This window comes from Gordonia sp. NPDC003585 (genome assembly GCF_040610755.1).
Taxonomy (GTDB): Bacteria; Actinomycetota; Actinomycetes; order Mycobacteriales; family Mycobacteriaceae; genus Gordonia.
In genome coordinates, this window is the sequence record NZ_JBEXMX010000021.1 from 1 (window position 1) to 57264 (window position 57264).

Annotated in this window: 55 protein-coding genes (1 of these 55 only partly in view); 23 read left to right on the top strand and 32 right to left on the bottom strand. The window is 66.1% G+C overall.

All coding sequences use genetic code 11. The features are described from left to right. The coding region (locus tag ABZW74_RS07750; protein ID WP_355275396.1) for an FUSC family protein at window positions 1–484 on the bottom strand (484 nt) is incomplete at its 3' end. Further along, a complete protein-coding gene (locus tag ABZW74_RS07755) occupies window positions 481–924 on the bottom strand; it encodes a DUF3151 domain-containing protein (RefSeq protein WP_240859359.1) in 444 nt (147 codons plus the stop codon). The genes ABZW74_RS07750 and ABZW74_RS07755, both read right to left, overlap by 4 nt. A gap of 490 nt (window positions 925–1414) precedes the next feature. Here ABZW74_RS07755 and ABZW74_RS07760 point away from each other — a divergent pair, with 490 nt between their 5' ends. Together ABZW74_RS07760 and ABZW74_RS07765 are read left to right on the top strand one after the other, a co-directional pair. Beyond that, entirely contained in the window at window positions 1415–3178 is a 1764-nt protein-coding gene (locus ABZW74_RS07760) for a hypothetical protein (RefSeq protein WP_355275398.1), read from the top strand. After that, window positions 3175–3495 (top strand): hypothetical protein, encoded by a 321-nt coding sequence (locus tag ABZW74_RS07765; protein WP_355275400.1) that lies wholly within the window; start codon window positions 3175–3177, stop codon window positions 3493–3495. The genes ABZW74_RS07760 and ABZW74_RS07765 overlap by 4 nt, the downstream gene beginning before the upstream one ends. Window positions 3496–3752: 257 nt before the next feature. On the opposite strand, the gene fbaA is transcribed toward ABZW74_RS07765, so the two are convergent. Further along, entirely contained in the window at window positions 3753–4787 is a 1035-nt protein-coding gene (gene fbaA / locus ABZW74_RS07770) for a class II fructose-bisphosphate aldolase (RefSeq protein WP_240859365.1), read from the bottom strand. A gap of 171 nt (window positions 4788–4958) precedes the next feature. On the opposite strand from fbaA, the gene ABZW74_RS07775 reads away from it, so the two are divergent. Both ABZW74_RS07775 and ABZW74_RS07780 read left to right on the top strand, forming a co-directional pair. Beyond that, complete coding sequence (locus tag ABZW74_RS07775; protein ID WP_240859367.1) at window positions 4959–5681, top strand: VTT domain-containing protein; 723 nt, start codon at window positions 4959–4961, stop codon at window positions 5679–5681. Window positions 5682–5728: 47 nt separating this feature from the next. Continuing rightward, entirely contained in the window at window positions 5729–6457 is a 729-nt protein-coding gene (locus ABZW74_RS07780; protein WP_240859370.1) for a VTT domain-containing protein, read from the top strand. Window positions 6458–6853: 396 nt separating this feature from the next. Here the strand turns inward: ABZW74_RS07780 and ABZW74_RS07785 are convergent, their stop codons facing one another. From ABZW74_RS07785 to ABZW74_RS07800, 4 genes are all read right to left on the bottom strand, one after another. Continuing rightward, window positions 6854–7525: an RNA methyltransferase gene (locus ABZW74_RS07785; protein WP_240859372.1), complete on the bottom strand. Its 672-nt coding sequence runs from the start codon at window positions 7523–7525 to the stop codon at window positions 6854–6856. Window positions 7526–7535: 10 nt separating this feature from the next. Continuing rightward, a complete protein-coding gene (pyrE, locus tag ABZW74_RS07790; RefSeq protein ID WP_355275403.1) occupies window positions 7536–8108 on the bottom strand; it encodes an orotate phosphoribosyltransferase in 573 nt (190 codons plus the stop codon). Window positions 8109–8141: 33 nt separating this feature from the next. Beyond that, window positions 8142–9071: a hypothetical protein gene (locus ABZW74_RS07795; RefSeq protein ID WP_240859377.1), complete on the bottom strand. Its 930-nt coding sequence runs from the start codon at window positions 9069–9071 to the stop codon at window positions 8142–8144. A 67-nt stretch (window positions 9072–9138) separates the two neighbouring features. Beyond that, on the bottom strand, window positions 9139–10137 hold the full coding sequence (locus ABZW74_RS07800; protein WP_240859379.1) for a D-2-hydroxyacid dehydrogenase: 999 nt from the start codon (window positions 10135–10137) through the stop codon (window positions 9139–9141). 91 nt (window positions 10138–10228) lie between these two features. On the opposite strand from ABZW74_RS07800, the gene ABZW74_RS07805 reads away from it, so the two are divergent. From ABZW74_RS07805 to ABZW74_RS07840, 8 genes are all read left to right on the top strand, one after another. Continuing rightward, on the top strand, window positions 10229–10831 hold the full coding sequence (locus ABZW74_RS07805; protein WP_355275406.1) for a DJ-1/PfpI family protein: 603 nt from the start codon (window positions 10229–10231) through the stop codon (window positions 10829–10831). A gap of 5 nt (window positions 10832–10836) precedes the next feature. Beyond that, window positions 10837–11271 (top strand): MarR family transcriptional regulator, encoded by a 435-nt coding sequence (locus ABZW74_RS07810; RefSeq protein ID WP_240859382.1) that lies wholly within the window; start codon window positions 10837–10839, stop codon window positions 11269–11271. A 66-nt stretch (window positions 11272–11337) separates the two neighbouring features. Further along, the gene (locus ABZW74_RS07815; RefSeq protein WP_240859385.1) at window positions 11338–12666 is read left to right on the top strand and encodes an aspartate aminotransferase family protein; all 1329 of its coding nucleotides are present in this window, start codon (window positions 11338–11340) and stop codon (window positions 12664–12666) included. Next, the gene (locus ABZW74_RS07820) at window positions 12663–15638 is read left to right on the top strand and encodes an FAD-binding and (Fe-S)-binding domain-containing protein (protein WP_355275409.1); all 2976 of its coding nucleotides are present in this window, start codon (window positions 12663–12665) and stop codon (window positions 15636–15638) included. Before ABZW74_RS07815 ends, ABZW74_RS07820 begins: the two co-directional genes overlap by 4 nt. Next, window positions 15635–17137, top strand: a complete 1503-nt coding sequence (locus ABZW74_RS07825) for an NAD-dependent succinate-semialdehyde dehydrogenase (protein ID WP_355275411.1) — start codon at window positions 15635–15637, stop codon at window positions 17135–17137. Before ABZW74_RS07820 ends, ABZW74_RS07825 begins: the two co-directional genes overlap by 4 nt. 38 nt (window positions 17138–17175) lie before the next feature. Next, entirely contained in the window at window positions 17176–18369 is a 1194-nt protein-coding gene (locus ABZW74_RS07830; protein ID WP_240859394.1) for a M24 family metallopeptidase, read from the top strand. 160 nt (window positions 18370–18529) lie between these two features. Beyond that, entirely contained in the window at window positions 18530–19744 is a 1215-nt protein-coding gene (locus ABZW74_RS07835) for a PLP-dependent aminotransferase family protein (RefSeq protein ID WP_240859395.1), read from the top strand. An 80-nt stretch (window positions 19745–19824) separates the two neighbouring features. Continuing rightward, window positions 19825–21027 carry a M20 family metallopeptidase gene (locus tag ABZW74_RS07840; protein WP_355275461.1) on the top strand — a complete coding sequence of 401 codons (1203 nt, stop codon included), beginning with the start codon at window positions 19825–19827 and terminating at the stop codon, window positions 21025–21027. Window positions 21028–21085: 58 nt separating this feature from the next. Here the strand turns inward: ABZW74_RS07840 and ABZW74_RS07845 are convergent, their stop codons facing one another. The 5 genes from ABZW74_RS07845 to ABZW74_RS07865 are packed head-to-tail and all read right to left on the bottom strand — an operon-like array spanning window position 21086 to window position 25960. Then, a complete protein-coding gene (locus tag ABZW74_RS07845; RefSeq protein ID WP_240859398.1) occupies window positions 21086–21571 on the bottom strand; it encodes an SRPBCC family protein in 486 nt (161 codons plus the stop codon). A gap of 4 nt (window positions 21572–21575) precedes the next feature. Then, window positions 21576–22433: a short-chain dehydrogenase/reductase gene (locus tag ABZW74_RS07850; RefSeq protein ID WP_240859400.1), complete on the bottom strand. Its 858-nt coding sequence runs from the start codon at window positions 22431–22433 to the stop codon at window positions 21576–21578. Further along, complete coding sequence (locus ABZW74_RS07855; RefSeq protein ID WP_240859402.1) at window positions 22430–23971, bottom strand: NAD(P)/FAD-dependent oxidoreductase; 1542 nt, start codon at window positions 23969–23971, stop codon at window positions 22430–22432. The genes ABZW74_RS07850 and ABZW74_RS07855 overlap by 4 nt, the downstream gene beginning before the upstream one ends. Before the next feature lie 10 nt (window positions 23972–23981). After that, complete coding sequence (locus ABZW74_RS07860) at window positions 23982–25046, bottom strand: PDR/VanB family oxidoreductase (protein WP_240859405.1); 1065 nt, start codon at window positions 25044–25046, stop codon at window positions 23982–23984. Further along, window positions 25043–25960 carry a metal-dependent hydrolase gene (locus tag ABZW74_RS07865; protein WP_240859408.1) on the bottom strand — a complete coding sequence of 306 codons (918 nt, stop codon included), beginning with the start codon at window positions 25958–25960 and terminating at the stop codon, window positions 25043–25045. The genes ABZW74_RS07860 and ABZW74_RS07865 overlap by 4 nt, the downstream gene beginning before the upstream one ends. 85 nt (window positions 25961–26045) lie before the next feature. Here ABZW74_RS07865 and ABZW74_RS07870 point away from each other — a divergent pair, with 85 nt between their 5' ends. Then, complete coding sequence (locus ABZW74_RS07870; RefSeq protein ID WP_240859410.1) at window positions 26046–26651, top strand: TetR/AcrR family transcriptional regulator; 606 nt, start codon at window positions 26046–26048, stop codon at window positions 26649–26651. 496 nt (window positions 26652–27147) lie between these two features. Here the strand turns inward: ABZW74_RS07870 and ABZW74_RS07875 are convergent, their stop codons facing one another. Further along, a complete protein-coding gene (locus ABZW74_RS07875) occupies window positions 27148–28893 on the bottom strand; it encodes an alpha/beta-hydrolase family protein (protein WP_355275415.1) in 1746 nt (581 codons plus the stop codon). Between the two features lie 112 nt (window positions 28894–29005). On the opposite strand from ABZW74_RS07875, the gene ABZW74_RS07880 reads away from it, so the two are divergent. Beyond that, entirely contained in the window at window positions 29006–29719 is a 714-nt protein-coding gene (locus ABZW74_RS07880; RefSeq protein ID WP_355275417.1) for a CPBP family intramembrane glutamic endopeptidase, read from the top strand. A gap of 19 nt (window positions 29720–29738) precedes the next feature. On the opposite strand, the gene ABZW74_RS07885 is transcribed toward ABZW74_RS07880, so the two are convergent. From ABZW74_RS07885 to ABZW74_RS07900, 4 genes are all read right to left on the bottom strand, one after another. Next, entirely contained in the window at window positions 29739–31127 is a 1389-nt protein-coding gene (locus ABZW74_RS07885) for an MFS transporter (RefSeq protein WP_355275419.1), read from the bottom strand. A 101-nt stretch (window positions 31128–31228) separates the two neighbouring features. Next, window positions 31229–31906: a GntR family transcriptional regulator gene (locus tag ABZW74_RS07890; RefSeq protein WP_355275462.1), complete on the bottom strand. Its 678-nt coding sequence runs from the start codon at window positions 31904–31906 to the stop codon at window positions 31229–31231. 82 nt (window positions 31907–31988) lie between these two features. After that, window positions 31989–32492: a DUF3830 family protein gene (locus tag ABZW74_RS07895; RefSeq protein WP_355275421.1), complete on the bottom strand. Its 504-nt coding sequence runs from the start codon at window positions 32490–32492 to the stop codon at window positions 31989–31991. Next, on the bottom strand, window positions 32489–33895 hold the full coding sequence (locus ABZW74_RS07900) for an amidase (RefSeq protein ID WP_355275423.1): 1407 nt from the start codon (window positions 33893–33895) through the stop codon (window positions 32489–32491). The genes ABZW74_RS07895 and ABZW74_RS07900 overlap by 4 nt, the downstream gene beginning before the upstream one ends. Before the next feature lie 56 nt (window positions 33896–33951). Here ABZW74_RS07900 and ABZW74_RS07905 point away from each other — a divergent pair, with 56 nt between their 5' ends. Then, a complete protein-coding gene (locus ABZW74_RS07905; protein WP_355275425.1) occupies window positions 33952–34674 on the top strand; it encodes a maleate cis-trans isomerase in 723 nt (240 codons plus the stop codon). Between the two features lie 17 nt (window positions 34675–34691). On the opposite strand, the gene ABZW74_RS07910 is transcribed toward ABZW74_RS07905, so the two are convergent. The 7 genes from ABZW74_RS07910 to ABZW74_RS07940 form a co-directional block, all read right to left on the bottom strand. Continuing rightward, complete coding sequence (locus ABZW74_RS07910; RefSeq protein ID WP_355275463.1) at window positions 34692–35441, bottom strand: Asp/Glu/hydantoin racemase; 750 nt, start codon at window positions 35439–35441, stop codon at window positions 34692–34694. A gap of 46 nt (window positions 35442–35487) precedes the next feature. Then, a complete protein-coding gene (locus tag ABZW74_RS07915; RefSeq protein ID WP_355275427.1) occupies window positions 35488–36183 on the bottom strand; it encodes a response regulator in 696 nt (231 codons plus the stop codon). Next, window positions 36180–38699 carry a sensor histidine kinase KdpD gene (locus ABZW74_RS07920; protein WP_355275429.1) on the bottom strand — a complete coding sequence of 840 codons (2520 nt, stop codon included), beginning with the start codon at window positions 38697–38699 and terminating at the stop codon, window positions 36180–36182. The genes ABZW74_RS07915 and ABZW74_RS07920 overlap by 4 nt, the downstream gene beginning before the upstream one ends. Before the next feature lie 291 nt (window positions 38700–38990). Next, entirely contained in the window at window positions 38991–39620 is a 630-nt protein-coding gene (locus ABZW74_RS07925) for a potassium-transporting ATPase subunit C (RefSeq protein ID WP_355275431.1), read from the bottom strand. A gap of 6 nt (window positions 39621–39626) precedes the next feature. Then, window positions 39627–41696 carry a potassium-transporting ATPase subunit KdpB gene (gene kdpB / locus ABZW74_RS07930; protein WP_355275464.1) on the bottom strand — a complete coding sequence of 690 codons (2070 nt, stop codon included), beginning with the start codon at window positions 41694–41696 and terminating at the stop codon, window positions 39627–39629. A 71-nt stretch (window positions 41697–41767) separates the two neighbouring features. Further along, window positions 41768–43552, bottom strand: coding sequence for a potassium-transporting ATPase subunit KdpA (gene kdpA / locus ABZW74_RS07935; RefSeq protein WP_355275433.1), 1785 nt, complete (start codon window positions 43550–43552; stop codon window positions 41768–41770). A 1-nt stretch (window position 43553) separates the two neighbouring features. Then, window positions 43554–43652, bottom strand: a complete 99-nt coding sequence (locus ABZW74_RS07940) for a potassium-transporting ATPase subunit F (RefSeq protein ID WP_240859433.1) — start codon at window positions 43650–43652, stop codon at window positions 43554–43556. 337 nt (window positions 43653–43989) lie between these two features. Here ABZW74_RS07940 and ABZW74_RS07945 point away from each other — a divergent pair, with 337 nt between their 5' ends. Next, window positions 43990–44529 (top strand): DUF6611 family protein, encoded by a 540-nt coding sequence (locus tag ABZW74_RS07945; protein ID WP_240859434.1) that lies wholly within the window; start codon window positions 43990–43992, stop codon window positions 44527–44529. Between the two features lie 223 nt (window positions 44530–44752). Here the strand turns inward: ABZW74_RS07945 and ABZW74_RS07950 are convergent, their stop codons facing one another. Genes ABZW74_RS07950 through ABZW74_RS07965 form a run of 4 tightly spaced genes read right to left on the bottom strand, consistent with a single transcriptional unit; the run spans window position 44753 to window position 46595 of the window. Beyond that, a complete protein-coding gene (locus tag ABZW74_RS07950) occupies window positions 44753–45142 on the bottom strand; it encodes a PPOX class F420-dependent oxidoreductase (RefSeq protein WP_355275436.1) in 390 nt (129 codons plus the stop codon). Between the two features lie 17 nt (window positions 45143–45159). Beyond that, window positions 45160–45549 carry a PPOX class F420-dependent oxidoreductase gene (locus tag ABZW74_RS07955; protein ID WP_355275438.1) on the bottom strand — a complete coding sequence of 130 codons (390 nt, stop codon included), beginning with the start codon at window positions 45547–45549 and terminating at the stop codon, window positions 45160–45162. Then, window positions 45546–45971, bottom strand: coding sequence for an SgcJ/EcaC family oxidoreductase (locus tag ABZW74_RS07960; protein WP_355275440.1), 426 nt, complete (start codon window positions 45969–45971; stop codon window positions 45546–45548). Before ABZW74_RS07960 ends, ABZW74_RS07955 begins: the two co-directional genes overlap by 4 nt. Before the next feature lie 33 nt (window positions 45972–46004). Next, window positions 46005–46595 carry a DNA-3-methyladenine glycosylase I gene (locus ABZW74_RS07965; protein WP_240859452.1) on the bottom strand — a complete coding sequence of 197 codons (591 nt, stop codon included), beginning with the start codon at window positions 46593–46595 and terminating at the stop codon, window positions 46005–46007. A 141-nt stretch (window positions 46596–46736) separates the two neighbouring features. Between ABZW74_RS07965 and ABZW74_RS07970 the strand changes: the two genes are divergently transcribed. Further along, on the top strand, window positions 46737–47999 hold the full coding sequence (locus tag ABZW74_RS07970; RefSeq protein WP_240859454.1) for a hypothetical protein: 1263 nt from the start codon (window positions 46737–46739) through the stop codon (window positions 47997–47999). A 13-nt stretch (window positions 48000–48012) separates the two neighbouring features. On the opposite strand, the gene ABZW74_RS07975 is transcribed toward ABZW74_RS07970, so the two are convergent. Further along, entirely contained in the window at window positions 48013–48825 is an 813-nt protein-coding gene (locus tag ABZW74_RS07975; RefSeq protein ID WP_240859456.1) for a MerR family transcriptional regulator, read from the bottom strand. 155 nt (window positions 48826–48980) lie between these two features. Here ABZW74_RS07975 and sigK point away from each other — a divergent pair, with 155 nt between their 5' ends. Continuing rightward, entirely contained in the window at window positions 48981–49559 is a 579-nt protein-coding gene (gene sigK / locus ABZW74_RS07980) for an ECF RNA polymerase sigma factor SigK (protein WP_240859458.1), read from the top strand. A 144-nt stretch (window positions 49560–49703) separates the two neighbouring features. On the opposite strand, the gene clpB is transcribed toward sigK, so the two are convergent. Next, window positions 49704–52256 (bottom strand): ATP-dependent chaperone ClpB, encoded by a 2553-nt coding sequence (gene clpB / locus ABZW74_RS07985; RefSeq protein ID WP_240859460.1) that lies wholly within the window; start codon window positions 52254–52256, stop codon window positions 49704–49706. Window positions 52257–52478: 222 nt separating this feature from the next. Between clpB and ABZW74_RS07990 the strand changes: the two genes are divergently transcribed. After that, a complete protein-coding gene (locus ABZW74_RS07990) occupies window positions 52479–53675 on the top strand; it encodes a DUF3089 domain-containing protein (RefSeq protein WP_240859462.1) in 1197 nt (398 codons plus the stop codon). On the opposite strand, the gene ABZW74_RS07995 is transcribed toward ABZW74_RS07990, so the two are convergent. Further along, complete coding sequence (locus tag ABZW74_RS07995; protein WP_355275444.1) at window positions 53669–54508, bottom strand: TetR/AcrR family transcriptional regulator; 840 nt, start codon at window positions 54506–54508, stop codon at window positions 53669–53671. The two genes, ABZW74_RS07990 and ABZW74_RS07995, sit on opposite strands and share 7 nt — an antisense overlap. On the opposite strand from ABZW74_RS07995, the gene ABZW74_RS08000 reads away from it, so the two are divergent. The 3 genes from ABZW74_RS08000 to ABZW74_RS08010 all read left to right on the top strand — a co-directional run bounded on the left by ABZW74_RS08000 (window position 54395) and on the right by ABZW74_RS08010 (window position 55570). Further along, on the top strand, window positions 54395–54847 hold the full coding sequence (locus ABZW74_RS08000) for an ester cyclase (RefSeq protein ID WP_240859468.1): 453 nt from the start codon (window positions 54395–54397) through the stop codon (window positions 54845–54847). The two genes, ABZW74_RS07995 and ABZW74_RS08000, sit on opposite strands and share 114 nt — an antisense overlap. Before the next feature lie 91 nt (window positions 54848–54938). Further along, complete coding sequence (locus ABZW74_RS08005) at window positions 54939–55178, top strand: hypothetical protein (protein ID WP_240859469.1); 240 nt, start codon at window positions 54939–54941, stop codon at window positions 55176–55178. Next, window positions 55175–55570 (top strand): type II toxin-antitoxin system VapC family toxin, encoded by a 396-nt coding sequence (locus tag ABZW74_RS08010; protein ID WP_276614999.1) that lies wholly within the window; start codon window positions 55175–55177, stop codon window positions 55568–55570. Before ABZW74_RS08005 ends, ABZW74_RS08010 begins: the two co-directional genes overlap by 4 nt. 46 nt (window positions 55571–55616) lie before the next feature. Here the strand turns inward: ABZW74_RS08010 and ABZW74_RS08015 are convergent, their stop codons facing one another. Then, window positions 55617–57176 carry an FUSC family protein gene (locus ABZW74_RS08015; protein ID WP_355275447.1) on the bottom strand — a complete coding sequence of 520 codons (1560 nt, stop codon included), beginning with the start codon at window positions 57174–57176 and terminating at the stop codon, window positions 55617–55619. A gap of 74 nt (window positions 57177–57250) precedes the next feature. Between ABZW74_RS08015 and ABZW74_RS08020 the strand changes: the two genes are divergently transcribed. Beyond that, a protein-coding gene (locus tag ABZW74_RS08020; protein WP_240859476.1) for an antibiotic biosynthesis monooxygenase crosses the window boundary here: on the top strand, window positions 57251–57264 show its beginning. It continues 265 nt past the right edge of the window; 14 of the gene's 279 nt are visible here — the first part of the coding sequence; the start codon lies at window positions 57251–57253; its stop codon lies beyond the right edge, outside the window.

Below are 57264 nucleotides of genomic sequence, written 5' to 3' on the forward strand. Positions count from 1 at the left end.
CCAGGATGCCGATCGCCCCGCCGATCAGGGCGTCGATCGCGCGATGGAATCCGGCGACCCCGCCCGGCGGCAGCAGCGTCGCCACCAGCACAGCCGACGACGCCGCCTGCATCGGGATCAGCGGTCCGTCGTCGAGGAACACCGCCACCGCCATCGCAAGCGCGACCACCACCACGATCTGCCATGTTCCCGACCCGACCTGGGAGATGAACACGTCGCCGACGAGGATGCCGATCGTCACGCCACCGACGAGTTCGACCGACCGCCGCCAACGCTGGCTCAGCGACAGTCCCAGCGAGATCACCGCCGCAATGGGCGCGAAGAACGGTTGCGGATGGCCGAAGACCTCGATCGCCACCCACCACGCGGCACCCGCGGCGAGCGAACACTGCGCGATCGGCACAAACGACAGCCACAACCGCCGAAGTCGCTGCCGCAGCGGGGCGGGCAGCGAGTTGAAATGCCTGCGCAGGCGTGCGATCACACCAAGCCGAGGTGCGCGGCGGCGCTCGGATCGCTGTCGTTGAGCAGGTCGAGGCAGCGCAGGTACTCGTCTTCTTCGCCGATGGCCTGGGCCGCACGGGCCAGCACGCCGACCGCACGCAGAAAGCCTTGATTCGGTTCGTGCTTCCACGGGACCGGGCCGAAGCCCTTCCAACCGTGGCGTCGGAGCTGGTCGAGCCCACGGTGGTATCCGGTCCGGGCGTAGGCGTATGCCTCGATCACCTTGCCGAGGTCCACGTCGTCGCCGGTTCCCGCGGCATCGATGGCGGCCTCGGCCAGGTACGCCCAGGCGATGGACGCAGTGGGATGCGCCGCCGCCACCTCGGCGGGTACCGCACCATTGAGTAGGTCAGATTCGGCCTCGTCGTCGCCGGTGAGCAGTACCGGCTGTGGGCCCAGAAGATCTCCGAATGACGTCACGTCTCCATTGAATCATCGCCTCAGGCGAGGATGGACGAGACCAGGACTAGCCGATATGTCCGGAATCGACCGAACGCCCGAGTGCTGTATCGGGGGTCCATTCGCTAGGGTGAATGGCGCAATCGCTCCCGGCCGGTCGGCCGAACTGTCAGCGATGGTCGACGACGAGTGTCTAATCAGAGACGCGTGAAAGCGGGGTGATGAGGTCATGTCCAGACCCGGCGAGCCAAAGACGGCTGTCACCAAGGCCTTTGCCGCGATCCGGCGTTACGGTGAAGATCGACGCGCGCGCCGCAGGAGCGGACCCCCCGACCCAGCCGGGCGGCGTACTCAGGCTAGCGCCACCCCCGGCACACCTGCTGCCGACACACCGGACGCCGGCGTGTCGACGTCGCCGTCGAACGGCCCGTCGGCGGCGGAGACCGTGCAATTTGTCACACCGGGCTCACTTGATCAGAGCACCGACCGCAGAGAGGGCAACGACCCAGCCGTGGAAGATCCCACCCAAACCGACTTCGCCCCGGACAACACCGCTGACACCGACACCGCGCACGAGGAAAGCGCGGCGCCGACCGAGCGCCGGGACTCCGGGAACAAGCAGGACTCGGGGAACAAGCAAGATCCGGCTCCGGCACCGCCGAAGCCGAAGGGTGGACGCGGCATCGATGGCGCGACCCAGGTCATCCGCCGTGAAGACATGCCCGACACCAGCGACCTCCAGGACCTCGACGACATCGACCCGGTCGCCGCGAGCACCGACGACACCGGCGACACCACCGACGACGAAGAGTCGGCGGCGCCGGCCCGTCTGGGACCGAGCGACTCGAAGACCACGGTGATCCGGCGTGAGGACATGCCGGATACGAGCGACCTCGAGGACCTCGACGACATCGACCCGATTGCCGAGAGCGCCGACGACGCCACCGACTCGGAGTCGGACTCGGACTCCGGCTCGGGCTCGAAGGTCGCGGGTGCTGCCGGCGTTGCTGCTGTTGCCGGAGCCGCCGGTGTTGCTGCCGCGGTCGCGTCGAAGGACGACGAAAGCGATTCGGCAGCAGCAGAATCCGACGTTCCCGAATCGGAATCGGAGGAGCCCGCCGCAACAGAGTCCGACGCAGTAGAGGCCGACGCAGCAGAGGCCGATGCAGCAGAGGCTGATGCCGAGCCGGTTGCCGACGAGCCCGTTGCCGAAGAATCGGTCGCCGATGAAACAGTGTCGGAGGAGCCTGCCGCCGAGGATTCCGTCGCGCACGACCCGGTCGCAGAAGATTCCGCCACCGAGGAATCCGCCACCGAGGAATCCGCCACCGAGGAATCCGCCGCCGAGGAATCTGCCGCCGAAGAACCCGCTGCCGAGGACGACGGTGCCGCCCAAGAATCGGCGGAGGACACCTCGGGAGCAGAGGCCGAGGCGGCCGAGCCCGAGGCAGAAACTGCGGCAGACCTCGACACTGCCGAACCCAAGGCAGACGACGCCGCAGCTGTCGACACAGAATCTGACGCCACCGAGACCGTCGACTCGGAAGACACAGACGCCACCGATGCCGATGCCGGCGCGGATGCGAAGACCGCGGTCATCGCACTCCCGGACACCGCAAAGGCGGATACCACCCCCGCGGACAGCGCAGCGACCGACACCACCGAGGCCGACGGTCCCGCCACGGAAGCGATCGCCGACCCGTCCGGTTCGGACGCCAAGACCGCGGTCATCGAGCGCCCGCAGCCTGCGCGCGTGGACACCAAATCCGACACCCCGGCGGTCGCCGAATGGTCGACCGTCGCACACGAACCGCAGGTCATCCAGGGCGCCAAGCCGGAAGAGAAGAAGGGTCGGGGCCGGCTGATCGCCGCGGCGGTGGCCGCCGTCGTGATTGTCGTGGCCGTGGTGGGCGGCATCTTTGCGTTCATCAGCCTCCGCGAGCCCGCCCCGGCGGACGAAGCGGCCGAGGTGGCGACCCAGTACACGACTGCGCTGTCGAACGGTGATCTCACCACTCTGGTCGAGATCACCTGCGGCACCGACCACGACTTCTTCGCAAGTCAGGATCCGGCGGCCTACCAGCAGACCTTCAACTCACAGAAGGCGCGCAACGAACTCGTTCAGTTCGGCGAGATCAGGGCGGTCCGCGTCGACGGCGACCAGGCCGTCGTCGAACTGCCCGCGGCTCCGGGCAACCGGCCGCAGGAGCAGGAGTTGGTCACCATCAACCTGCAGAAGTCGGGTGACGACTGGAAGGTCTGCGCGCCGCAGTGAACCGTGCCGCACCGAGTGGAGGCGACCATCGCTTCCCGGCGCAGCCCGGGCGGCCGGTGAACCCACACCCGGGCCCGGCACCAACATTCACGCCGCGGACGTTCACTCCGCCGGCGATCACGGCGCCACCCCCGCAGTCGACGTGGCAAACACCCGCGCCGGCCGCCCCACCGCGACCGCCCTCCCGCAACGCACGATCCGCCCGCGTCCGAGCATCGCGCCCCAAGAAGCGCAGGATCGAACCCGAGGTGATCATCGCCGGCTTGGTGATGATCGCCCTCGCGCTCGCCGTGATCGTCGGGCTCATCGCGCTCTGACTTCGTCGGCAAACGCGGAGTCGAGAAGAGCGGCCAAGAAAGTGGGGGAAGAAACTTCTTCCCCCACCCTTGGTGTCCTCCCCCAGAAATTTCTAGCGGAAGACTATGAACCCCGGGGAAGAAGTTCTTCCCCTAGATTTTGCGGTCGCCCCGCTGACGCATTTTCCCAGCTCAGCAAAGCGGCAACCGGACATCAGGTCCGTATGAAGTTGTGCCCGGAGACCGGGCACAACTTCATACAGATGAGATCGAGCGCGTCAGGCGCTGATCGACTTGCCGACCGACTTGAGGTCGGTGCAGGCCTCGACGACGCGCTCGCTCATGGCGGCCTCGGCCTTCTTGGACCAGACGCGCGGGTCGTAGGTCTTCTTGTTGCCGACGTCGCCGTCGACCTTCAGGACGCCGTCGTAGTTCTCGAACATGTGCCCGGCGATCGGTCGCGTGTAGGCGTACTGGGTGTCGGTGTCGACGTTCATCTTCACCACGCCGTAGCTCAGCGCCTCTTCGATCTCACTCTTGAGCGACCCGGAACCGCCATGGAAGACGAAGTCGAACGGCTTGGAGCCCTCGGCCAGGCCGAGCTTCTTCACCGCGACCTCCTGGCCGGCCTTGAGCACGTCGGGGCGCAGCTTCACGTTGCCGGGCTTGTACACGCCGTGCACGTTGCCGAAGGTCGCGGCGAGCAGGTACTTGCCCTTCTCGCCGGTACCCAGGGCGTCGAGGGTCTTCTCGAAGTCCTCGGGGGTGGTGAACAGTTTGTCGTTGATCTCGGCCTCGACACCGTCCTCTTCACCGCCGACGACGCCGATCTCGCATTCGAGGATGATCTTCGCGGCGGCCGCCTTGGCGAGCAGATCCTGCGCGATCTCCAGGTTCTCCTCCAGCGGCACCGCGCTGCCGTCCCACATGTGCGACTGGAACAGCGGGTCCTTGCCCGCGTCGACGCGCTCCTGGGAGATGGCCAACAGCGGACGGACGTAGGTGTCGAGCTTGTCCTTGGGACAGTGGTCGGTGTGCAGGGCGATCGTCACGTCGTACTTCGCGGCGATCACATGTGCGAACTCGGCGAGGGCAACCGCGCCGGTCACCATCTCCTTGATACCGAGGCCCGAACCGAATTCGGCGCCACCGGTCGAGAACTGGATGATGCCGTCACTACCGGCATCGGCGAATCCTTTGATCGCGGAATTGATGGTCGACGAGGAGGTGCAGTTGATCGCAGGAAATGCGTACCCACCCTCCTTGGCCTTCTTGAACATCTCGGCGTACTGATCGGGGGTGGCAATCGGCATTTCTCACGTCCTCCAACCGGGTGGGTTTTCACGCTTTGCGAGTCGGTTACTCCTGTTCAGTATGGCAAGGCCGCACCGGTCTCGTGCACCGGACGTCGTACCCGCCCGTAGTCACGTCCGGAAACTGTCATGTCAGGAAACACTCAGACGGTCTCGGTATCCTCGGGTTCCGTGACGAACTTCGCGATTGACGCAAACACGACAAACCTGGCATTGCTGCCCGGTTTCCTCGACCCCGTCAACCTGCTGAACTCGTTCGGCACCTGGATTCTGGCCGGCCTCCTGATCGTCGTCTTCGTCGAATCAGGACTGCTCTTTCCCCTGCTCCCCGGCGACTCACTGCTGTTCACCGCTGGTCTGATCGTGGCCGCGAAGTCCGCCGAGATCGAACCGTTCGCACCGCTGTGGGTGCTGCTCGTCACCATCCCGATCGCCGCCTTCCTCGGTGATCAGGTGGGGTATCTGATCGGCAACCGGGCCGGATACTCCCTGTTCAAGCCCGACGCGAAGGTGCTCAAAGAGAAATACATCATCGAGGCGCACGAGTTCTTCGAGAAGCACGGCCCCATCACCATCGTGTTGGCGCGGTTCGTCCCGATCGTGCGCACCTACGCCCCGCTCGTCGCGGGTGCGGCCAAGATGCGGTACCCCGTCTTCCTCACCTACAACGTGGTGGGCGCGATCGCCTGGGGTGCCGGGGTGACGCTGCTCGGCTACTTCCTAGGACAGATCGCGTTCATCCGCGACAACGTCGACTACATCTTCCTGCTCATCGTGTTCGTGTCGGTGCTGCCGATCATCTCCGAGGTCGGCAAGCGGGTGATCCGCAGGCGGCGGGCGGTCGTCAAGGAGCCACTCGACACCGACGACGCCGTGACCGTCGACTCACGATAGCCACCGTTGCGGCTCGCTCTCAGGCTGACCGCGTAGCCTGATGAGCCGTGACGTCCACAGCTCTAGCCGAGACCACGACAAACGTGGCTCTCATGCCCGGCTTTCTCGACCCGGTGACCCTCCTCGGATACTTCGGCGGTTTCGCACTCTGGGGTCTCCTCCTGGTGATCCTGATCGAGTCGGGCGTGTTGTTCCCGGTCCTACCAGGTGATTCGCTGCTCTTCGTGGCAGGCATGGTGGTCGCCGCCGGCGGCAAGGACGGGATCGAGAGTTTCGCCACACTGTGGCAGCTGCTGATCCTCATCCCGATCGCCGCGATCATCGGCGGCCAGATCGGCTACTGGATCGGCCGCTTCGTCGGCACCGAGATGTTCAAGCCCGACGCCCGATTCCTCAAGGAGCGCTACCTCACCGAGGCGCACGAATTCTTCGAGAAGCACGGCCCGATCACCATCTTCCTGGCCCGGTTCGTGCCGATCGTGCGCACGCTCGCCCCGATCGTCGCCGGCGCGGCCCGCATGAAGTACTCGATCTTCTTCATCTACAACGTGGTCGGCGCCATCGTCTGGGGCGCCGGCATCGTGCTGCTCGGCTACTGGCTCGGTCGCTTCGAGATCGTCCAGAAGCTCATCGAACCAATCTTCATCCTGATCGTCGTGCTGTCGGTCGCCCCGATGTTCTACGAGTGGTACCGACGACGTCGGGTGGCGAAGCGGGAAGCCGCAACGACAGTCGAGACGCCGGCACCGACCGAGGAACAGACCGACACCGTCTGATCCGAAGAGATCGGTGACCACCGCGCTGAACTGGGCAAATGGGGTAGTGCCGTGCCCCCAAAATCTAGGGGAAGAACTTCTTCCCCGGGGTTCGAAGTCGTCCGCGAGAATTTTCTGGGGGAGGACTCCAGGGGTAGGGGAAGAAACTTCCTCCCCTACTTTTGTGGGCGCATGTTCTTGGCGTCGCGTTCGGCGGAACGCGACGACGGTGACTCAGATCGGTGACTGAGATCGGGCCCGTCAGCGTCCGCTTCCGGGAAATACCCGGAGGACCACCCTCAGGGGCCCGATCCTGGCCACCGGTTCGTGTGAGCCGGCGGTCTCTCGTCATCGTGCCGTCGTCAACGCCTCAGGTTGGCTCCGTTTCCACGGTTCAGGCTCAGGCAGCGGCCGCGCTCACCACGCCTGCCCGAGATCGGCGTGTTGTCGAATCCAGGAGTGCATGGCGATCCCGGCGGCGACGCCGGCGTTGATGCTGCGCGTCGAGCCGAACTGGGCGATCGACACGGTGAGGTCGGCGGCGGCCTGGGCGTCGTCGCTGACACCCGGTCCTTCCTGCCCGAACAGCAGCACGCAATCACGCGGCAGTTCAACGGTTTCCAACGGCAGTGCACCCGGCGTGTTGTCCACCGCCACCACCGTCAACCCCGAATCACGAGCCCACGCAATCAGATCCGCCACCGTCTCGTGATGCATCAGATGCTGATAGCGGTCGGTGACCATGGCGCCGCGACGATTCCACCGGCGTCGTCCGACGATGTGGACGGCGGCTGCGGCGAACGCGTTCGCGGTGCGGACCACGGTCCCGATGTTGGCGTCGTGGGCGAAGTTCTCGATCGCGACGTGGAACGGGTGACGACGGGTGTCGAGGTCGGCGACGATCGCCTCACGGGTCCAATACCGGTACGCGTCAACCACATTGCGGGTGTCGCCCTCGTCGAGAAGCGTCGGGTCGTACCGGTCGTCGGTGGGTGGCGGCGAATCATGTTCGGCCGCCCAGGGACCCACGCCTACCGCGGGGCCGGCCTGCCACTCGGTCGGGCCTGGCTCCCCGGAAATGTCAGGCAAGACCCCAGAATCAGACAAGGCCGAGGTCGCCCAGGCCCAACAGCGACCGATACGGCACGCCGAGTCCGGTGATCACGGCGTCGGCTCCGGTGGCGCGGTCCACGACGGTGGCCACGCCGACGACGGTCGCCCCCGCCTCACGCGCCGCCTCGACCGCCGCCGACGGCGACGCGCCCGTGGTGGACGTGTCCTCGACCACCAGCACCCGACGACCGGCGATGTCCGGTCCCTCGATGCGGCGTTGCATGCCATGGGTTTTCGCGGCCTTGCGCACCACGAACGTGTCGATGGCCCGACCGTCGGCATGCATGATCGAGCTGGCCACCGGATCTGCCCCGAGCGTCAGACCGCCGACCGAGTCGTACTCCCAGTCCGCGGTCAGTTCCCGCATCAGCCGGCCGATGAGCGGCGCCGCCTCGTGATGCAGGGTCGCGCGTCGGAGGTCGACGTAGTAGTCGGCTTCCTTGCCCGAGGACAACGTCACCTTGCCGTGCACCACGGACAGTTCCTGGACGAGGGCGGCCAGCCGCTCACGCGCCGACTGATCCACAGCGGGAGAAGACGAACCGGGGACAGAAGACATGACAGGAACTCTCACTCTCGGCCGGATGGCGGGTCAGTCGCGACTGTGACGATTTGGCCGCTCGATCCCGGGGTCGCTGTCAGAGCCACGCTCCCGGCGGACCGGCATGGGACTCAGCCCGCGAGCGCCACGGGTCGGCGTCGTGCCCGTCGCAGGGCTGGGTGCCGGTGCGGGCGCAGGCTGCCGGGGCTGGGCGGGCCGCCGATCGGGGTTCGGCGCAGCAGCCGGGTTGGGTGCCGCTTCCCCCCGTCGTCGGCGTTCCTTGTCCCGCATCGACTCGGTCTTCTCGTCGGCGAGTTCGGCGCGCGTCGGGCCGTGCGGGTCCCGGGGATCGGGGGTGTCCTGGGGATCGCGGACCGGCGGCAGGACGCGCAGCAGGTCGGCGAAGCGGCGCACAACTTCCAGCCCCGCGTTGAGGTGAGCAGCGTCGTTGGTCAAGGGCATCGAGCCGAGCGCCCAATTGCCCTCGTTCCAGAGCACCTCGACATACGCCGGCGCCTTGTTCGCCAGGGCGACCATGCGCCGGTCACACACCCTTCGGGCGACGTCAAGGTTGTTGGAGAACATCACGCGCGGACCCATCGCACCGAGCAGTTCGACGTCCTCTTCCATCGGGGCGAGTACGTCCTCGTGGCGCAGGTCGATCACCACTGGCGACGGCCCGGACCTGCGGACGGCGACCACGGTGGACGTGTCGACCAGGTCGAACACCACCGCTTCCGCGCCCCCGTAATGCCCGTATGCAACATCGCGAACCGCGACATGGTCCGGAACGTTCATCGTTGCGCGGTGAAAGACCTTGCGCAGCTTGGTGTCCGACTCACGGAACTTGAACTCGTGCTCGTCGCCCCACACCGCGCGCTGGTGACGCGCGACGTTGGATCGCTGCCGGTCCAGCCACAGCAGGACGACCGCGCCGGCGAGCGCCACGGCGGCTATGACGAAGTAGACGATGGTGGTCATCGCGCTACAGCCTACTATCGGCAGGCCAGCCACCGTGCTGCGTGACCCGCCACCGGCGTCGAGCGGGTCAGCGGGTCACGTATCCGCGCGCCTTGTCGACCACGTTGACCAGCGTCGACGCGAGGTCCGATGCGTCGGAATCCCGATATTTGCGCAGGTTGACGAGGATCTGGTCGGCCAGTGAGTCACGCCACCCCGCCACGTCGCCGCTCATGTGCGCCGAGATCGAGACTCCGGGCATATCCCACAGCGGACTGTCCTCGGCCAGCGGTTCGTCGTCGAACACGTCCAGCGAGGCCGCTCCGAGCGCACCCGAGCGCACCGCATCCACCAGTGCGGATTCGTCGACGAGCTGCCCGCGCCCGACGTTGACGAGGTGGGCGCCGGATTTCATGGCCCCGAGTACCCGCGCGTCGACCATCCGTTCGGTCTGCGGTGTGAGCGGCGCGACGAGGATGACGTTGTCGAAGGCGCCGATGTGATCGGCGAGGTCGGATGTGGCGATCACCTCGCCGAAGTCGGGGTCGCCGGTCCGTGCGACGCGGCCGGCCCCGGTCACCGACACCCCCACCGCCCGCAACAACCGGGCGATGGCACGTCCGATACCGCCCGTTCCCACCACGAGCGCCGACGTCCGATGCGTCGCGACCGTCTCCCGATGCCGCCACACGTGGTCACGCTGAAATCCCATCGATTCGTGTAATCGCTTGTCCCGAGCCAGGATCGAGCCCAGGACGAACTCCGCAATCGGGCGGTCGAACACGCCGCTGGCGTTCGTGACCACCACCTCGGAGGTCACCAGATCGTCGAAGAGCAGCGAGTCGACACCGGCCGCACAGACGTGCACCCAGCGCAGCGAGTCTTTCGCCACGTCCCAGTTGTCGACGAGGCCGCGGGAGAAGAAGTCCCACAGGACAAGGATGTCGGCGCCGGACAGGGCGTCGGCCAGTCCATCGGCGGTGCAGTGCCGGATGTCGGCGAGTTGGTCCAGCTCGGCCAGGTTGTAGGGCGGCGGCACGTCGTCGGCGCCGAGGAAGACGAGAACGGGATATGCGTCGGAAGCCATCGGCATCCACCCTATGCGTCCAACATTGACAGCATTCTGTCAATTATGACAGAATGCTGTCATAATCAACCGAAACCTCAGGAGGCTCCCGATGCATACCGTCCATCTCGCGCTCTACGAAGGCCTGGCCGACTGGGAGTACGGATATGTCGCCGCGGGCATCAACAATCCGGAGTTCCAGCGCGCGCCGGGGACCTTCGAGATACGTACCGTCGGCGTCACTCGCGATTCCGTCACGACCATCGGCGGCGTGCAGATGACTCCCGGGCTGACGCTCGGCGAGGTCGATCCCACCCAGAGCACCATGCTCGTTCTCCCCGGCGCGCAGAGCTGGGATGGCAACGCCCCCTTCGTCGACGCCGCGTTGCGTTGGAATGCCGCAGGAGTGCCCGTCGCCGGGATCTGTGGTGCGACGCTGGGTCTCGCCCGCGCCGGACTGCTCGACCATCGACGCCACACCAGCAACGCACGGGAGCAACTCGCACCGACCGGATATCAGGGCGCCGAGCATTACGTCGACGCTCCCGCCGTCACCGACGACGGCATCATCACCGCCGCGGCTGTGGCACCGGTCGAGTTCGCACGCGAGGTGTTCGCCCTGCTCGGCATCTACGAGCCCGCGGTGCTCGACGCCTGGTGGCAGCTGTATGGCAAGAAGGATCCGGCCGGCTTCTACGCCCTGGCCGAGAACTGACGCGCGTGTCCGAACATCAACGACTGCTGTCCGACGCGGCGCTGACCGCGTTCCACCTGAACGGGCAGTTCCTCGCTCTCGCCGACGAGCTCGCACGTCCCGCCGGCCTGACGGCAACACGCTGGCAGGTTCTCGGCGCGGTCTTGGACACGCCTCGCACGGTGTCTGACATCGCCCGCGTCATGGGTATCACACGCCAGAGCGTGCAGCGCACGGCCGACATCCTGGTCGACGACGGACTGGTTGCCTACTCCGACAACCCCGCCCACCGCCGCGCGAAACTCGTTGTCGCCACCGACGTCGGACGCGCGTCGGTCGAGGCCATCACACCTGGTCATCGGGCTGCTGCCGACCGCCTTACCGCCATGCTCGGCGCGGAACAATGGGAGTCGATCATCGACGGAATGCATGCGCTGAGCCGGGCCCTCGACAGCCTCTGACCTGGCCCTGCGAGACGAACCTGTCTAATTGTTGACAATCCGACAAACTACCGTCACGGTGGAGCCATGACCGCCAGTGTTGACACCACTCCCCTGACCGTTCCGGCCGCGTCATCTCGCCAGAAGGCGTCGCTGAGTCCGTTGCTCAAACAGGCGACACCCGTGGTCGTCGACCACGCGTTCGGCTCCTGGATTCACGGCACCGACGGCAACGACTACCTCGACTTCACCACGGGGATCGGGGTCACCAGCACCGGGCACTGCCATCCACGCGTTGTCGCCGCCGCACAAGCACAGTGCGCCAAGGTGATTCACGCCCAGTACACCACCGTCATGCATCCACCGCTGCTCGAGTTGACCGAACGGCTCGGGGGCGTACTACCGCTCGGACTGGACTCCGTCTTCTACGCCAACTCCGGGTCGGAGGCCGTCGAGGCCGCGGTCCGCCTGGCGAGAATGGCCACCGCCAAGCCGAACATCATTGTCTTCCAAGGCGGATTCCATGGCCGGACGGTCGCAGCAGCAAGTCTGACCACGGCAGGCACCCGCTTCTCGGCGGGCTTCTCACCTCTGATGAGCGGCGTGCACATGGCGCCGTTCCCGTACGCCTTCCGGTACGGCTGGGACACCGACACCGCGGTCGACTTCGCCCTGAGCGAGCTCGACTACCTGCTGCAATCCCGCGTCGCACCCAATGACACCGCGGCCTTCCTGATCGAGCCGGTCCTCGGTGACGGAGGCTATCTGCCCACCCCGCCGCGCTTCCTGGCCGGCCTCCGTGAACGCGCCGACGCGCACGGCATCCTGCTGATCCTCGACGAGGTGCAGGCCGGGTTCGGACGCACCGGTCGCTTCTGGGGCCACCAGCACGCCGACGGGCTCGTGCCCGATATCCTCATCACCGCAAAGGGACTCGCCTCCGGATTCCCCATCTCCGCCATCGCAGCGCCGACCGCACTGATGAGCAAGGCCTGGCCCGGCTCGCAAGGCGGAACCTACGGCGGCAACGCGGTCGCCGCGGCCGCCGCCATTGCCACCCTCGACGTGATCGAAAGCGAGGGCCTGGTCGAGAACGCTCGCCTCCGGGGTGAGCAACTCCTCGACGGACTACGTTCTGTGGCAGCGCCTTACAACGGCATCGGGGATGTCCGCGGGATCGGCCTGATGGCCGGCGTGGAGTTCGTCACCGCCGATGCATCCGGCGCACGAGTGCCCGACGCGGCAGCGGCAACCGCGGTGCAGCAGGCCACCACCGCGCAGGGATTGCTGACACTGACCTGCGGACCGGCCGGCAACGTCGTCCGCATGATCCCCGCACTCGTGGTGACCGAGGACGAGATCAGGCTGGGCGTCGAGCGTTTCGGTGCCGCACTGGCAGCCACACTCGGCCAGTGAGCATCGTCACCGACCTCACCACACTCGGCATCGACGCCGACGAGTCGACCCGGCGCCTGGCCGAATACTCCTACGACGCCTCGAACTATCGCGTGCCGCCGATCGCCGTCTCGTTCCCGCGATCGGCCACCGAGGTCGCCACCATTGTCCGCCATTGTCACGAGCACGGAGTACCGGTGACCGCACGAGGCGGCGGAACATCCATGGGCGGCAACGCCATCGGCACGGGCATGGTCATCGACCTGTCACGCCATCTCGCCGATGTCCTCTCGATCGACGCCGACGGCGAAACCGCTGTGGCGGGCGCGGGCATCGTGTTGACCACCCTTGCCGCGCAGGCACGCAAGGCCACCGACGGACGGCTCACCTTCGCCCCCGACCCCTCGTCGGCCTCCCGTGCCACCCTCGGCGGCGCCATCGGCAACGACGCCTGCGGCAATCATTCGGTGCGCTACGGACGCACCAGCGATCACATCATCGAGCTCCATCTGGTGACCGCCGACGGGTATGCGCTCACCGCAACGCGTTCCGGCCTCAGCGCCTCCGAGCCCGACGATGGAGCTGCCGCTGCACGTGCAGCTCAGATCACCCGGGATCTACACGATCTGACATCGGCCAATCTCGGCATCTTCCGCACCGGGCTGGAGACCATTCCACGTCAGGTGTCGGGCTATCACCTGGCAAAGCTGCTCCCGGAGAACGGTTTCGACGTCGCCCGTGCACTGGTCGGCAGCGAGGGCACCTGTGCTGTCGTGGTGTCGGCCAAGGTCCGTCTCGTCCCGGCGCCCACGTCGGCATTGTTGTTGTGCGTCGGCTACCACTCCCCGTCCGACGCGGCTCGCGACGTGCCCGCGATCCTGCCGTTTGCGCCGTCGGCCATCGAGGGTATCGACCGCAAGATCGTGGCCACCATGGCGGCCCGACGCGGACCCGACACCGTCGCCGGTCTTCCGGACGGCTCGGCCTGGTTGTTCATCGACATCGACGAGAACAGCGCCGCAACACAATCCGAAGAGGATGTGCCGGCCACGGCCAAACTGCTGCTCGACCACCTGCGCGGTCAGGGCCGAATGATCGAGGCCACCGTCGTCGACGATCCGGTCCGACGAAAGGCGTTGTGGCGCGTCCGAGAAGACGGCGCCGGTTTGTCGTCGCGCCTCGCCGACCCCGACGACGAGAACGTCGGCAGCGGCTACGAATCCTGGCCCGGTTGGGAAGACGCCGCGGTCGCCCCCGAACGCCTCGCCGACTACCTCGACGACTTCTCCGCACTCCTCGACGAGCATGGACTCACCGGCGTGATGTACGGCCACTTCGGCGCGGGCTGTATGCACGTGCGGATCACCTTTGACCTGCGGACCGAATCCGGTCGCGCGACGATGGACCGATTCTGCACCGCGGCAGCCGAACTCGTGGTCCGCCACGGTGGTTCCCTGTCCGGCGAACACGGCGACGGACGTGCGCGGTCGGCGCTGCTACCCATCATGTACGCCCCGGATATGTTGCGCGCCTTTGCCGAGTTCAAGAGGATCTGGGACCCGGCCGGCACTCTCAACCCCGGCAGCATCGTCGACCCACTCCCGATCACCACCGACCTCGCACTCGCCGACGTCCCGGATCGGCACTGGCCGACCAGTTTCAACCTCTGCCACTCCGGCGACACGCCCCTACCGCTCCCTGAGGTGCGAGCGAAGCGAGCCTCGAAGGGCCCGGCGACCACCCCGCCCGACCCCTTCACCCACGCCGTCCAAGGCTGCATCGGCGTCGGCCGTTGTCGTGCGTCGTCGGGCGGTGTGATGTGTCCGAGCTTCCGCGCCACGCGCGACGAGAAGGACTCGACGCGGGGCCGGGCGCGCGTCTTGCAAGACATGGTCCGCACCGCACCCTCGGTCGAAGAGGGTTGGCGATCAACCGATGTCGCCGACGCCCTCGACCTGTGCCTGTCCTGCAAGGCGTGCTCCACCGACTGCCCGACCGGCGTCGACATGGCCACCTACAAGTCGGAGTTCCTCGACCACCATTACCGTCGCCGCCTTCGTCCGCTCTCCCACTACTCGCTCGGCTGGATGCCCGCATGGCTCCCGACCGCCACCCTTGCCGCGCCTGTCATCAACAGGGTTCTCGCGTCGAAACTGAACCGGCTCATGGCACGGGCGGGCGGTATCGATCCGCGACGTTCCATGCCGCGGTTCGCCACACGAGCCCAACGCCGCGAGCACCTCGGAGCGCTGCCCGCGGTGAACGCCACCTCCGACGTGGTACTCGTCGCCGATTCCTTCACCAAGGCCTTCCGACCGCACGTGGCGACAGCCACCGCCGAGGTGCTGGGCGCCGTCGGCGACGCGGTCGGCTGCACCAGCGACGTCTGCTGTGGGCTCACGTGGATCTCCACCGGCCAGCTGAAACGGGCCCGTAAGACGTTGCAGCGCACGGCGTCGATCCTCGACGATGGAACAGACCGGCCCATCGTCGTCGCCGAACCCAGTTGCGCCGCAGCCCTGCGCAAGGACCTACCTGAGCTCGTCGACACCCCGGCGGCCCATCGCGTCGCGTCGAGGGTGCGCAGTTTCGCGTCGCATCTGGCCACCCTGACCGACGACGGTTGGCAGCCAACAGGACTGCCCCAGGCGGTCACTTTGCAGACGCATTGCCACGAGTACGCGGTGTTCGGTGCTGCGACGGGCGCATCGGCATTGCGGTCACTGGGTGTCGAGGTGCACAACGCCGAGGGCTGCTGCGGCGTCGCCGGAAACTTCGGGTTCGAACGTGGCCACTACGAGGTCAGCATGGCGGTGGCCGAGAACTCGCTCGCTCCGGCGCTGCGTGAGCAACCCGACCGTCCCGTCGTCACCGACGGCTTCAGCTGCGCCATGGCCGTCGATCACCTCTCGTCGGTCGACGCCGCACTCGCCTCGACGCGCAGCGTCCACCTCGCCGAACTGTTGGCCGATCCAGGAGGAAATCCCACATGACCACCATCGAATCCCGCACCGCTCCCGCGATCGACCAGGTCCATCCGGATCTCTTCATCGACGGCCAGTGGGTCCCCGCTGCCTCCGACAAGCGTTTCGATGTCGTCAACCCCGCCACCGAGGAGACCCTTGCCCGCGTCGCCGACGCCGACGCCACCGATGCCCGCCGCGCGATCGAGTCCGCGGCCGCGCACCAGAAGTCCTGGGCCGCGACATCACCGCGATCGCGCAGCGAGATCCTCTACCGCGCATATCAACTCATCATCGACCGCGCCGACGAGATCGCCGCGGTGATGACCGCGGAAATGGGCAAACCACTCGCAGAGGCGAAGGGTGAAGTCGCCTACGGTGCCGAGTTCTTCCGTTGGTTCGCCGAGGAGGCAGTACGCATCGGCGGCGATCACACCACCACCGGCGACGGCGGCAACCGGATCATCGTCACCAAACAGCCTGTCGGACCGTGCATTCTGATCACACCCTGGAACTTTCCGCTCGCCATGGGCACTCGCAAGATCGGCCCCGCGATCGCGGCAGGTTGCACGATGGTGTTCAAACCGGCCGAGCTCACTCCGCTGACCACGCTGATGCTGGCCGACATCCTCACCGAGGCAGGACTTCCCGACGGTGTGCTGAACGTGGTCACCACCACCGACCCATCCGCCGTCGTCACCGAGTGGATGGAGAGCGGCCTCGCGCGCAAGGTCAGCTTCACCGGCTCCACCGAGGTCGGCAAAACCCTGCTACGACAAGCAGCGGGCACGGTGATGCGCACCTCCATGGAGCTCGGCGGCAACGCCCCGTTCATCGTGTGTGCCGACGCCGACATCCCACGTGCCGTCGACGGCCTGATGGTGGCGAAGATGCGCAACATGGGCCAGGCGTGCACGGCCGCCAATCGGGTGTTCGTGCACCGCAGCATCATCGACGACTTCTCCACGCAACTCACCGGACGCATGTCCGCGCTGCGAGTCGGTGACGGCGCAGCAGAGGGAACACAGGTCGGGCCCCTCGTCGAACCGAAAGCGGTCGGCAAGGTAGCCCACCTCGTCGATGACGCGACTCAGCGCGGTGCCACCGTGCGCTGCGGCGGAACAACTTCCGACGAGCCCGGGTACTTCTATCCGCCGACCGTCCTCGCCGACGTCGATCCCGAATCGGAGCTGATGTCCACCGAGATCTTCGGGCCGGTCGCGGCGCTCGTCGGCTTCGGCGATGCGTCCGCACCCGACGACCCGGCCGCCGACGACGAGGTGCTCGCCCTCGCCAACGACACGCCGTGGGGTCTGGTCGGATACCTGTTCAGCCAGGACGCCGACCGGCTCGAGCGGATGTCGTCGGCGATGGAAGTCGGTATGGTCGGCATCAACACGGGTCTGGTGTCCAATCCCGCGGCGCCCTTCGGCGGGATCAAGGAGTCGGGCCTGGGTCGCGAGGGCGGCCGGCTCGGCATCGAGGAGTTCCTCGACGTCAAGTACCTCGCCATTCCCGTCCGGCGCTGAATCACCGGCGCCGATCCGACCCACGATAAGGAGGCTGCATGTATCTCGGCGCTCAGCTGTTCACCGACAGCGAGTACGAGCAGCGCCTGGTCCGGGTGCGCGAACTCATGGATCGGCAGGGTTTGTCGGCGATCATCGTCACCGACCCCGCCAACATCTTCTACCTGATCGGCTACAACGCCTGGTCGTTCTACACCCCGCAGATGCTGTTCGTCCCGATCGAGGGCGAGATGGTGTTCTTCTCCCGCGAGATGGATGCCCATGGCGCGCATCGCACCACGTGGTTGTCCGAGGAACAGATCGTCGGTTACCCGGAGAGCTACGTGCATCGCCCCCACGTCCATCCCTTCGATTGGGTGGCGTGGGCGCTTCGTCAACGACACCTCATCGCACCGGCATCCAAGGCGGGTTCGGTTGGGCTGGAGATGGACTCGCACTTCTTCTCCCCCAAGGCCTATCGTGCGTTGTACAACGCCATCCCGGAGTGGAAGCTCGTCGATTCCTTCGAACTCGTGAACTGGGTGCGCTCGGTCAAGTCCGACGCCGAGATCCAGCTGATGCGTCAGGCCGGCATGGTGTGCTCGGAGGCGATGCGCGCGGCCATCGACACCATCGATGTCGGTGTGCGCCAATGTGATGCGGCGGCCGCCATCTCCCAGGCCCAGATCACCGGGACCGACCAGTTCGGCGGCGACTACCCCGCGATCGTGCCCCTTCTGCCCACCGGCGCGGCTGCCGACACCCCGCATCTCACCTGGCATCAAGGCACGTTCACCGAGAACGAGGCGGTGGTGGTCGAACTGACCGGTGCACACAACCGATATCACTGCCCCCTCGCGCGCACCGTCGCACTCGGCAAGCCGTCCAAGGACCTCGACTACGTCGCACAGGCCACCGCCGAAGGCCTGAACAACGTCCTCGACACCATCCGGCCCGGTGTCGCCACCCGCGAACTCGCGTCGACCTGGAACTGGACTCTCGCCAAGTACGGCCTTGAAAAGCCCTCTCGCCTCGGCTATTCCATCGGCATCGGCTATCCACCCGATTGGGGTGAGCGCACCATCAGCATCCGCACCGAAGACGAGACCATCCTGGAGACCAACATGACCTTCCACATCGTCTGCGGAATGTGGATGGACAACTACGGTTTCGAGCTGTCCGAGTCGGTCCGCGTCAGCCCCACCGGCGTCGAGACCTTCACCGCCTTCCCGCGTGAATTGATCCAGAAATGACAGCCCGCATGCACAATCCGCACAATCCGCTCCCTGAGGTGCGAGGAGCGCAAGCGACGAGCCTCGAAGGGTTGGCGAGAAGATGTCGCCAGCCCTTCGAGGCTCGCTTCGCTCGCACCTCAGGGAGCGGTGAGTGCCACAACCGAGACGAGGTGAAAGCATGACCGCCACCCACACCCCCACCATCCCCCTCGCGGGCCGCGCAAAGGATCTCGTCGGCTCGATGATCGATTCGTCGACGTCGCTCTTGGCCGCGCAGTCGCACGACATCGTGCGGTTCGCGATGGGATCGCCTGCCGACGAAGCGGTTCCGGCCGACGAGTTCCGGCAGATCGCCGGGGAGATCCTCGACAACAGCTCGTTCACCTACGGCGCCACCGAAGGTGAACCCCGACTGCTGCAGTTGCTGGTGGATTACCTTGCCACCACTCCGGATCCGTCGAGTCACGAACGGCTAGTCATCACCACCGGCGGCATGCAGGGTCTGGACCTGGCCTGCAAACTCTTCGTCGACCCGGGCGACCTGGTGGTGGTCGAATCCCCCACCTACACCAACGGCAGTGCGACCGCCCTCTCCTACGGTGCGCAGCTTCTCGAGGTGCCGGTCGACGACGACGGCATGCAGGTGGACCGCCTCGAAGAGCTCGTCGCGCGCACGGGACTGATCCCCAAGGCGATCTACACCATCCCGACCTTCCAGAACCCGTCCGGCGTCACCCTCTCCGCGGAACGACGCCGAGAGTTGTTGCGGCTGGCCCACATCTGGGGATCGGTCATCATCGACGACGACCCGTACGGACTGCTGAGGTTCGCCGGCACCGACCTCCCCACCTTCCAAACCATCAGTCCCGCAGACCCACTCGTGTTCTCGGTGCGGACGTTCTCCAAGATCCTCGCACCGGGGTGGCGGGTCGGGTGGGTCGATGCCGACCCGTCACTGCGGCAACTACTCATCAACGGCAAGCAGGCCATGGACACCTGCACCAACGTGCCCAACCAGCACATCGTCGCCGAGTACATCGCCCGCGGCGGCCTCGACGACCATCTCGCCGGCATCCGGTCCCTCTACCGCGAACGCAAGGACGCGATGCGTGCGTCCATCGCGCGCCATCTCGGCGATCGGGTGAGAACCACCGACCCCGAGGGCGGCTTCTTCCTCTGGGTTACGCTGCGCGACGAGTTCGCCGAGATCGACACCCGGGAACTCTTCGAGGTGGCGCTCGCCGACGGCGTCGCGTTCATCCCCGGCCCGGCGCTGTCGCCGGGCGGTCGCTTCCGCAACTCGATGCGCCTGTGCTTCGCGTCGAGCACCCCGGAGCGAATCGACGAGGGAATCCGACGCTTGACGGTGAGTCTTGAGAAGATGGCACGGTGAGTGGTGCGGACAATGGCTATACCGGGCTGACCGAGGCAGAGGAAGGCGTCTGCGGCCACATCAATGCCGACACCATCGCCATGCTGACGGCATCGCTGGTGGAGGCGCCCAGCGAGAATCCGGGCGGGACCGAAGCCGCTGCCGTCGAGGTGCTCGAGAAGGCGTGCCGCGCCGTCGGACTGCAGGTCACCACCACGGAGGCCGCGCCGCAGCGCCCCAACCTCGTCGCCACTCTCCCCGCAGGTCACCGGGGCGAGCGCAGCGACGGGGCAATTCAACAGGGCGAGCGCAGCGACGGGGCAATTCAACAGGGCCCGGGCCTGATGTTTCTCGGGCATTCCGACGTCGTGCCGGCCGGCCCCAACTGGTCGGCCGATCCGTACCGGGCCCGCTTCGCCGACGGCCGCATCTACGGTCGCGGCACCACCGACATGAAGGGCGGGCTGGCGGCCGTCGTCGCCGCGATGCAGGCCTTGCGGCACGCCGGCGCCTACGGGATCGAACTGTCCGGACCTGTTCGGCTGGTGTGCACGGTCGACGAGGAGGAACACGGCATCGGCGTGCGTGACTTCGTCTCCCGCCCCGCCGACCACGACTTCCTCGGCTGCATCGTCGCCGAACCCACCGACCTGCAGGTCGTGCGGGGCTGTCGTGGTGCGTCGTATCTGGAGATCGACGTCTTCGGCCGGGCCGCTCATTCCGGCCGACCGTCCGACGGGCGCAGCGCCATCAACGCCGCCGCACAGATCGTCGACCTCATCCGGTTCGACCACGAACATCTCGCCCTCACGCAGGACGAACTTCTCGGCAGCGGAACCTGGAATGTCGGCACCATCGCGGGTGGCCAGGGCATCTCGGTGGTCGCGCCAACCTGTTCGCTCGGCATCGACCGACGCCTCATGCCCGACGAAGATCCGCACGCCATCGCCGACCAACTGCGTTCGACGATCAGCCGCGCCGGCATCGACACCGACGGCATCACCGTCGACGTTCGCGTCACCATGGAGATGCCCGGGTTCGCCACTCCAGCCGACCACCCACTCGTAACCACCGCGGTCGAAGCGGTCACCAACGCTGGGACCACGACCTCGATCGGGGGTTGGAGCGCCGCCTGCGACGGCGGTTTCGTCAGCCGCGACCTCGGCGTGCCGTCGATCGTGTTGGGGCCCGGCAACATCAACACCGACGCCCACCAGCCCGACGAATCGGTCGCCGTCGCGGACCTCGTCACCGCCGCACGTGCCTACACCCTCGCCGCGCTGCGGTTGCTGGGTGCGAGCTGAGCCTTCCGCTGATCGAGCCGATACCGAGCCCCTGGGCGAGGCATCGTGTCGAGATCACTCAACCCTTCAGCTTCTTCTCCAACCCGTGCGCCAACGGCCACACCGACGCCCACAGGACGCGCCCCGCGACGCCCCCGACCCGCGGCCCGACACCCGCCTTGGGTGCCGTCGCGACCGTCCATTCCAGCCGCGAACCGTTGCCCTTCGGGGTGATCACGTAGTCCTCGGCGAACGAACGGATGCCCGGTCCGGTGGTCCCGACGGCGGAGAACGTCATCCGCTCTCCCTCATCCCACCGGTAGAATTCCTCACGGACAGTGAGGAATCCACCCAGCGTGACTTCGCGGATGGCGCCGACGCCCCGCGGACCCGGTTCCCAGTGCGCCCCGGTGACCAGCTTGCTCCATGAGCCCACCGCGTCGTCGGCTGCGAGAACTTCCCACACACGCGCGGGTGCCGCAGGTGTGTCGAAGCCCAGCGTCGCCCGGACCGGCGCCTCGTCGAAGAATTCGTCGCCGACCGTCACCAGCGAATGTCGAGCCATGGTGTCACCTCCCCGGAGCGCCACCGGAGCGCTCCTCCAATCGCACTATGAGATCACGAATACCTTTGTCCCGTTCCAACTTCAGATCGAGAACCGGGTTGATCAGTCCGCGCAGAACCGAATACGCCGTCCACTGCCGCGGCGCGATGACCCTCGCCCGCCGATTCGCAACCGCGCCGACGATCGCCCCGGCGGCCTGCTCCGCGGTGATCCGACGGTTGAGCGGCCAGGGCAGTTCCGCCCCGATCTCCCGGCCCAGTTCGTCGTCGTCGAGCGTTGCACGGGTCAAAGCGGTTTCGACGATCCCGAAGTAGGCCACACCGGCCGACGCGTCGTGCGCCGCCAGTTCGATCCGCAACGCTCGGCCCAGCTGTTCCACACCGGCTTTGCTGATCATGTACGCCGATCCGCCCATGCCGGGCGCGAACGCGGCGCACGACCCGATGACCTGAATATGCCCGCGCGCGGCGATGACCGCTTCGATTCCCGCACGCACCGTGTTGAACGCGCCGAGCAGGTTGACGTCGATGACGCGTCCGAAGGCCTCCGGGTCGACGGTGCGCAAGGTCGCGGGCGGCGGCGTGATGCCCGCGTTCGCGACGACGTAGTCGAGGCGACCGAACTCTCCGACGGCCTTTCCGACCGCTTCCTCCATCGAACTCAGCGCTCGCACATCCGCTTCCACCGCCAGCGCTCGAACGTCACCCAATCCTGAGACGGCCTTGTCGAGGCGGGCAGCGTACAGGTCCACGAGAACGACCGCCGCACCGCGCTCTGCGAACAGTCGCGCGGTCTCGAAGCCGATACCTTGTGCGGCACCGGTGATCAGCGCGACCTTGCCGTCGAACCGCTGCGTGCTCATCGGCTCACCAGTGCCCGGCCCTGCTCATCGACTGTTCGGGGACGTCCCGGAAGCCGAAGAGCGAAGTCCCCCAGTCGGAGGTGGCGCATCCGATGCCGAAGTGTAAAGGCGTATCCGGGCCAGAAGGTGAAGTTTCGGCCCGACGCGCTCAGGTAGTAACTGCTGCACCCGCCCTGATTCCACACCGAGTTCTTCAGTCCCTCGTCCACCTCGTCGACGTAGTCCCGCTGTGCCTGCGGGGTCACGTCGAGACTTCGAATACTTCTGTCGCGCATTGCCTTCAGTGTCTCGAGGATGAAGTCGACCTGCGCTTCGATGGTGACCACCTGCGAGGTGTACACCACGGAGTTGGGTCCGAGGATCATGAACATGTTGGGGAACCCGCTGACCATGGTGCCGAGGTAGGCCCGCATCTCCCCTTCCCACACGTCGGCGAGACTCCGACCATCGATCCCACGAATTCGTGTGAACCCCTCATTGGCAACGAGTTTGAACCCGGTACCGAAGATGATGGCGTCGACGCGGTGCTCGGTGCCGTCCGCGGTCACGACACCGTCGGCACTCACCTTCTCGATGCCCGACGTCACGACCTCCGAGTTCGACGCGGCCAGCGCCGGATAGTAGGTGTTGGAGAAGGTCGGCCGTTTACAACCGAACGCATAGGTCGGGGTGAGCTTGCCGCGCAACGTCGTGTCGCGCACCTGGCGTCGCAGATGCGCCCGCCCCAGCGCAGCCGCCGGCTTCAGCAGCGACGGCCGCTGCACCAGTCCCGGGACCAGCATCTCCTGCACCAGATTGAACGCGCTTCGGACGCCGCGCTGCGTGATCGGCGCGCGCCGGAACAGCTTCCGTACGCGCGGACTCAGCGGCCGATCGGGATGCGGAAGAATCCACGTCGGGGTGCGCTGGAACAGCGTGAGCGAGGCCACCTTCGGCTGGATCTGCGGGACGAACTGCACGGCCGACGCCCCGGTTCCGATGACCGCCACCGATTTACCGTCGAGGTCGTAGTCGTGATCCCACTGCGCCGAATGGAAGGTCCGGCCGGAGAAGTCCTCCAACCCCGGCAACGACGGCACCGACGGCTCGCTGAACGGTCCGGTGGCCAGCAGCAGGATTGTTGCCGTGCACACGGATTCGTTGCCCAGCCGGTCACGAACCACGAGCCGCCACACTTGCGCCAGATCGTCCCAGTCCGCGGCGATCACGTCGTGACCCAACCGCACATGCGGCGTGATGCCCCGCTCGTCGGCGCAACGTCGAATGTAGGTCTGGATCTCCTCCTGCAGCGGGTAGAGCCGCGTCCACTCGGGGTTGGGGGCAAAGGAGAACGAGTACAGCGCCGACGGGATGTCGCATTGCGCACCTGGATACGTGTTGGCCTGCCAAGTGCCGCCCAGCGCGTCGGCGCGTTCGAAGATCACCAGGTCGCCGAAGCCGGCTTCCTTCAGTCGGATCGCCGCACCGATGCCGCCGAATCCGCCGCCGACGATCGCGACACCGATGTGTTCGGATGCGTTCGGATCGATTGTGTTCACTTGATTCCCTTCACAGATCGAGGACGACGCGGTCCTCGGCGCGAGATACGCAGATCATCATGGAGTCTTCCCGTTCGTCACCGATCAGCACGCGGTCGCGATGCTCCACGTCACCGTCGAGCACGCGCACTCGACAGGCCCCGCAGAAGCCCTGCTGACAGGAGTACCGCACATCCGGTTTCACCCGGCGGACCGCGGCGAGGACCGTCTCGTCGGCGGCGACCTCGACATCGAGCGCGCTGCGATCGAGGCGCACGGTGAACGGGGTGCCGCCGAGAACCGGTGGCGGGCTGAAACGTTCGCTGTGCAGCTCCACCAGCGGGCCCGTGACGGCACGGAATGCGTCCAGCATCGCCGATGGCCCGCAGAGGTACACCGAGCCGTCCGACCCGACATCGGCGAGCAGCTCGTCGACGTTGGGCCGGCCGTACTCATCGTCGGGCCGGACCTGTACTCGCGCTTCGTCGATAGCGACCAGTTCGTCGACGAATGGCATCGACGATCGGGTGGCGCCCGTGTAGATGAGACGCCAATCGGCACCCGCCGCGGCCGCCGCGCGCACCATCGGCAGGATCGGCGTGATGCCGATGCCGCCGGCGACAAACAGGTAGCCCGGCGCGGGGGCGAAGTTGAAGGCGTTGCGCGGTCCGCGGATTCGCACCATGTCGCCGACGCGCAGGTCGTGCATCTCCACCGAGCCGGTGCCGTCGGGTAGCTTGCGGACCGCTATGCGATAGGTGTCGACGTCGGCCGGATCGCCGGTGAGCGAATAGTGGCGCTGGCGTCCCGACGGCGTGAAGACGTCGAGGTGTGCTCCCGGTGACCACCGCGGCAGCGGTGTCCGATCCGGGCGCGCCAGGGTGATGGCGCGGACGTTGTCGGCGACCTCGACGGTGTCCGACACCATCAGACGCAGGTCGAAACCGGTATGGCGGATCTGCGCGGGGGGCGAAAGCCGTTCAGCGAAACGGCTTTCCGCAAAGACCCGGGAGTAGCCGCGGGCAATCCGGCCCATGGCGTGCAGGACGGGCGTCGGGTTCTCGACATCCGTCATCGGTGCGGGCAGATAGTTCACGCCTCCGCCGCCCGTGCCGCAGGCGAATGTGCCAGGTAGCGAACGGCCTTGCCGATGTCGCCCATCCGCGAAGGGTGGAAGCCCGGGCGCAGGTACAGGTAGATCTGCACGAACAGGAACGACAGACCCGGGATGAGGTGTCGGCGCGAGGCCCGCGCGAACGCCCACGGCCAGGGGCGACGGCGCTTCACCGTCGTGTCGTTGCGATACAGGTAGGCCGCGGTGGAGAACCAGAGCAGAGCGAGACCGCTGCAGGCGATCACGGCCGTGCGAGCCCGTCGGAGATAGCTGCCGTCGACATACTGGAAGGCGTCGAAGGCCACATTGCGGTGTTCGAGTTCTTCGGCACCGTGCCAGCGCAGGAGATCGAGCATCGTCGGATCGACGCCGACGCGGTCGAATTCCTCGTTGTCCAGAATCCACTCGCCGACCACTGCGGTGAAGTGCTCGGCGGCCGCATACACACCGAGGCGCTCGGAAAGCCATGCCTTGCGGGCACGTTCGTTGGTGATGCCGTGGTCGCCGAAGATCTTCTGCACCGCGTACTCGATCCGTTGCATGATCGGTTCGATCTCGACGCCGCCGGCCTGCAGGTACTGACGGAAGCCCTCGTGCGACGATGCGTGGGTCGCCTCCTGCCCGACGAAGCCGACGACCTCTTCGCGCAGACGCTCGTCGTCGATGTACTCGAGGGCTTGCGCGAACACGTCGGCCATCGCACGTTCCCCTTCGGGGAGGACGAGGTGCATGACGTTCCAGAAATGCGTGGCGTAGGGCTCGCCGGGAATGTACTCGAGCGGAACCCCGGTCCAGTCGAAACTGACCGGTCGCGCGTTGATCGCGTACTCCTCATCGACATATTCCAGGCTGACGTGTGCAGTACTGACGTCTTTGGGGCTGACGTTCGCGGTCACAGACCGTTCTCCTCTCAGGGCGATGATACGGAGATACATATTACATCTCATTGTTTCACTGTCTAGGGTCCGATAGTCTCGGCTCATGTCTGTTCCCGGTCTGTTCTCGCAGCCGGCCCCGTCCACCGACGATTCGGATCCCATCCTCGACGCGGCCCTCGATGTCTTCGCCGACATCGGTGTCCGGCGCGCCACCGTCGACGAGGTCGCCCAGCGAGCAGGCGTCGGACGGGTGACCGTCTACCGCCGAATCGGCGGCAAGAACGAGATCCTCGCCGCGGTGATGATCCGGGAGTCGCAGCGGCTGTACGCGGCGGTTGGTGCTGCAGCGGCAGCCGCCGACAGCTTCGAGGATCGGGTGGTGCACGCCTTCGCGACCACGGTGACCACGGTGCGCTCCAACCGGGTGTGGAATCGGCTGCTCGAACTCGAGGCCACCACGGTCCTCGACCAGCTCACCGTGAACGCGTCGACCGTGCTCGCCGGTGCGGTGGCCGCCACCGCCGAGGTCCTGCGCGGACCCGACATGTCCCTCGACGACGACGAACTACTCGCCCGAGCCGAGATCCTGGTGCGCATCACCCATTCGATCCTGCTGACGCCTCGCATCCGCCTGCCGCTCGGCACCTACGAGGATGTCGAGGCCTTCGCGCGCCGGCACCTGGTCCCCATCGCCGCGCTGCCGACGTGAGCTCCCCACCGCTCACCGCTCCTAGTTCGGTGACTAGCGCTCTGACCTGCACATAAGCGTCCACCACCCCACGCTCTCGGAGGTGCCCGAGGCGTCAGCCGAAGGGATGCCTCGAAGGCAGGCGAACGGGCCACGTCAGCGAGCCACCGGACCACTGAAAGTAGGGGAAGGTTCTTCCCCTACTTTCTGCCCCTGCTTGTTGAGTCGCCCGCGAGAAAACTCGCGGGGAGGACTCCAAGGGTAGGGGACGAGTTTCTTCCCCTATTTTCTTGTGGGTCATAGCCGCCGCGTCCCGCTCGACGGCGCTCTTCCTGCGTCCATGATCGTCGGCAAGGCCGACGGAGGGTCGCTGATCCACAAATGCCCATTTGCCCCGGTCACGACGCCACCCCGTGGCCGCAACACTGAGGTGCGAGGAGCGCTAGCGATTCGCTAGCGGTGAGCAGGCTCGCACCTGAGCCAGCGGGAGAGGCTCGCACAGCCGGCGGCAGGGAATCTAATCCCGGCTCAGGTACGGAAGCAGCGCTTGGGTTTTCGCATCGGACCAGCCGGGCGGATTCAGGATCTTCGACCACGCGTACGGGATGGCCGAGAGATAGTCGTGGCCGTGACCGTCGGGCACGCCCGTGGACACCGCCATGTCGGCGGAGACCTGGAGGAAGGTCACGAACGGAATCCACTGCATCGAGCTCAGCACGTCGCGCCCGCGCGGCTCGGAGAGCCAGTCGGGTTTGTTCAGGATGAGCCGCGGCGACCACCAGGTGATGGGGTCGCTGGCGTGCTGCAGGTAGACGATGCGTTTCGCCTCCCACTCGGTGGCGGGACGTCCGAGATCGGTCTCGTCGGCGATGAAGCGGACCTTCTCGCCGTTCTCGTAGATGGGCATCACCTGAGGTGAGCCGTCGTCGCGCTGGCGTGTGGTGTCGTTCCACAGCGTGTTGTTGAAGGTCGGGCCGGAGAACAGTGCGCCGTCGGTGCGCGCGGCGACGTCCGGGATGGTGCCGAACGGGGCCTCCCCGGCGAACGAGCCGAGACTCTCGCCGAACACCACCAGCTTGGGCCTGGTCTGCTCGGGCATCGCCTGCACGCGATCGGAGATCGCCTCGAACAGCGCGAGCCCGGCCTGGCGGGCACGTTCCTTGTCGACGAGGAACGAGATCCAGCTCGGGAGGTAGGAGTACTGCATCGCAGCGATCGCGGTGTTGCCGTTGTACATGTACTCGAGGCTGTCGACGGTGCCCTTGTTCACCCATCCGCTGCCCGTGGTGGATCCGACCGCCACCACCGCACGCTGCAGTCCACCGGTGCGTTCGAGTTCACGCGCCACCAGCTGGGCGTTCTCCTTCACGGAGTCGGTGGACTCCAGCCCTGCGTACACCCGGATCGGTTCCATGGCCGGCGCTCCGTTGAACGCCGCGAGTTCGGCCTGCGTCGGCCCCTTGGAGATGAACACCCGACCCTCACGCCCGAGGGATTCCCAGGTGACCAGCGAACCGGGTCCGCCGGATCGCAGCGACGACGTCGGCGCCACCGAATCCGGTTTCGTCTCGTCGTTGGCGGCGGCGAATGACGCGTTCAGCGCCTGCATACCGTAATTGGCGATCACGCCGTTGAGTGCGAAGAAGGTGACCAGGACGACGACAAACGCCGCGGTCGCGGCCGAGATACGGGGAGGCACGAAGCGAGTCAGCCAGCGGCTCAACGCGCGCACGCCGGCACCCCACGCCTGACCGATCGACATCAGCAGGACGAACGTGAAGAACGTGACAAGGGTGACGATCGGGACCGCGGTCCAATCCAACCGTACGACGCCCATCAGATCGCGAATCTCGTTCTGCCAGTGATTGAACCAGAGAAACATCACCACCGTGCCGACCAGTGCGACCACCGCCAGGACCAACCATGCCCACCGGGGCGGACGCGGCCACGGCTCCTCGCGGGACACCAGGTAGCGCGCCAGCCAGGTGAAGAACACGACCACGCCGTAACCGATCGCGGCCGACCCGCCACTGACCAGCCCTTGAAACAGCGGCCCACGGGGCAGCAACGACGGAGTGGCCGAAAGCCACATGAACACCAGCGCGCCGATCATGCCGCCGAATGCGTACCGGTGCAGCTGGCGATGCAAGGCCCCGGACAGGCGGTCACGGCGGCCCGGTTTGATCGAATCCGCAGCGGCGTCGGACGCGGCCGCGTCCTCCGGCACGGTCTCGTCGGTGTCGACGGCCGAGTCACTCGTCATGCGAACCCCCAGTTATGTGGCGTACGGGCTCGCATCCTATCTGTACCCGGCACAATCGAGCGGTGTCGGCCCACTTCGGGCGACGAACGGACAACGACAGACAGGTTCGGGGATGGATGAGGGTAGGCGGCGCCTCGAGGGTGTGCTGGTCGTTGTCGCGATCCTCATCGTCCTCACCGCGGCCGATCTGCTCGCGCACTACTCGCGCGCCCCCATCTCATACTTCGTGGTGCCGGCAACCGCCCTGCTTCTGGTGGCTACCGCACTCGTCGCCGGACTGACCTGGACAGATCTGGGACTGTCGAGGAAGCAGCTGAGCAACGGCATCGCCTACGCGCTCGCCGCGATCATCGTGGTGGGCGCGATCGTCTCCGTCGCCGTCGCGGTTCCGGCCAGCCGCGACTTCTTCATGTCCGACCGGTACGCCGACCCGTCCGACGCCCTGCTCGCCGCCTTCGTCGTCATCCCGCTGCAGACGGTGATCCCCGAGGAACTGATCTTCCGCGGCGTGTTGCAGGGCACCCTGATGAAGTTCTTCGCCACCCGCGTGGCGCTGACCATCGGCGCGGTGGCCTTCGGACTGTGGCATCTCACGTCGTCACTGGGCCTGACTGCTGGTAACGAAGGACTCTCCGACGCAGTCGGCAGCGGAACGTTCGGACAGATCGCGGGCGTGATCGGCGCGGTGGTGGCGACGACGCTCGCCGGCTTCGTCTTCGGCTGGCTGCGCCGGCGCAGCGACAGCCTGCTCGCCCCGGTGGCGTTGCACTGGGCGCTCAACGCCACCGGCGCGATCGGCGTCGCCGTCGCGTGGCACCTCGGCTAGTGTCGCGTGACACGCGACACTAGTTTCCGACCTTCTCACCGGCGAGCGCGTGAAAGTCGTTCTCGCGGCTCGGGATCTGCGTTCCGCGGATCGAACAGCCCGCGGTCTCCTTGAGGAAGACCAGCGCAACCATACCGATGGCGCACGCACCCATCATGTAGACCGCCGGGAAGAGATTCCATCCGGTGTTCTCCACAACGGCATCGTTGACCAGCGGTGCGGTACCACCGAATGCCGCCGTCGCGACGTTGTAGGAGATCGCGAAACCCGCGTAGCGCACCTGGGTGGGGAACATCGCCGGGAAGGTCGCCGAGATGGTGGCGAGCTGAGGAATGTAGAGCAATCCCAAGATCACGAAACCGACTATCGCCCAGGCGAATCCCTGTCCCATCAGCCAGTACAGCGGCAACGACAGCGCGAACAGGCCGATCAGCGAACCCCACCACATGGGTTTACGGCCGGTCGAATCCGACCATCGGCCGAAGAACGGGATCATTACCATCATCACGAGCTGGCCGATCAGAACCACCGTCGATCCCGAGGTCTCAGACAGTCCGATGGTGTCCTTCAGGTAGGTCGGCTGATAGGCGAGCAGTGTGTAGTTCGCGACGTTCAACGCGATCACCATGCCGAACATGATGAGGATCGGACGCCAGTAGTTGCCGAGCAGATCCTTGAACCGGGTCCACGCGGTGCCCTCGATCTCGTCTTCTTGCTCAAGTTCCTGGAAGACCGGGGTGTCCTCCATCTGAGAGCGCAGGTACAGGCCGACCAGACCCAGCGGCAGCGCGATGAGGAACGGGATACGCCAGCCCCAGGTCTGCATCGCGTCGTCGGAGAGCAGCAGTTCGAGGAACAAGACCATGGCGGTACCGCTGCAGAAGCCGGCCAGCGTGCCGAACTCCAGGAACGAACCGTACCTGCCGCGTTTGTCGTCGGGGGCGTACTCGGCCATGAAGGTCGCGGCACCGCCGTACTCACCGCCGGTGGAGAAGCCCTGGATGACCCGGAGCAGGATCAGCAGGACCGGTGCCCACACCCCGGCCACCGCGTGCGTCGGCAGGAGACCGATCAACGCGGTGGCACCCGAGATGAGCAGGATCGTCATCGCGAGAACGGATTTGCGGCCGATCCGGTCGCCGATCGGACCCCACACCATGCCACCGAGCGGACGCAGGACGAAGGAGATCGCAAAACCCAGCATCGTACCGATGGAACCCAGGTCACCGGGAAAGAAGGCGTGGGTCAAGTAGGTTGCGGCGGCCGCGTATACACCGTAGTCGTACCACTCTGTCGCATTACCGATCGCAGATGCGCCAATCGCCTTGCGGATCAGCTTCTTTCCCTCGGGTGACTCCGGATCGGGAGCCAAATCCTCATAAATGTGGGATGAGGATGCCTCAGCCATCTCTGTGCCTCCTGATTATCGTTCGGCCAGTTGTCGTCGAGTCGATGTGTGGTGATGGATAACGCGATATCGCCACGGACACAGCACGGACGAGGCCTTTCTCAACCCGCGTCGGCGGTGTCACGATCGGCACCTTCATCACCGATCAGGCGCCGCAGACCATCCGCCATGTGTGCGATCATCAGCGTGTCCGCCCGGGGTGCATCCCCGGCGGCTATGGCGTCCACCAACGCCTGATGTTCGTCGATCCGTTCCTTTCCCGAGGCGTAGGTTCCTCGCATGGCCCGCAGGCACATTCGGGTCTCCACGAGAATTGTCTCGTGCAGGCGCGAAAGTCGCTGACTTCCAGCAGATTCCACCAAAATCTGGTGGAAGTGCATATCTGCCTCCGCCATTCCCGCGCCGTTCGGTTCCGCGACGAACTCACGCATCGCGGAGACCGCGCGGGTCAACGCCGACACAGCATCGGGTTCGGCACGCGCGATCACCCGTTCGATCGCCGCTCGTTCGACGGCCGTCCGGGCGATGTACATGTCACGAATGTCGTCGTCGTCCATCGACACCACGAACAGCCCACGGTTGCGGTGGCTGACCAGCAGGCCCTCCGCGGTGAGCCGTTGCATCGCCTCACGCAGGGGACCTCGACTGACGCCGAGATCGGCGGCGAGCCCTGACTCGGTGAGCTGTGCACCGGGTGCAAAGTCGCCGTTCGCGATGGCATTGTGCAACTTACGCGCAATGATCGCCGGTGTCGACTCCTGCACGAGCGGCGTGAGCACCCCCCGGCTACCCCCAACACCGCTTTCGCGCTGCTGAGCGGCCGTTCTGCCGTTACTGATCGCCACCGTCATCACCTCTTTCTTACCCCGAATACCTCGCGTAGGAGAGCGTTTCACCGCGCGCCCCGCCCATCCAGATGTCGTTGCAAGCTGCCGCCAGATCGTCGAGACCCTCGATGATCGTCGCGAAGACATTGCCGGGAACCCACCCGACATCCCCGTTGACCAGCAAGTTGTTGCGGCCGTAGAAGACTGCCAGATCGATCAGCAAACGATGTTCTGCGGGAGCCGAATCCGGCGCATATCCGTAGGCCGGATTATCGAGCACGCCATCGAAGGTGAAGTAGCAGAGGTCACCCGGGATCGGCGTCACCGTGGTGTTCTCGAATCCAGGCTCGGCGTCGGCGAAAGCTGTTACCAGGGTGTAGATCTCGTTGCGCGCGAACTTTCCGTGGAATACCTGACCACCTAGTGGAAGTGCATCCCACACAGCCGCCGCGGTGCGCGGCGCCTGGTCGTCGAGGAGCCGGGCGACGGCGCTCACCCCACGTTTGGCGAGCGTGACACTGATGTATCGGTCGGTCATGGCCGCCGTCCCATCGTGGCGAACCCGCCGACCGCCCGCTCGTAGGCGGCGGCCGCCCGCAGAACCACCAGGTCACGATGGCGGGCGCCGACGAACTGCACGCCAGTGGGCAGACCATTGTCGAATCCGCTCGGCACCGTGACGGCCGGCTGCCCCGTCAGGTTGAAGGGATAGGTGTACGGCGTCCAGGACGTCCACTCCGGCGAGGCCGATCCCGGCGGCACCGTTGCACCTGCCTCGAAGGCGACGGCGGGCATCGACGGCGTGACGAGGATGTCGACGTCCTCGTGCAGACGACCCATCGTCGTGCCGAGTTCCATCCGGAGGGCAACCGCGTCCAGATACTCGGCGGCCGAGATGTCGTGGTGCCGTTCGATGGCGGCGAGCAGGTCCGGGTCCACGCGCTCGGCTGCCTCGGGACCGAACGCGGAGAGCACTGCGGCCGCCCCCGCGTACCACAGCACGTGGTAGGCCCACACCGGGTCGTCCCAACCCAGATCGACCTTCTCCACCGCGGCGCCGAGTCCTTCGAGGACGGCGACCGCTCGCTCCGTATTGGCATGCACACCAGCGTCGTTGGTTCCGAACGCCAGGTCCGCGCTGTATCCGACGCGGACGCCCGACAGGTCGGATGCCTCGGCGACGGCGTCGACGGCGCGGCCGGTCGGTGTCGCCAGTGCCGACCAGTCGCGCGGATCGTACCCACTGATGGTGTCGAGCAGCAGCGCGCAGTCGGCGACGGTCCTCGCCATCGGTCCGACGTGCGCGACCGGGGCAAACGGACTCGGCGGGTACATCGGCACTCGGCCCAGCGTCGCCTTGAATCCGACGACCCCACAGAACGCCGCGGGAATCCTGATCGATCCGCCGCCGTCGGTGCCCACCGACAGCGGGCCGAGACCTGCCGCGAGGGCCGCCGCTCCACCACCGCTGGAACCCCCGGACGTGCGCGACGTGTCCCAGGGATTGCGGGTCACCCCGGTCCGGGGACTGTCGGTGACGCCCTTCCAGCCGAACTCCGGTGTCGTCACCTTGCCCAGCAACACGGCACCGCCCTCGCGCAGCCGGGCCACCGCCGGTGCGTCGACATCCCAGTCCATGTCGCCGGGCTCGATCATCAGCGACCCGCGCAGCGTCGGCCAGCCCTTGGTGAGCAGCAGATCCTTGATGCTGACCGGCACTCCGTCGAGCGGGCCGATCGGTTTTCCGGCGGCGTGTCGCGCGGCCGACGCACGGGCGTCGGCCATCGTCGCATCCGGATCGACCAGACAGAACGCGTTGATGCCGCGGTCGACGGCGCCGATGGTGTCGAGCAATTCGGTGGCCACAGCCTCGGGAGACAGCTCGCCGGAGCGATACTCCGAGGCGAGTTCGGTCGCCGACAGCCAGCGCGCGTCCGGCATGCGTCTCCCTCCCACTGATTGGTAGATTGTTGACAATCTACTCGGGAGGTGTGGGAGTGACAACCACAGTCGCGATGCTCTACCCCGGCCACGCGGCCGAGGACGACTACGCCCTCATCGAGACCGCACTCGCCGACCGTTCGATCCGACTGCCGGTGGTCATCACCGAGGTGGAGTCCGACGACCACACGGTCGAGGCCATGCTGTCGGTCGGCGAGAGCGACCGACTGCTCGACGGCGCCCGGCGCGCCGCGGTCTGGGAGCCGACCTCGGTGATGTGGGCCTGTACGTCCGGGAGTTTTCTCTACGGATGGGAGGGCGCCCACCAACAGGTGGATCGCCTGACCGAGTCGTGTGGGCTACCTGCGTCGTCGACGTCGCTCGCCTTCGCCGCAGCCTGCGCGGCATTGGGGATGACCCGCGTCGCGGTGGCGGCCACCTATCCGTATGCGGTGGCCGCGGGGTTCGGCGAGTTCATGACGGCAGCGGGTGTCGAGGTCGTCGCCCTGCACGCTCATGACGTCGAAACCGCTTCGGAAGCAGGGACTCTCGATGGTGACGGGCTCTTCGACATGCTCTCGATGTCGGATTCCGACGACGCGCAGGCACTCCTCATCCCCGATACCGCGCTGCATACCGCGATGTGGGTGAACGGACTCGAGGAGAAGTTCGGCAAACCGGTCCTCACCGCCAACCAGGTCACCGTCTGGCAGGGCCTCCGATTGTGCGGAATGTCGGTGTTCGCACCGGAATTGGGGTCACTGTTCGCTTCGCACTGACAAGGAGATCGCCGACCTCATGCCACCGCGCTTCGGGCGAACAGCGATTGTCCGTGCGCGTTCGGTGACGCCGACAGCGGAATCCGGGTTTCGCCGAGTACACCCGCATCGACCAGCGTCGCCCACGCGGTGACCTGATTGGCCGAGAGCACCGGCTTGCCCAACTCGGCCTCCATCTCGGCCAGAATGTCGTAGGTCCACAGGTTGGTGCAGGAGACGAAGATCGCGTCGGCCTCGGGGTGGTCGGCGGCGCGGATGAGGTCGGCGGTGGCACCGTAGGGAATGGTCCAGATCTCATGATCGCGGCCGAGTTCCGCATGCGCGACGACCGACCGTCCCGATTCTGCGACGAAGTCACACAGCAGGGCGGTCAACGCGGAGGTGTACGGCGTCGCGACCGCGAGGCGGCCCACGTCCAGCACGTCGAGGGCTCGCAGCATCGCCTCCGACGTCGTGACCGCCTGTGCCGCACCGGCAGCGCGCATGCAGTTCGACAGTTCCACTGCCCCGGCGAGTCCGTAGACGAAGCTCCCGGACGCGCACGCATATCCGAAGGCCCGCGGTCTCACCGAGGCGACCGCACGCACAGCTGCGGCGATCTCCGCATGGTTGTTCAAGTCGCGACAGAGTTCGACGTCGACCGGCGAGTCGATGAAACCCGTGCGCGTGAAGTACAGCGACACCGACTCGGGCATCCACCGCCAGAGCTCGCGGTCGAGCGCCATGTCGAACGGACACACCATTCCGATGCCGATCTGCGCCTCCATGCAGGCAGAATGCCACATCGTCGGATTGTCTACAATCGCTGCGCGATCACGCTCGCACGAACCGATAGCCCATCCCGGCCTCGGTGAGTAGATGTTTGGGGTGTGCGGGATCGTCCTCGAGCTTGCGACGGAGGCTGGCCAGATACACGCGCAGGTAGTTGGTCTGCGTCCCGTACGACGGTCCCCACACAGACTGCAGGATCTCCTTCTGCCCCACCAGCTTCCCCTCGTGGCGCACCAGGATCTCGAGGATGCCCCATTCCGTCGGCGTCAGGTGGACGGCGGCACCGTCACGTGTCACGGACTTCGCTCCCAGATCGACCACGAACGCGCCAGCGTCGACGACCGGCACCTCGGGTGTATCGGCGAGTACCGACCCCCGCCGCACGGCGGCCCGCAGTCGCGCCAGAAACTCTTCCATACCAAAGGGTTTGGTGACGTAATCGTCCGCTCCGGCATCGAGGGCGGCCACCTTGTCGGCAGCGTCGCTGCGTGCGGACAACACGATGACGGGGACATTGGTCCAGCCCCGCAGACCCTCCAGCACGGTCAGCCCGTCGATGTCGGGCAGGCCAAGATCGAGTACTACGACCTGCGGATTGGTGCGTGCCGCCGCCGAGAGCGCCTCCGCACCGGTGGCCGCCGTTGTCACGGCAAAGCCACGGGCGTTCAAATTGATACGCAGGGCCCGCAACAACTGGGGTTCGTCGTCGACGACGAGCACCCGGACATGGGCAGTCATGCTTCCACCCCCGCCAGCGGCAAGGTGGCGACCATCGTCACACCACCGCCGGGGGTTTCGACCACTTCGAGCGTTCCTCCCATCGCGGAGATGAATCCGCGAGCAACCGAAAGCCCCAGCCCGACACCTGAACTGGCGCCATTGCGATCGCCGTACTGGTGGAACGCCGTGAAGATCTCCGCCCGCTGATCCTCCGGAATTCCGGGCCCGTGATCGATCACGCTGATCACGCACCGCGGTTCCCCATCGCCGGAACCGATTCTGGCGTCGACGGTCACGTCGTCGCCGCCGTGCCTCAACGCGTTGTCGATGAGATTCGCGAGGGCCCGCTCGAGCAGTCCGGCGTCGGTATACACCCATGGCTGTTCGAGATTCATCGAGACCGCGGGAATCGACGGATCGCGCCGGTACACCGCCGCCATTGCACGATGCACCACCTCGGCGAGATAGGTCTGCTGCATCTTGGGCCGCACCGCACCCGCCGCGAGCCGCGACGAATCCAGCAGATTCCCGACGAGCGAGGCCAACTGGTCGACGGATTCTTCGACGGTGGCCAGCAACTCCGCGGTGTCCTCGGCGCTGAAGGTGACGTCGGTGCTGCGCAGACTCGACACCGACGCCTTCGCCGCAGCCAGCGGAGTACGCAGGTCGTGGCTGACGGCGGCCAGCAGCGCACGACGTAGTTCGTCGGTCTGCGCCAGCGCGGTGGCCTCGGCCGCCTCGGCCTCGAGTTGGTGACGCTGAACTGCACCGGCGGCCTGGGTGGCGACGCTGATGAGTACCCGTCGGTCGCGTCCGCCGAGTTTCGGCCCGTTGAGCCACAATTCGAAGCGCCCATCCGGAACCGGGCACACGGTCACGGCATCACCTTCGGCGGCGGGCGGATTGGACCCGACCTTCTCGACGATCTCCGGCGAACCGCGGTCTACCCGTCGGACGAGCGAGACACCTTCCTGGTCATAGGTTTCCCGAACGCGTTCGAGTAGCGCCGACACGTCCGCGCCACCGAGAACGGCGCTGGAGAACAGCGACAGCAGCTCGGCATCCCGCGTTGCTTGTTGCGCCTGGACGCGCCGGACCGTCGCCGAATCCACGAGTATCGCAACAGCAATGGCGATCACCAGCATCACCAGGATGGTGATGAGGTTGTCGGGCTCGTCGATGGTGAACGTGAATCGAGGATCGGTGAAGAAGTAGTTGAGCAGCAGACCCGACACCACCGCCGACAACGCGGCCGGACCCACGCCGCCCAACATCGACACTGCGAGAACGGTGACGAAGAACAGCGCCGACTCGCTGGCGAAGCCGAGCCACCGGTCCAGGATGGCGAGGACACCGGTCACCGCGATGGGCACCGCCACCGCGGCGGCCCAACTCAGCGGACGGTGAAATCTCGTGTCCCGGATGTCGAGTCGGTTACGACGACGTGTTTCGTCGTGCGTGACCATGTGCACGTCGATGCGCCCCGACTCGCGGACGACCGTCGTGCCGACTCCTTCGTCGAGGATGCGCTGCCACCGCGGCCGACGCGAGGTACCCAGCACCAACTGGGTCGCGTTGACTCCACGCGCGAAATCCAGGAGCGTCGCCGGGATGTCGTCGCCGACGACGGTGTGGATCTTGGCACCGAACCCGGCTGCCAGTTCCCGCAGTGCGGAGATGTCGACCGAGGTCTTGGCGGCCAAACCGTCACCGCGCACGATGTGCACCACCACGAGCTCGGCACTCGACCGCGATGCGATGCGGCTGGCCCGACGCAGAAGCGTCGCCGACTCCGGCCCGCCCGTGATCGCCACCACGACCCGCTCGCGCGCCTCCCACGTGTCGGTGATCGAATGTGCCGCACGGTAATCGGCGAGGTTGTCGTCGACCTGATCGGCCAGCCACAGCAACGCCAACTCTCGCAGCGCGGTGAGGTTGCCCTGCCGGAAATAGTTCGACAGCGCACCTTCGATCCGCCCGCCCGGATACACCTTTCCCGCCGCGAGCCGCTGACGCAGCGCCTGCGGGGCGATGTCCACCAGTTCGATCTGGTCGGCGGCCCGGACCACGTCGTCGGGCACGGTCTCGCGCTGGGTGATGCCGGTGATCTGGGCGACCACGTCGTTGAGGCTCTCCAAGTGCTGGATGTTGATCGTCGACAGCACGTCGATGCCGGCGTCTCGCAGCGCCTCGATGTCTTGCCAGCGTTTGGCGTTGGCCAACCCGGGCGCATTGGTGTGGGCCAGTTCGTCGACGAGCGCCACCTGCGGTTTGCGCGCCAGCACAGCGTCGAGATCCATTTCCTCGAGAACCGTGCCGCGGTAGGAGACGCTGCGCCTGGCAACGACCTCGAATCCGTCGACGAGGGCGGCGGTGGCCACGCGACCGTGTGATTCGACCACGGCCACAACCACATCCGCACCCTCGTCGACGAGGAGCCGTGCGGTGGCGAGCATCTCGTAGGTCTTGCCGACGCCCGGTGCACACCCCAAGAAGACCTCTAACCGTCCCCTGGCATCACCTGCGTTGGCCATGGCAACCAGTGTATCTGCGGCAATCCGGTCCCTGAGCCTGGATCCGAGCCCGAGATAGCGCTGCCTGAACCTCCGCTCCCTGGGCGTGAATCCATGGACCGTCGAGCTGAGACCGATTCACCGCTGCCTGAGGTGCGACGAGCGCAGCGAGGAGCCTCGAAGGCCTGGCGACCGTCGCTACTTGGTCGACCAATTGTTCTCTCTCACCAGCTCTTCGAGGCTCGCAAGCTCGCACCTCAGGGACCGGAGGCGGGCCGGCGTGGGCAGCCAGGTTGATCCTCTCTCGAACGGTCACGCCGAGCACGGCGCACGATGTCCCAGTGCGAGGTTGACCTCGAGAACGTTGACGCGCGCCTGCCCGAGGAAACCGATCGTGCGGCCCTCGGTGTGGTCGTCGATGATCCGCCGCACCTGCGCCGGGGACTTCCCGGTCACGCGAGCGATCCGCGGGACCTGAAGCCGTGCGTACTCGGGGCTGATGTGCGGGTCGAGGCCCGATCCCGACGCGGCGACCGCATCCGCCGGAACCGCCGCCGGCGCGACGCCCTCGCGCTGAGCGATCTCCGTGCGCCGCGCGTCGATCCACGCCTTGAGATCCTCGTTGTTCGGCCCCTTGTTGCTCGCGGCCGACGCGCCAGGATCACCGGCCGCCAACGGATCGTCGGAGGACCCGAGCACCCGCGCATGCAGGAACGGATCGGGCGCTCCCGCAGGCACCTTCGGGTCGATGCCGATGAGCGTGGAACCCACCGGGCAGCCGGCGGAATCGGTGACCTGCGAACCGTCGGCGGAGTTGCTCCCGACCCTCGAGACCGCCCAGACCGCTGCCGGGTACACTGCGCCAAGCAGCAGCGTCAGCGCCAGCAGAGTGCCTGCCGCAGCGACACATTGCCGCACAAAACCAGATACGAACGTGTTCATGACCGACTACCCCATTCCCGGGAGAAAGCGCACCACGAGGTCGATCAGCCAGATCCCGATGAACGGGGTGATCACTCCTCCGATGCCGTAGACCAGCAGATTGCGACCGAGCAGCTTCGACGCCGACGACGGGCGGTACCGCACGCCACGCAGCGACAGCGGGATCAGCGCGACGATGATGAGCGCGTTGAAGATCACCGCCGAGGTGATTGCCGATTCCGCCGAATGCAGCCGCATGATGTTGAGTGCGTCGAGTTGCGGATAGACCGCCGTGAACAGCGCCGGCAAGATGGCGAAGTACTTCGCCAGGTCGTTGGCCAGCGAGAACGTCGTCAGCGCACCGCGGGTGATCAGCAACTGCTTGCCGATGGCCACCACGTCGATCAGCTTGGTCGGGTCCGAATCGAGGTCCACCATGTTGCCGGCTTCCTTGGCCGCCGACGTACCGGAGTTCATCGCGAGCCCGACGTCGGCCTGCGCGAGTGCGGGCGCGTCGTTGGTGCCGTCACCGGTCATCGCGACCAGACGCCCACCCGACTGTTCCTTGCGAATCAAGGCCAGCTTGTCCTCGGGAGTCGCCTCGGCGACGTAATCGTCGACGCCGGCCTCGTCGGCGATGGCGCGCGCGGTCAGCGGGTTGTCGCCGGTGACCATCACGGTCCGGATTCCCATCGCGCGCAGCTGTGCGAAGCGTTGGGCCATACCGGGTTTCACCACGTCCGAGAGCCGGATGACACCCAGCACACGGGCCGGTGCGTCGGCATCGCGAACACCCACCACGAGCGGTGTCCCGCCTTCGCCGGAGATGGCCGCCACCTCGCGGGCCACGGCCGGGTCCACGCGACCGCCGCTGGCCTCGACCCAGCGGCCCAGCGCATCTGCGGCACCCTTGCGGAACTCGCGTACCCCGCCCGACTCGTGGACGTCGATGCCGCTCATGCGGATTTCCGCGGTGAAGGGCACGATCTCGTACTCCGGATGCAGCCGACGGCGAGCGGCCGCCGCGGTGTCGGGGTCGATCTCGATGACGCCGAAGGACTGCACACACAGGTCGACGATGCTCCGGCCTTCGGGAGTGTCGTCGGCGAGGCTGCAGCGATAGCTGATGTCGGCGAGTTCGGATTTCTCGACGCCGGGTGCCGGCACGATGTCGGTGGCCCGACGGTTGCCGAACGTGATGGTGCCGGTCTTGTCCATCAGCAGCGTGTCGATGTCACCGGCGGCCTCGACCGCACGGCCCGACATCGCGAGCACGTTGCGCTGCACCAACCTGTCCATGCCGGCGATGCCGATGGAGCTCAGCAACGCACCGATCGTCGTCGGGATGAGGCAGACCAGCAGCGCGATCAGCTTGATCGGATCGGCGGACTGGCCCGCGTACTCCTGCATCGACCCGACCGCGACCACCGCCATCAGGAAGATGATCGTCAGGCTCGTCAGCAGGATGTCCAGTGCGATCTCGTTGGGTGTCTTCTTGCGCGATGCGCCTTCGACGAGGGCGATCATGCGGTCGACGAAGCTCGCCCCCGGCGCGGTCATGATCTTCACGACGATCCGGTCCGAGAGCACCACCGTTCCACCGGTGACCGCAGAGCGGTCGCCACCCGATTCGCGGACGACGGGGGCCGACTCGCCGGTGATGGCCGACTCGTCCACCGTGGCGATACCGTCGACGACGTCACCGTCCCCCGCGATCACCTCACCCGCTTCGACGACGATCAGGTCACCGATGCGCAGCTCTGTCCCGGGCACCTCGGTGATCGACCCATCCTCCGACAGGCGTCGGGCCATGGTGTCCTGCTTGACCTTACGGAGGCTGTCGGCCTGCGCGCGACCGCGGCCTTCGGCAACCGCCTCGGCCAGATTGGCGAACACGACGGTGAACCAGAGCCAGGCAGCGACCGCCCACGAGAACCAACTCGGTTGCAGCGCAGCGAGAACGGTGGTGACGATCGCGCCCAGGTACACCACGAACATGACCGGGTTACGAGCCTGGGCACGCGGCGTGAGCTTGCGCACCGCCTGCGGAAGCGACGAGATCAGTTGGCGTGCATTGAATGCGCCACTGGTGACCAGTTCCTCCCCCGCGTTCGACGAGGTATCAACGCCCGCTTCGTCGGTTGTCTTCTCTTCTATGACAGGAGTACTCACAACACTGCCTCTGCGATCGGTCCCAGCGCCATGGCCGGGAAGAAGGTGAGTCCGGCGACCAACAGGATGGTTCCGGCCAGCAGTGCGCCGAACAGCAATCCGTGGGTCGGGAGAGTCGATGCGTCGTCCTCGACGCGCACTGGTTTCCGCTGAGTCGCTACCATTGTGGGCGCACCACCTGGTGCCGCCGCCGGCGCGGACACCGTGCTGCCCACGGCGGTTTCGCGATTGCGTGGACGCTGTTTGGCCAGCAGACCGGCGAGAGCGAGCACGAAGACGATCGGCAGGAAGCGCCCGAGCAGCATCACAATTCCAAGCGATGTCTGGAACCAGTCGCTGGTCACGGTGAGGCCACCGAAGGCGCTGCCGTTGTTGTTCGCGGCCGACGCGTAGGCGTAGAGCACCTCGCTGAAGCCGTGGATCGAGCCGGGTGTGCCGGGATCGCCGCTGTTGCCCTGGAATCCGGTTGTCGTTCCGAGGATCACCGAGATCGAGGTGCCGGCCAGCACCAGCGCGGGCATGACGAGGACGTAGAGCGCCGCCATGGTGATCTCATGCTGGCCGATCTTCTTGCCGAGGAACTCCGGCGAGCGGCCGACGAGCAGACCTCCGACGAATACCGTGATCACGGCCATGATGAGGACGCCGTAGAGGCCGGCTCCCACACCGCCGGGTGCCACCTCACCGAGGAGCATGTTCCAGATCAGCGCGCCACCCCCGGCGGCCGAGAAGCTGTCGTGCGCGGAATTCACTGCACCCGTGGATGTCCCGGTGGTCGAGACCGCAAACAGCACCGAACCGGGGATGCCGAAACGCTGTTCCTTGCCCTCCATCATGGCGCCCGCGGCCTGCGCGGCGATGCCGTCGGTGCGGGATTCGAAGACCCACACGACTGTCAGCATCACACCCCAGATGGCGGCCATGACCCCGAGCAGGGTCAGCCCCTGACGCCGATCGCCGACCATCGTTCCGTACGTGCGGGTGAGGCACACCGGGATGATGAGGAGCGCAAGGATTTCGACGATGTTCGACAGCGGCGTCGGGTTGGAGAACGGATGTGCGGAGTTCACCGAGAGGGTGCCGCCACCGTTGGTCCCGAGCTCTTTGATCGCCTCTTGCGACGCGAACGGCCCGAGCACACTGTGCGCTTGCCTGCCGTCGAGCGTCGTGAAGTCGAATCCGGTCTTGAACGACTCGATGGCGCCCTGGGTGAGTAGGATGAGCGCGACGATGAAGCTGAGCGGCAACAGGATTCGCACGCATCCGCGGACCAGGTCGACCCAGAAGTTGCCGATCTCGCCGCTGCCCCGCCGGTTACGGATGCCGCGGATCACGGCGACCGCGACCGCCATACCGACTGCAGCGGAAACGAAGTTCTGCACCGCGAGCCCGATCATCTGCGTGAAGTTGGTCATCACCACTTCGGGCGAGTACGACTGCCAGTTGGTGTTGGTGACAAAGGAAACCGCGGTGTTGAACGCCATCGACGGCGTCACACCCGGCTTTCCGTCCGACCACGGCAACACACCCTGGAGGCGCTGGATCGCGTACAGGAACAGGAACGAGATCAACGAGAAGGCCAGTACCGCAAGCGCATAGCCGACCCAGGTCTGCTCACGACGCGGATCGATGCGTCCGACGCGGTAGAACAGTTTCTCGAAGCGCAGGTCGCGTGCCGAGTCGTACGCCCGGGCCATGTAGTCACCGAGTGGCACGTAGGCAGCGGCGAGAATGAAAAGCAGCAATGCCAGTTGCAACAAGCCGGCCACCGTCGCAGACATGTCAGAACCTCTCGGGTGCGATGAGCGCGGCCACGAGATAGACGACGACTGCTGCGGCGAGCACCAACAGAACGATGGTGGTCACACCGTCGGCGGTCATCGCCCGGTCCTCGCATCGATTGCGCGCACGGTCAGCAGGCACAGCGCGATCGAGACGATCGCGGCCAGCAGAAAGAGCAGGTCAGCCACTCGAACTCCATTTCCGAACTATGTACCCGGCCACGCAGAAACCTGCGAAGCCGCGACTGACAGGATCACTCGCGAAAGACGTCTGAAAGAGTTCGTTAACGGAATCCATACGCGTCGCGCCGGCAATTTGACGCGCGCTTTGCGGACGTTGCGACCGGCGTCAAGATCGCGTCAACAAGCCCTGGCGGCCCGTGTAGATCGCGTTCAGATTCGCGTCGGCGTTTCCGCCGGAGAGTACGACGGAAAGCATGAACAAGGTCACCGGCCAACAACCACTGACGGTCGCGACCGTGACCGGCCCGCCCCCGATCCGCGGCCGCTTCTTGCGGGGCGCGGACTCGTGGGGCGTCTTCCGGGTCGGGTTCGCCCGTCATCTCGTCCAGTTGCGTGTCTGCGTGTATCCGCCGGGCGTGACCGACCACGAGCGCACGATGCTTCGCCTCTGGTACTCGGCGCCGATCTGGGGTGTCATCGGCTGGCTGGCGCTCTGGCCGGCGATCAGCGCCGTGAGCCCTGTCGATCCGCCGTTCTCGATTCTCGCGGCAGCCGCCGTCATGCTGTCCGTCGTCTGGGTGGTCGGCCACCAGGCCTGGCCGGTGCGGAAATCAGTGCGCTCCATGGTCCTCTGGATCGACGACGACGAAGATCCCACGACACGACGCCGAGCCGACCAGTTGCTGCGGATCGTCGATTCGTTACGGGTGGCCGACCGCGATCTGCGCGAGGGCCGGATCGATGCCGTACGGCACGAAGCGATCTGGGCGCGCTGCTACGACGACCTCGCCTGACCGTCGGGACCCTCCCGCCGGCTGAGGTGCGAGGAGCGCAAGCCGCCGGGCTGAGGTGTCCCGTGCGAGGTACGAGCATGGAGCGTCTCGAAGTCGACGAGCCTCGAAGCCCCTGGTGAGATGACATCGTCGTCTCACCAGCCCTTCGAGGCTCGCTCCGCTCGCACCTCAGGGAGCGGTTGGAGGCTCAGAAGCGGTGGAAGGCCATGGAGCGAGGCGGAAGTCAGGAAGCACCCGCACTCAACGCGAGCCCGACCGTCCCGCCACTGCCGCGTCGAAGAGTGCTCGCCTTGATGGTGATCCAGCCGAGGATGCCGTACTTCTTGGAGATCAGTTCCCGTGTCCGCGCGGTGCCGGCGTCATCGAGGACTTCGCCTGTGCCCTCGACCGGTTCGCCGGTGACCTTCTTGCCGCGCGCATCGCAGGCCTGCACGATGATGCGCGGATCTCGCCGCAGACGTTTGACCTTCCACGAGTCCGCGACGGTCCACACGAGGAGGCGGTCGCCGTCGATCGTGGCCCACACCGGCGTCGACACCGGTGTGCCGTCCTTGCGAAAAGTGGTCAGCTGCACGTACTTCGCGGTTGCGGCGGCACCGAAGTCAGAGGTCATGCCGCCATGGTACCGACCTACTGGTCCTGCTCTTCGAGCCCGAACACAATGACCCGGCGCGGATATATCCGGATGAGTGCGTCATCGACGCCGCCGCGCGACTCTGTACCGCCGACGATCGCCTCGGCGTGACCCCGAATCTCGACCATCCTGACTCGCCACGGCTTGAGCGACGCGATGTCGTCGACGACGAACGCAACCTTGTCATTCCCCTTGAGGTTGCGAAACTTGCGGGACGACGCGAGGTTGTAGCCGACGATGTCGACGGTCCCGAGTTCGCGATTGACGGCGAAACCGACGGGATTGTTCTGCGGCGCGCCTTCCTTGTCGACGGTGGCGAGCCTGCCCAGCCGTTGCGTCTCGAGGTAACTCAGCACATCGGGATCGAGCAATTCTTTGTGCCTCATGCGCGCACTCCAGTCGGCAGTTCCGCGGCAATGGGTGTGTTCTGTCCGGCGGCGACCCACCAGGAGCCGTCCCGTTCGACGAGCACATACATCGCCATCTCGGAGAATCCGCCACCTCGCGCATGCCTCCCGATGTGCGCGACCGCGACCCCCGGCGCCGGGTTGATCACCTCCGTCACCGAGAAGTCCGACGGCGGTGCCACCTGCTTGGCGAACAGCTGGTGATGGATCTCGTTGAGCGGGGCGTGGCCGCGCAGGACGGTGCCTTTGGGGGAACCCCACACGATGTCGTCGGCGAACATCGCGTCGTAGGTGTCGGCATCAGAGTTGTCCATGCCGGCCTGCAACGTCGCCATAAGTGCGTCGACGGCAGCGAATGCACCGGGTTCGTAGAGGTTGAGTGATGGTCGGTCTCGTGTCATACCCCGACGCTAAGAGTTCAAGTTAACTTGAGGTCAAGGCCTCGCGGCGATCGCTGTCGCCACGTCGTCGCGGATGACGCAGTCGTAGGCGTGGTCGTTGACCATGCCGGTGGCCTGCATGAGTGCGAACATCGTTGTCGGCCCGACGAATCGCCAGCCCCGCTTCTTCAGATCCTTGGACAGGGAAACCGATTCCGGTGAGGTCGTCATCGATCCCGGCTTGTGGTCGGGACCGGGCGCAAACCGCCAGAAGTACTCCTCCAGCGACCCCTCGGCGTCGACGAGATCGCAGGCATGCCGGGCGTTGTTGATCGAGGCCTCGATCTTGCCGCGGTGCCGGACGATCCCCGCGTCGCCCAGCAACCGCTCCACGTCGGCCTCACCGAACCGGGCGACCTTCTCGAAGTCGAACCCGCTGAACGCGGCCCGAAAATTCTCCCGCTTGGTGAGGATGGTCCGCCAGCTCAGGCCGGACTGAAATCCTTCGAGGCATACTCGCTCGAACAGCGCGACGTCGCCGACGGTCGGAAATCCCCATTCGGTGTCGTGATACGTGGTCTCCGGCTCCTTGGCCGCCCACCCGCACCGCGCCCGACCGTCCTCCCCGATGACCACATCCGACATGGGCGATCTCCTCTCGAATCACTTGAACGGAGAGTACCGACGGCCACCGACACCTGATTGCGCTCCCTCACCGAATCGACCCCACGCCCACCGGGCGAAAATTTACTATCTCCTCATCGGGGGCACCTCGAAGGGAACGTCATGCGCAGACCGATCCGCCTCGTTGGAGCAATCTTGCTCGCCTTCGGCCTCGTCGCCACGCTGTCGGTGGCCACGCCGCAACCGCGTGCCGCTGCGTTCGCCGAGGACATCTGTTACACCCCCGGCGCCCCGCCGCACAGTTGCGGCCCGCTTCCCATCACCTGTTCCCTCGAGAATGCGGACGCCCCGATCTGCGGCCTGCGCGCCTTCTTGCGATACGCCTACACACTTCGTCAGCCGCTCGGCGGTCGCAGCCTGATTCACACGGACTCCAGCTACATCATCGCGAGGTCCGTCGGCTTCTCCGTCGCGGACGCCTATTGGATCGCCGCGTACAGCGAGGCGACCGACCTCGGCACCTTCGCCCCGCGCGACATGCGCGGCAACCTGGTTCCGAATTCGCGGCGGCTGACGACCAAGGACATCAGCGGCCTGGTACGTACGCATTTCGCCACCGGGGGCTTCCTGTTCCATTTCCTGCCGACGCTCCGAGGCCCACGCGCGCCGATGCCGAATGGGTTGCGCCCCGACGTCAACGACACACGGCACGAGATCATGCTGACCCATCTGCGACGCTGGGCGACAGCGGGCCCGGGATCCTCTGCGCCCCTGTGCACCGGAGGATTCACCAACCGCTCACCGGGAGGCGACTACGCGACGGGCGAGGGTTGCTATGGCGGCGCGAACCCCGTCCCGATCAACGGCACGTACAGCATCGTGTCGCCGGCTAACTTCCCCTTCACCAATTCGACTGGGCAACAGGTCATCACCGACGGAGTCCTGTCGTCGAAGTTCGATCAGTGGGTGGGCGGGCAGTCGGCGAACGCGCGAATCGGGATCTACATCCACGCCCTGGGAGACCGCATCTCACACCATGCGTGCACCGATGCCGGCACCATCGCACCGCCTACCCCGCGCCATCGGGCGTTCCGGATCGATCTGAACAAACCGTCGTGCGATCAAGGGCCACATGCGATTCGGCACGAGTTCGAGACCGGCGTCGACTTCCACGGTCTCGAGCCCGAGGACCGAACGACCGAGGCGGCGTTGTCAAAGGTGTACGACGAGCTGGTCTACTTCGCGCGGTTGCGCGGCACGCTGAATCCCACCGCGACCACGTCCGCCGCCAAAACCCGGGTCGTCACGAACGGACTCGTCCCGGCACTCGAGCACCGCAATCCGATGGTTCGGCTTCGTTCGGTGACCGCCGCCGGGTGCCGACTCGGCGTACCCGCATTTCCGGGCTCGCCCTCATGCCGGTGAGGTAGGCCGCGGGTCACCCGACGATCGGCATCTGTAGCTCGGTCCGCCAGTTCTCCTCGGGTTCGGGGTGAGTCGCGAGGTAGACCTCGCGCGCAGTGCCGTCGGTGCGGTAGCCGTTGTCCTCGATCCAGGTGGCGAGCGTCTGATAGCCCTCGCCGATGTCGACCATCCTGCCCACGTGCAGGTGGCACGCGGCCCGCTCGACGCCCGGCAATGTCACCGACTCGAGCCCGTCGACACTGACGCCGTCAGCCACCGGGCATGCCGCGGTCACCGTCAGTCCTTCACCGTCGGGGACGTAGGTGGCGATCGCCTCACCCGCCGGCGCGATACCGGCAGGCCCGAGAATCTCGAACATCCGCCCGAACAGTCCCCGGATCACCGGGCCCACGTCTTCCGGATCCGAACTCGCCGACACGTCCGTCAATGTGAGAACCCGAACCGGAGCAACACTTTTCATGACAACCGAGCTGGTACTCATGGTGCCTTCCCTTTCGATGATGCGGAGTCTCGCCTCGATCCGGGTGAGCCGATCCCGGTCTGCCGCAATCTGTTCGGCCACCTGCGCACGACGCAGACGTAGCATTCCCCGCAGTTCGGCGGGGTCGACGTCGGCGTCGATGATGCGGGCGACCTCGGCGAGGGTGAACCCGAGATCTTTGAGGGCGACCACGCGGTTGAGGCGTCGTAGCTGATCGGCCTCGTAGTAGCGGTACCCGGTGTGATCGTCGACCCGCGCCGGTTGCAACAGGCCGATCTGGTCGTAGTGTCGAAGCATCCGGATCGACACCCGGCCCATCGTGGCGAAATCTCCAATGGTGAACATGACACCGACCACGCTCCTGTCTCACATGGTGTGAGGGTCAACCCCGGCGCACCGAGAAGGCGCACCGTTACCGTTTCGTGACCCTCGGTTGCGAATGCATCCCAGTGCCACGTCCACCCGTGAGCTTGCCACCCGCCGCTCCTAGCGTCGATCACATGACGACACCGCGCACGCACCCCGACCCCTCGCCCGGCGAGTTGTCGTTGCTGGTCAAACGCGTCGCCGACGGCGATCGTCAAGCATTCGCGCAGTTGTACGACCTCACCTCACCACGCGTCTACGGCATGGCCCTACGGGTGATCCGTGATGCGGGATTCAGCGAGGAGATCACCCAGGAGGTGTATCTGACGGTGTGGCGGACCGCGGCGTCGTACGACACGAGCGGCTCGGTGATGGCCTGGCTGCTCACGATGGCCCACCGCCGATCCGTCGACCGCATCCGTTCGGAGACCGCCAGCCGACGCCGCACCCTGACGCATGGTCGGGAATCGGTGACACCGGCCTTCGACGAGGTCGCCGAGATCACCGAACGACGCGAGACGGTGCGGCTCATCCGAGCCGGACTCGCACACCTCACGCCCGTGCAGCGCGAGTCCATCGAACTCGCCTACTTCGACGGCCTGACGTATCGCGAAGTGGCCGAACGCCTCCAGGTCGCCCTGCCCACCGTGAAGTCCCGCATCCGCGACGGCATGCGGCGACTGCGGCTCAGCGTTGTCGACGCAGCCGCGTAGACGACATTCGTTTGCGCGAGCGGCGGTGTGCGGAAAAGCGAACCAGGCAACGGAGGGCACTACTGAAAACGGGCCCCTGACGGCACTCCTCCGAGATTGTCCCGGAAGGCACCCGTCAGGGGCCCGTTTTCAGTCACTCTCAGATCAGCCGAGCACCAACGACTCTCCGTCGGCACCGACGTTCACCGGCACCACGTCGCCGTCGCGGATGTCACCGGCCAGCAACGCCTTGGCGAGGCTGTCGCCGATGGCCTGCTGCACCAGCCGCCGTAGTGGGCGTGCACCGTAGAGCGGATCGAATCCGCGCTCGGCCAGCCATTCCTTGGCCTTGGGCGTCACTTCCAGTTCCAGTCGACGCTGGGCGAGGCGCTTGGCCAACTGCCGCAGCTGAATGTCGACGATGGAGACCAGTTCCTCGGGGCTCAGCGCGTCGAAGACGATGACGTCGTCGAGGCGGTTGATGAACTCCGGCTTGAACCGCGCGCGCACCGCCGCCATCACCTGGTCCTTGTCACCGCCGGCGCCCAGGTTGGACGTCAGGATGAGGATGGTGTTGCGGAAGTCCACGGTGCGGCCCTGACCGTCGGTCAGCCGACCCTCGTCGAGTACCTGCAGCAGCACGTCGAACACGTCCGGGTGGGCCTTCTCGATCTCGTCGAACAGGACCACCGTGTACGGGCGACGCCGCACCGCCTCGGTCAGCTGACCGCCGGCCTCGTAGCCGACGTAGCCGGGAGGGGCACCGACAAGCCTTGCCACACTGTGCTTCTCGCCGTACTCGCTCATGTCGATGCGAACCATGGCGCGTTCGTCGTCGAACAGGAACTCCGCCAGCGCCTTGGCCAGCTCGGTCTTGCCGACACCGGTCGGGCCGAGGAACATGAACGATCCCAGCGGCCGGTTCGGGTCGGCGACACCGGCCCGCGCACGACGCACGGCGTCGGACACGGCGACCACGGCGTCCTTCTGTCCGATGACGCGATGGCCCAGTTCGTCCTCCATGCGCAGCAGCTTGGCGGTCTCGCCTTCGAGCATCCGGCCGGCGGGGATTCCGGTCCACGCCGACACGACCTGAGCCACGTCGTCGGGTCCGACCTCCTCCTGCAGCATCACGTCTTCGCTCGGGTCGGTGCCGGTCTTCTCGATCGCGGCCTCGAGTTCCTTCTCCAAGCCGGGGATCGTTCCGTACCGCAACTCGGCCGCACGTCCCAGATCGCCGCCACGTTCGGCCCGATCCGCCTCTCCACGAAGCCGTTCCAGCTCCTCCTTGGTGTCGCGGACCGCGTCGATGGCGGTCTTCTCCGACTGCCAGCGGGCGCTCAGTTCGTTGAGCTTCTCCTTCTGGTCGGCCAGTTCCTGACGCAGCTTGTCGAGCCGCTCCTTGGAGGCCGCATCCGTTTCCTTCTGCAGCGCAACCTCTTCGACCTCCAGACGGCGGACGATTCGCTCGACCTCGTCGATCTCGACGGGGCGCGAGTCGATCTCCATCCGCAGCCGCGACGCGGCCTCGTCAACGAGGTCGATGGCCTTGTCGGGCAGGAAGCGGGAGGTGATGTAGCGATCGGAAAGCGTTGCGGCAGCAACCAATGCGGAGTCGGTGATGCGTACACCGTGGTGCACCTCGTAGCGTTCCTTCAGTCCGCGCAGGATGCCGATGGCGTCCTCGACCGACGGTTCGCCCACGTACACCTGCTGGAAACGACGTTCGAGTGCCGCGTCCTTCTCGATGTACTTGCGGTACTCCTCGAGGGTGGTCGCACCGACCAGCCGCAGCTCACCGCGGGCGAGCATCGGCTTGATCATGTTGCCGGCATCCATCGCGGAATCGCCTGTCGCACCGGCACCCACGATGGTGTGCAGCTCGTCGATGAAGGTGATGACCTGGCCGGCCGACCCCTTGATCTCGTCGAGCACGGCCTTGAGCCGCTCCTCGAATTCGCCGCGGTACTTGGCACCGGCGACCATCGAACCCAGATCCAGGGAGATGACCGTCTTGTTGCGCAACGACTCCGGCACATCGCCTTCGACGATCCGCTGGGCCAGGCCCTCCACGATCGCGGTCTTGCCGACGCCGGGCTCACCGATGAGCACCGGGTTGTTCTTGGTACGACGACTCAGCACCTGCACGACGCGTCGGATCTCGGTGTCGCGACCGATGACCGGGTCGAGCTTGCCCTCGCGAGCAGCCGCGGTCAGGTCGGTGGAGTACTTCTCCAGCGCCTGATACGTCGACTCCGGGTCCTCGGAAGTGACCCGCGCGGTTCCGCGCACGGCGACAAACGCCTCGCGAAGCGCCTGGGGCGTCGCGCCGACGTTGTGCAGCAGTTTGGCGACGTCGGAGTCGCCGGTCGCCAGACCGACCAGGATGTGTTCGGTCGAGACGTACTCGTCGTCGAGTTCCCCGGCAAGCTGCTGCGCTGCCGAGATCGCCGCGATCGACTCGCGGGAGAGTTGAGGCTGCGCGCTCGCGCTGGACACCGTCGGAGCACGATCGACCATCGCCTGGGCTTGGCTACGAACGCTCGACGGGTCCACGCCCACCGCTTTGAGCAGCGGCGACGCGATGCCGTCGGACTGATCGAGCAGCGCCACCAGGATGTGGGCCGGTCGCACGTCGGGGTTTCCTGCGCTTGCCGCCGCCTGCACAGCAGCACTCAACGCTTGCTGTGTCTTGGTGGTGGGGGTGAAGCTGTCCACTCGCGTGCACCTTTCTCTTTAGTCCAACAGGCTCAAGTATGAGCCATCCGAAGGGTGCAACGCCATCAAAGTTGAGTACATTCCGCTCAAGTCCGACAATAGTATGATCTAGATCACTTCATACGGTGTATGCTCAGCGAGTCATTTGTTGCGCGCCGCCGACGAACCCCTGGTGAGAATCGCGGGCCCGGATCAGCGACGACTGACTTCGGGGAGGTTGCCATGCTGCATCCTGAATCGCGAAGAGCCCACGCCCTGAGTTCGCGCGGGACGTTCCGATTGCGGATAGTGGTCGGCCTCGCCATCGCGTCGCTTGCCCTCACCTTCGGAGTGCACGCGCCGGCCGACGCGGCGCCGCCCCCCACGCTGTGGCTGTGCAGTTCGGCGATGACCGCCGACCCGTGCGACCTGCCGCAGGACACCACCGATCTGCTAACCGGACGCGTAACCAACCCACTACCGGTCACCGCTGCCCAACGGTCGGTGGATTGTTTCTACGTCTATGGGACGGCGACCAACACGTTGTCCCTCAACGCCCCACTGGTTGCCGCTCCGGAAATCAAGTCTGGAGCGGAGCTCCAGTCGGCCCGGTTCAACAGCATGTGTCGGATCTTTGCTCCGGTCTACCGGCAGATCTCGCTGCCGGGCCTCGTGGCAGTGAATCTCGGCGCTACCACCGAACCAGTGGCAATCGCCTACCGCGACGTACTCGCCGCGTGGAACAACTACCTCACCCACGCGAACATGGGTCGCGGCGTGGTCTTCATCGGCCATTCCCAGGGCACGTTCCTGCTTCGCAAACTGATTCGCGAACAAGTCGATCCCAATCCTGTGGTGCGTGCACGCCTCGCCGGCGCCATCCTGTTGGGCGGAAACGTGAAGACCGCGCCCGGGAGGACGGTCGGTGGCGACTTCAACAACATCCCCATCTGCACCCGGCACGGTCAATACGGATGTGTCACCGCGTATTCCACGAATATCGTCTATCCGCCACTGTCCTTGCTCGGCAATAGCTCGCTCGATATCGTCTCGCTGCGTTTCGGATTGCCGATGGGGCCGAACTATCAGGTGGCCTGCACCGATCCGGCCGTGCTGAGTGGAAGCCGCAGGCCGGTCGGCATCACCGTGCCCAGCAAGCCGTATGCGCCGGGCGCCATCGCAATCGCGCTGGGCTATACGACTTTTCCCGAGGCATGGCCGACGTCGTCATCGACCTGGACGATCGGACGCGGTCGCGGCGTCGGCCGCTGCGAAGAAGTGAACGGCTACCGGCAGTATCACATTCGCATGGTTGTGCCCCAACAGATCAACGAGGCACCGCTTTTCGACTTGCATGCGCTCGACATCAACTTCGGATTGGATCGCCTGGTCGCCATCGCCTCTCAACAGGCCGCGAGCTGGCACGCGCACTCTCACTGACCCTCTTCAACCGTGAGCGTGTCGACGACGACGTCTCCCAGCCACGCCTCCAATTGCTCAAGGCTCCAACCGCATCGGCGTACCAGGCGGTCGGCGACTTCGATTGATGTTGCGGTCCAGAGGATGTCGGTCGCAGTGGTGGGCGTCAGGGTGTCGGGCAGACCGAAGCGGTCGGCGATGTGCCTGACCACGGATGCGTTGCCGGTGCGGCGTTCCCGTTCGATCGTGTCGACGAACTCCGTCAGTGCCCGGTCGGCACCCGGCCCCTCACCGAGAAGGACACCGAGCAGCGGGCCCACGCGGTGATACATGAGGCAACCCATGTGGATGTAGGCACGCAGTGTCGATGCGGCATCGGGTTGCTCGAAGACCCTGGTCATCATCGGCCGGATCGCGATGGGCTCCGGTTCGTCGTCGCCGGCCAGCAGCACGTCGTACACCGCTTTCACCACGGCCGCCTTCCCGCCGACAGAGTTGTAGATCGTCTGCGGACTCACTCCGGCTTCGCGGGCCAGGGACGCCACTGTCATCGAGTGATAGCCATGCCGGAGTAACTGGTCCTTGGCTGTGGCGAGCACTCGTGCTCTCGTCTCGCGCGCCGCCTGCTCGCGTTGCGGACTCACGTATGACCGAGGTGTTGACACCAAGCCCCCTTTGGGTGGATTATCATTCCACTGGAATAGTCTTCTAGCCAAAATCATAGCCCAAAGGAAACCCTCATGTACGACACTTCGAACCCCGCTCTGCCTTCGGTGCATCGCATCTTCGACGCGATCAACACCGGCCAATTGGACGCTATCCCCGAGGTGGTCACCGACGACTTCGTCGACCATGGGTCACCCGTACCGCTGCCACCCGGTCCGGCCGGGTACACCCAGATCCTTGGGTTCGTGACCGGCGTGCTGGATGTGCGCTACGAGATCGCCGACATCGTCAGCACCTCGGACCGAATCATCGTCCGCGCCAAGGCCTACGGTCGCGGCGTTTCAGCCGTACACGGCGAGGCCGGCGCCGGGAAGCCGTACGAGATGGACACCCTGCACATCTACCGCACCGAAGGCACGCGGCTGGCCGAGCATTGGGGTGTACGCGACGAGCTCGGGGTGTTGATCCAACTCGGCGTCGTTCCCGCACCGCAGCTGCCGCCGCTGCCGGAGGTCGGGGCGAGGTGATGACCCCGCACGTTCGCGCTGCACGACAACGACCGGGTCACCGCACGGCGTGTATCACACATGCATGCGCTATTCATGCTAGTTTCATGAAGTGAGCACTCTTCAGATCCGCAACCTGCCGGAGGACCTTCACGCTCAACTCAGCGAGCGCTCGGCCAAGCTGCATATGTCCATGTCTGAGTACGTCACCAAGCTCCTGCGCGACGACATGAGTCGTCCATTGTTCAACGAATGGGCCGCAACTATCCGAAGCGAAGGGCCGGGACGCAGTATCGACGTCGTGGGCGCCCTCGATGCAGTACGCGATGAATATGATGCCGGCGAGAAATGAGGCGAGTGGTCGACGCGAGCGCGCTGGTCGACGCCGTACTGCCGTCCGCACGGCAGGCAGCCGCCCTGCGATCAATGTCGGGCTACGAACTCTGGGCACCGACAATACTCGACATGGAAGCATTGTCGGCGATCTGGCGACTTCAGCGGACATCGCAGATCAGCTCTGCGGAGGCCGAGCGCGCGGTCAAAGCGGTGTGGACAGCTCCGATCCGACGTGCCGAGAGTGTTCAAATATCAAGCGCAGCATGGGATCTGAGAACTTCGGTGCGAGTATCCGATGCGTTCTATGTCGCCACCGCCAGATTCTATGATGCCGACCTCATCACGTCTGATGCGCGACTATCCCGCTCCCCCGACATTGGAGTTCCGATTGTGGTTCTGCCGCAATGAAGCTCGGCATCGCTGCTGGAGAAGTGGCGATCTCCTGCGCCCGTGGTCACCCCTGCTTTGTCAGTAACGCATAGCCCTGTCGATGCAATCGGTGGTGTCTCGGCCACTGGGTGAGCATCCACGCCGGATCACTGAATCCGGCCTGGGACACTGCCGTGGTCGCGGCCTCGAGTTCGAACTCCAGTCGTCGGCGACGTCGGCCGGCATCGGCCGGACCGTCAGCCTCGACCGCCTCGATCGCGTCGACGACACGCCGCTCGGAATCCAGCAGCACCGCGCGATACCCGCGCGGGCGCACACACCACAGCGTCACGACCGCCACCCCGACCCCGATGACGGTCTCCGCGATTCGCCCGATGACGGCCTCCGACAACGGCTCCTGCGGCGCAAGTGCGCCCAGCGTCATGGCCAGCGGGGTGATGAACACCATCGCAATCGCGTAGTTGACCACCAGGAAGATCTCGGTACCCGCCATCAGGACAACCACCGTCAGGATCAGCAGCACCGCAGACCCCAGCACCGGGGTGATCACGGCGAGCACACCCACTCCGATCACGGTGCCGACACAACGATTCAACGCACGCCAGCTGCCCGTGACGCGATCAGGCCCCTGGTGCAGGATCATGGCCGCGGTGATGACGGCCCAGTCCGGCCGGCCGAGGTCGACGGCGATCGCGATGCCGCCGGCGACCACGCACGCGACGGTGAGCCGCAACGCGAGCACGGGGATTCGCGGCCGGCGGAGTCCCCACCGCAATCGTTCGCCGACTCTGGCGCGTGGAAGCACCATCAGGTCGAGTTCTTCTTCAGACACACTCGTCTCGACCTTCTGGTCCTCGGCAAAGGCGATCACTGCCAGCAGCCGACGATGGATCCGGCTCAGCGCATCGGTCGGCGCGACCGCCTGGCCCCGGAGCCCGGCATCATCGAGACAGTCCCACGCCTCGTGAAGTGCATGAATCGCTCTGCGTCGCAGCAGGTCATCGTGTGGCTGGCGTGCGAGCGCATCGACGGCCGCGCCCGCCCGGGTCACCGCTTGCGCCTCCGGACCGTGACGGTCGAGCAATGCCGGCGTCATCGCAACGCCGAGTGCTACCACCGCGCCGATCGCGGTCCACAACACCACAGCGGGCGCGCTCGCGGTGCCGTCGAGCACCAACACCGCGGAGAGTTCAGCGCACAGCAGTAGCAGAAACGAGCCGGGAGCACGCTCCCGCAACGCGTCCACCCAGATTGCCGCGAGCACCACGACTGCCGTCATCATCGCGATGACTGCGATCCAAGCGCCGACCGACGCCGCACCCGCGAGGTGCCCGACTCCGGCGCCTACGGTGGCGCACGAGATCAGCGCCAATCCGTATCCTGCGACGACCTTCCATCGCGTCCGATACGGTCGACGTTCGCCATACACGACGGCGAACGCACCCAACGCCGACAAGGCCGCGGCCGCTCCGTGCCCGTTCGCCAGACCCACGGCGGCCGGGATCGCTACCGCCAGCGCGGCCCGGAACGCGCCGCCCGCACGTTCACCGACTCCGGAGACCTCCAGCAGAACCTGCCGAAGCCCCGGGCGTTGCGGGGAGCCGGGTTCGGTTTCGGCGGTCATCTGATGATCCAATCATCGCGGCAGAGGTGCCTGCGACTTGCACGGTCACCGACTCAAGAGGCACCGTATTCGACGTGGAGCCCAACGT

What these genes read in the sequence shown, in the direction of transcription:
- fbaA (WP_240859365.1), bottom strand. Translation starts at nt 4,787, where the DNA reads ATGCCGATTGCCACCCCCGATCAGTACGCCGAGATGTTCAAGAAGGCC.
- pyrE (WP_355275403.1), bottom strand. Translation starts at nt 8,108, where the DNA reads ATGTCTTCTGTCCCCGGTTCGTCTTCTCCCGCTGTGGATCAGTCGGCG.
- ABZW74_RS07795 (WP_240859377.1), bottom strand. Translation starts at nt 9,071, where the DNA reads ATGACCACCATCGTCTACTTCGTCATAGCCGCCGTGGCGCTCGCCGGC.
- ABZW74_RS07800 (WP_240859379.1), bottom strand. Translation starts at nt 10,137, where the DNA reads ATGGCTTCCGACGCATATCCCGTTCTCGTCTTCCTCGGCGCCGACGAC.
- ABZW74_RS07805 (WP_355275406.1), top strand. Translation starts at nt 10,229, where the DNA reads ATGCATACCGTCCATCTCGCGCTCTACGAAGGCCTGGCCGACTGGGAG.
- ABZW74_RS07815 (WP_240859385.1), top strand. Translation starts at nt 11,338, where the DNA reads ATGACCGCCAGTGTTGACACCACTCCCCTGACCGTTCCGGCCGCGTCA.
- ABZW74_RS07825 (WP_355275411.1), top strand. Translation starts at nt 15,635, where the DNA reads ATGACCACCATCGAATCCCGCACCGCTCCCGCGATCGACCAGGTCCAT.
- ABZW74_RS07830 (WP_240859394.1), top strand. Translation starts at nt 17,176, where the DNA reads ATGTATCTCGGCGCTCAGCTGTTCACCGACAGCGAGTACGAGCAGCGC.
- ABZW74_RS07835 (WP_240859395.1), top strand. Translation starts at nt 18,530, where the DNA reads ATGACCGCCACCCACACCCCCACCATCCCCCTCGCGGGCCGCGCAAAG.
- ABZW74_RS07840 (WP_355275461.1), top strand. Translation starts at nt 19,825, where the DNA reads ATGCTGACGGCATCGCTGGTGGAGGCGCCCAGCGAGAATCCGGGCGGG.
- ABZW74_RS07845 (WP_240859398.1), bottom strand. Translation starts at nt 21,571, where the DNA reads ATGGCTCGACATTCGCTGGTGACGGTCGGCGACGAATTCTTCGACGAG.
- ABZW74_RS07850 (WP_240859400.1), bottom strand. Translation starts at nt 22,433, where the DNA reads ATGAGCACGCAGCGGTTCGACGGCAAGGTCGCGCTGATCACCGGTGCC.
- ABZW74_RS07870 (WP_240859410.1), top strand. Translation starts at nt 26,046, where the DNA reads ATGTCTGTTCCCGGTCTGTTCTCGCAGCCGGCCCCGTCCACCGACGAT.
- ABZW74_RS07875 (WP_355275415.1), bottom strand. Translation starts at nt 28,893, where the DNA reads ATGACGAGTGACTCGGCCGTCGACACCGACGAGACCGTGCCGGAGGAC.
- ABZW74_RS07880 (WP_355275417.1), top strand. Translation starts at nt 29,006, where the DNA reads ATGGATGAGGGTAGGCGGCGCCTCGAGGGTGTGCTGGTCGTTGTCGCG.
- ABZW74_RS07885 (WP_355275419.1), bottom strand. Translation starts at nt 31,127, where the DNA reads ATGGCTGAGGCATCCTCATCCCACATTTATGAGGATTTGGCTCCCGAT.
- ABZW74_RS07895 (WP_355275421.1), bottom strand. Translation starts at nt 32,492, where the DNA reads ATGACCGACCGATACATCAGTGTCACGCTCGCCAAACGTGGGGTGAGC.
- ABZW74_RS07900 (WP_355275423.1), bottom strand. Translation starts at nt 33,895, where the DNA reads ATGCCGGACGCGCGCTGGCTGTCGGCGACCGAACTCGCCTCGGAGTAT.
- ABZW74_RS07910 (WP_355275463.1), bottom strand. Translation starts at nt 35,441, where the DNA reads ATGGAGGCGCAGATCGGCATCGGAATGGTGTGTCCGTTCGACATGGCG.
- ABZW74_RS07915 (WP_355275427.1), bottom strand. Translation starts at nt 36,183, where the DNA reads ATGACTGCCCATGTCCGGGTGCTCGTCGTCGACGACGAACCCCAGTTG.
- ABZW74_RS07920 (WP_355275429.1), bottom strand. Translation starts at nt 38,699, where the DNA reads ATGGCCAACGCAGGTGATGCCAGGGGACGGTTAGAGGTCTTCTTGGGG.
- ABZW74_RS07925 (WP_355275431.1), bottom strand. Translation starts at nt 39,620, where the DNA reads ATGAACACGTTCGTATCTGGTTTTGTGCGGCAATGTGTCGCTGCGGCA.
- kdpA (WP_355275433.1), bottom strand. Translation starts at nt 43,552, where the DNA reads ATGTCTGCGACGGTGGCCGGCTTGTTGCAACTGGCATTGCTGCTTTTC.
- ABZW74_RS07940 (WP_240859433.1), bottom strand. Translation starts at nt 43,652, where the DNA reads ATGACCGCCGACGGTGTGACCACCATCGTTCTGTTGGTGCTCGCCGCA.
- ABZW74_RS07945 (WP_240859434.1), top strand. Translation starts at nt 43,990, where the DNA reads ATGAACAAGGTCACCGGCCAACAACCACTGACGGTCGCGACCGTGACC.
- ABZW74_RS07950 (WP_355275436.1), bottom strand. Translation starts at nt 45,142, where the DNA reads ATGACCTCTGACTTCGGTGCCGCCGCAACCGCGAAGTACGTGCAGCTG.
- ABZW74_RS07955 (WP_355275438.1), bottom strand. Translation starts at nt 45,549, where the DNA reads ATGAGGCACAAAGAATTGCTCGATCCCGATGTGCTGAGTTACCTCGAG.
- ABZW74_RS07960 (WP_355275440.1), bottom strand. Translation starts at nt 45,971, where the DNA reads ATGACACGAGACCGACCATCACTCAACCTCTACGAACCCGGTGCATTC.
- ABZW74_RS07965 (WP_240859452.1), bottom strand. Translation starts at nt 46,595, where the DNA reads ATGTCGGATGTGGTCATCGGGGAGGACGGTCGGGCGCGGTGCGGGTGG.
- ABZW74_RS07970 (WP_240859454.1), top strand. Translation starts at nt 46,737, where the DNA reads ATGCGCAGACCGATCCGCCTCGTTGGAGCAATCTTGCTCGCCTTCGGC.
- ABZW74_RS07975 (WP_240859456.1), bottom strand. Translation starts at nt 48,825, where the DNA reads ATGTTCACCATTGGAGATTTCGCCACGATGGGCCGGGTGTCGATCCGG.
- sigK (WP_240859458.1), top strand. Translation starts at nt 48,981, where the DNA reads ATGACGACACCGCGCACGCACCCCGACCCCTCGCCCGGCGAGTTGTCG.
- ABZW74_RS07990 (WP_240859462.1), top strand. Translation starts at nt 52,479, where the DNA reads ATGCTGCATCCTGAATCGCGAAGAGCCCACGCCCTGAGTTCGCGCGGG.
- ABZW74_RS08000 (WP_240859468.1), top strand. Translation starts at nt 54,395, where the DNA reads ATGTACGACACTTCGAACCCCGCTCTGCCTTCGGTGCATCGCATCTTC.
- ABZW74_RS07995 (WP_355275444.1), bottom strand. Translation starts at nt 54,508, where the DNA reads ATGGTCGACGAAGTCGTCGGTGACCACCTCGGGGATAGCGTCCAATTG.
- ABZW74_RS08010 (WP_276614999.1), top strand. Translation starts at nt 55,175, where the DNA reads ATGAGGCGAGTGGTCGACGCGAGCGCGCTGGTCGACGCCGTACTGCCG.
- ABZW74_RS08015 (WP_355275447.1), bottom strand. Translation starts at nt 57,176, where the DNA reads ATGACCGCCGAAACCGAACCCGGCTCCCCGCAACGCCCGGGGCTTCGG.